The following is a 57,671-nucleotide window of genomic DNA, read 5'->3' on the forward strand; positions in this document are numbered from 1 at the left end:
CGAGATCGCCGATGCGCGCCTTGGCGGCGGGGGTGGCCGCCAGGCCGATGGCGATGAAGAAGGTCAGCAGCAGCAACAGCTGGAAGTAGGCGCCGAGGGTGCGGGCCGTCCAGGCGAAGCCGGCGCCGATCGCATTGGCGACCATATCGACATCGATCAGCGACAGGATGCAGAAGACCAGGATGAACCCGACGGTGAGACTCAGGACCAGCGGGTCCCCCCAGCGGGCGCCGGCCGTGGAGGCCGGCGCGGTGGAGAGCTTGGCGTCAGACATGACATACCCCGTTGTGGTTTGTTGGAAGGGGATGATGCTTCGGGACACTCGGATTCGGGACTCTCAGCGCGGCGTGGCCGCTCGCTCCAGCACGTCCACCCAGTTGCGTCCCATGATGCGCGCTACGGCGGCGTCATCGAAGCCGCGCCGGCGCAGTCCCTCGATCAGCCGCGGGAAGTCGCGGTTGTCGCGCAGCCACGGCAGCGGTCGCGGCCAGCCGGCGTTGGCCTGGCTGCCCTCGCCGTAGTCCATGGTCTTCGACCAGCGGCCGTTGCGCATCCACTCGAGCACCGAGGTCGGCTGCGCCTGGCACAGATCGGTGCCGATGCCGACGTGCTCGATGCCCATCAGGTCGACGGTGCGGGCCACCATGTCGCAGAACATTTCCAGGGTGCAGTCGGCGCCGTCCTTGAGATGAAAGGGGTAGACCGAGAAGCCGAGCAGCCCGCCCGACTCGGCGATCGCCGACAGCACCCGGTCCGACTTGTTGCGCTTGGCGGGATAAAAGCTGCTGGGATTGGCGTGCGAGATGATCACCGGGCGCTCGGAGAGCTCGACCGCTTCCAGGGTCGAGCGCTCGGCGCTGTGCGACATGTCGATCACCATGCCGACGCGGTTCATCTCGCGGATCACCTGGCGCCCGAAGCGGGTGATGCCGCTGTCCTCGGCCTCGTAGCAGCCGCAGGCCAGCAGGCTCTGGTTATTGTAGGTGAGCTGCATGATCAGCAGCCCCAGGTCGCGCATCACCGCGACCATGTCGATGTCGTCCTCGATCGGCGAGCAGTTCTGCGCGCCCAGCAGGATGCCCACCTTGCCGGCCTCGCGGGCGCGCTGGATATCGGCGGGCTCGCGCACCGGCATGATCAGGTCATGATGCGCCTCGAAGCGCCGGTTCCACTCGCCGAAACGCGACAGCGTATCGCGCGTGGTCTCGTGGTACGCCAGGGTGGCGTGGACGGCATCGACGCCGCCCTCGTGCATCTGCTCGAAGATCTCGCGCGACCAGTTGGAATACTGCAGGCCGTCGACGATCAGCATCTCTTGAGACATGACGCGCTCTCCTCGGGCCTTGGCTCAGTGGGCCTTGACGTAGCAGGTCTTGACCACGGTGTAGAACTCGCGTGCGTAGCGCCCCTGCTCGCGCGGGCCGAAGCTGGAGTCCTTGCGACCGCCGAACGGCACGTGATAGTCCGTGCCCGCGGTGGCCAGGTTGACCATCACGCAGCCGGTCTCGGCGCGCGCCTTGAAGTCGCTGGCCAGATGCAGCGAGTCGGTGATGATGCCGGCCGTCAGCCCGTAGCGGGTGTCGTTGAGGGTGGCGAGCGCCTCCTCGTAGTCGCGGACCTTGATCACGCAGGCGATCGGCCCGAAGACCTCCTCGCGATTGATCGCCATGTCGTTGCGGGTATCGACGAACAGCGTCGGCGCCAGGTAGTAGCCCTCGGTCTCGGCGCTCAGGCGCTCGCCGCCGAAGGCCAGCGTCGCGCCGTCGGCCTTGCCCCGCTCGATCCAGGCGAGATTGGACTCGAGCTGGCGGGCATCCACCACCGGACCGATCTGGGTGCCGGCATCCAGCGCATGGCCGACCCGCGCCTCGCGCAGCCGGGCGACCAGCTTCTCGACGAAGGCATCGTGCACCGCCTCGGTGACGATCAGCCGCGACGACGCCGTGCACTTCTGGCCGGTGCCGGAATAGGCCCCGGCGAACGCCGCCTCGACGGCCAGGTCCAGGTCGGCATCGTCGGCGACGATCAGGGCGTTCTTGGAGCCCATCTCGAGCTGGCACTTGACCAGGTTGCCGGCGGTCGCCGCGGCGACCCGGCGCCCCACCTCCAGCGAGCCGGTGAAGCTGACCGCGTCCACCTCGGGGCTGGCGATCAGCGCGTCGCCGACGCTCGAGCCGCTGCCCATCAGCAGGTTGAAGGTGCCCGCCGGCAGCGCCTGACGGCTGATGATCTCGGTCAGCGCCCAGGCGCTGGCCGGCACCAGGTTGGCCGGCTTGAAGATCACGGCGTTGCCGAACGCCAGTGCCGGCGCGATCTTCCACACCGCGGTGGCCATGGGGAAGTTCCACGGGCTGATGATGCCCACCACGCCGACCGGCTCGCGCCGGGTGTCGATCTCGATGCCCGGGCGCACGGAGGCCACCCGCTCGTCGATCTGGCGCAGCACCTCGGCGGCGTAGTAGTGGAAGAACTGGCCGGAGCGATAGACCTCGCCGGCGCCCTCGGCCAGCGGCTTGCCCTCCTCGCGGGACAGCAGGCGGCCCAGCTCGTCCTTGCGCGCGATCAGCTCGTCGCCGATCGCCATCAGTATGCGGTAGCGGGTCTCGAGCTCGCTGGCGGCCCATTCGCGGGCACCGCGCCGGGCAGCCTGGATCGCCTGCCCCACCTGCTCGACGCTCGCCTGGGCGAACTCGCCGATCACGTCCGAGGTATCGGAAGGGCTGGTGTTGGTCAGGCGCGTGGCGCCCTCGACCCAGGCACCATCGATATAGAGGGAATGAACGTCCGACATGGTCACCTCCTGGAAAACATGCCGTCATCCTAGGCGAGCCATACGGATAAGGATAATCAATAATAAATATAAAATGGTAAGATAGTCTTATCATCAGGAAGGGCAACCTGCCCGGAGATTCCCATGCTCCCCGAGCTCAAGATCCAACCTCTGCGCTATGTGGTGGCCGTCGTCGACGAGGGCGGCTTTCATGCCGCCGCCCGCCGGCTTCACCGCAGCCAGCCGGCGCTGTCGATGGCCATCAAGGAACTCGAACAGCGCCTCGGCGAGCCCCTGTTCGAGAAGGCCGGCAAGTCACGGCTCACCCCGTTCGGCGCCTACTGTGTGCCCCGCTTCCGCGAGCTGCTGACCCAGCACGACCGGCTGAGCCGCGACATCGTCAGCCGGGTCGAGCGCCGCGCCGGTCATGTCGACATCGCCGCCGTGCCCTCGGTGGCCAGCCGCCTGATGCCCGCCCTGCTCGCCGACTTCGCCGCCGCCCATCCCGGCCTGCACATCAGCCTGCACGACGGCAACGCCGACTTCGTTCGCGAACTGGTCAGCCGCGGCGAGGTCGACCTAGCCCTGACCAGCCTGTGGCAGCACGACGAACGCCTGTCGTTCGCGCCGCTGATGCACGATGCCGTGGGCGTGGTCTGCCGCGACGATCACCGCCTTGCCGGGCGCGAGACCCTGAACTGGCAGGAGCTGCAGGGCGAGCGCCTGATCCGCAACGGCACCTCGCGTCTGCTCGAGGGCACCGAGGCCGCGCCGCTGCTCGAGCAGAGCGCCTTCTTCATCTCCAACATGATCTCGCTGACCGCCATGCTCGACGCCGGCATCGGCGTGACCACCCTGCCCCGGCTCGCCTTCCCGGAGGAGCACCGCCACCTGTGCTTCATCCCACTGAGCGAGCCCCGGGTCGAGCGCGAGATCGGCCTGCTGCAACCGGCCCGGCGCAGCCTGTCGCCGGCGGCGCAGGCCATGGCCGAACTGATTTTCGAGAGATTGTTAAAATCTTGACTGATCGCGCATCCAAGGCAGGACAACCAGTCCACCCACTCCTGGCATCACGCCGCGGGCTCTTCGTGTCGACGTGCCGTCAAGTCCACGCCCAACGCACGCATCACCGCAAGCATGGTTTTCAGAGTTGGATTGCCTTGCTCACTGAATGAACGATAAAGCTGCTCACGGGAGAGGCCGGTTTCACGGGCTAATTCCGTCATGCCCTTGGCACGGGCCACTACGCCCATGGCCTTCGCGACGTAAGCGGAATCACCGGTTTCCAGCGCATCGGCGAGAAACACGGCAATGGCTTCTTCACTCTCCAGGGCCGCTGCTGGATCGTAGTCGTAAATCTTGTCGCTCATGACGCCTCCCACTCTGCTGCCAGACGCTGCGCGGTGGCGACATCTCCCTGCTGGGTGCTTTTATCGCCGCCGCACAGGAGGAGGATAATCTCGTCGCCACGCTGCTTGAAGTAGACACGATACCCAGGACCATGGTGAATACGTAGCTCGCTAACACCTTGACCCACGGGCTTCACGTCGCCCGCCAACCCATTGGCCAACCGAAAGACACGGGCCGCGATCAGTGCCTTGGCACGCTGATCACGAAGCTTGCGCTCCCACTTTCGGTAGACATCCGTCTGTTTGATCTCAAGCATGACCAAATAGTAGTTTTTAAACGACAAAAGCGCAAGACAATGCGCCCAGACGCTGACATGCCGCGATCACACCGCCCAGCGTTCACACAGCTCGCAGGTATGCCGCTGTCAAAGGCCATCGATATAGTCCTGCCCAATGTGATATCAGAACGGAAACACCCAGGGCGTCAGCACCAGCACCGCGACGGAATAGGTCAGACTGACCGGCAACCCGATGCGCAGGAAATCCTTGAGGCTATAGCGCCCGGGAGAGTAGACCATCAAGTGGGTCTGATAACCGTAAGGGATGAGAAAGCAGGCACTGGCCCCGTAGGCGACCACCATGATGAACGGCATGGGATCGGCGCCGAAGGCCTGCGCGGTGGACCAGGCCACCGGAAACGCCAGCGCGGCGGCGGCATTGTTGGTTACCGTCTCGGTAAGCACCAAGGCCAGCAAATAACAGCCGACAAGGGCCGCATAGGGGCCATGGCCATCGAAAACAGCCTGCATCCCCTGCGCCATCAAGCCGGCGGCGCCCGAGTGTTCCAGCGCCTGGGCGATCGCCAGCGCCGAGCCGATGATCAACCACAACTCGAACGGAAAACGCCGCCGCAGCTCCGCGGGGCTGAGTACACTCCCCACGAGCAGCGCCCCCAGCAACAGGAGAAGCCCCTGGAAAAGCGACAACACTCCCCACGTCGCCAGGGCGATCACCGTCGCGAAGCCGGCCAGGGTCAGGCCACTCTCGAGGCGGTTGAGTCGTGGCCGCGTGAGGCTGCCACTGAGCAAATGAAAGTTGCGGTCGAGGTTGCGATGCTGGCGGAAGTCGCTACCCACCGCCATCAGCAGGCAATCGCCGACACGCAGGGGAATCTTGCCCAACTGCCCCTCCAGCCGCTTTCCACCCCGACGAATCCCCACCACCCCGGCATTGAACATGCTGCGGAAATCGACCTCCTGCAGCGTGCGACCCGCCAATTCGGACTCGTGGGAAATCACTACCTCCACGAGATTGGTCGCCAGCAGATCGTCCGCCTGATGGCCGAACAGCCGCAACCCGGGAAAGCGCTGCAACGCCTGCACCTTGCCGACCTCCCCCGTGAATACCAGCGTATCGCCGGCCTGGAGCACCTCTTCGGGACCTACCGGGCTGATCAGGCGCCCATGGCGCTCGATCTCCAGCAGATATAACCCTTCGAGACTGCGCAGCCCGTTGGCCTCGATGCTACGACCGACCATCTCGGAGCCCGGGTGAAGGTCGGCCGCCAGAAAGTAGGAGAGCGCATCGGCGGCCGCCTCGGGCTGATGGTGCGGCAACCGCCGTGACTGCCACAGCAGTACAAGGAAGGTTATCAAGGCCACCGGCAACCCGACCCAGCTGAACTGGAACATGCTCAGCTCGAACCCGGCCGTGCTCATCGCGAAGGAGCTCACCACGAGGTTGGTGGAGGTACCGACCAGGGTCGTCATTCCGCCCAGGATCGATGCATAGGACAACGGAATCAGCAGCCTCGAGGGGGCGATCTGGCGCTGGCGCGAAATCGCTCCCAGAAAGGTGGCCACTACCGCCGTATTGTTGAGAAAGGCTGAGAGTACCGCGCTGGTACCCATGACCTTGAACGTCGCCCGTCCCGGATGGCCATCGACCAGACGATTCGACACCCGCTCCAGCAAGGGTGAACGCTCCAGCGCCAACGACACCAGCAACAGCAGCAACAAGGTGGCCAGGGCCGGGTTGGTGTATTGGCGCAACAATGTGGCCGTGTCCACCAGCCCCATCAGCAGGTAGGCCACGGCCAGGCTCACGAAGCCCACCGCCGGACGCACACGCCCGGAAATCAGTAACACCAGCAGACCGGCCAGAGACAGCAAAACCACCCACGTCGTCATCAGGGCATCCTTGATGGCTGAAATCACGCTTGAGCGATTCTACGTAGGCTTTTATGATTAGTCGAACAAGGCGAACTTTAAATTTGCTTATTTTCCATATTTTTTGTTTATTTTCAGATAGTTAAAAACCATATTGACCACTAAACATTTATCGCCCGAAATCATCAGCGAACGCCGCCTCCAGGCCGTGCGCCTGCGGCTCGACGGTATGACCGTCGCCGAGACGGCACGCCGTACCGGGCTTTCGCCGCCCACCGTGTCCGCCGCCTGGAAAGCCTTCCGGGAAGGCGGCTGGGAGGCCGTCCCGGTGCGCCCCCGCGGGCGGCCCACCGGCCAGGGGGCCACGCTCGGCGATACGCAACGTCGGCACCTGGAGCGATGGCTCGCCGAGTGGCCATCAGACGATCAGCCGGGCTGGAGCGCGCGCACCCTGGCCCAGGCACTGGGCGGTAACACGGGAGCTTCAAGCGCCGCCTCGCCGCGAGCCGTCGAACATTGGCTGGCCCAGCAGGACCTCAAGCCGGCACCGCTGGACCTCGCCGGCCTGGAACGCCGTCGCTCCCCGGCGGGCCGCTGGTATCGTCAGCAGGTACTACCGGCAGTCGATAACCGTGATAGCCACCTATGGCAGGCGGGCGCCCGGGTATGCGCCGCAACACCGGGCCACCCGCGCCGCTACCAGCTCTTCGCCCACGGCAAGCGGGACACGCTGTATACCCGCTGCTTCACGGCGCCACCCCGGGCCGACGATTATCTGCAGCTCTTCACCCGCCTGAAGGCCGAAGGCTGCCGGGCCATGCTCTTTCGGGGTGCCGACCTCACGGCCAGTCCGGAGATTCAGACCTGGCTGCGCGAGCACCCGGACTTGCTACTCATCATCGCTCCACCCGACGTATTGACTGCCACTTCGGCAGCCAAGCGGCGTGGCGCCTCTTCACACTCACGCCCCATGGAACGCCAATGACGACGCTCACTCACCTGCAACGGCTCGAGGCCGAGAGCATTCAGATCATGCGCGAGGTGGTCGCCGAGACCGACAACCCCGTGATGCTCTACTCCGTCGGCAAGGACAGCGCCGTGATGCTGCACCTGGCGCGCAAGGCCTTCGCCCCCGGGCCACCGCCCTTCCCGCTGCTGCACGTGGACACCCGCTGGAAGTTCCGCGCCATGTACGCGTTCCGCGACCAGGTGGCCAGGGAAACCGGCATGGAACTGCTGGTGCACATCAACCCCGAAGGCATCGAGAAGGACATCAACCCCTTCACGCATGGCTCGGCGATCCACACCGACGTGATGAAGACCGAAGGGCTCAAGCAGGCACTCGACCAGTACGGCTTCGATGCCGCCTTCGGCGGCGCCCGGCGCGACGAGGAGAAATCCCGCGCCAAGGAACGCATCTTCTCCTTCCGCACCGCCCAGCACCGCTGGGACCCGAAGAATCAGCGCCCGGAACTGTGGAAGCTCTACAACACCCGCCGCCACAAGGGCGAGTCGATCCGGGTCTTCCCGCTCTCCAACTGGACCGAGCTGGACATCTGGCAGTACATCTACCTGCAGGACATCCCCATCGTGCCGCTCTACTACGCCGCCGAACGCCCGGTGGTGGAACGCGATGGCACGCTGATCATGGTCGACGACGAGCGCATGCCGCTGGAACCCGGCGAGGTGCCGATGATGCGCAAGGTGCGCTTTCGCACCCTGGGCTGCTACCCGCTGACCGGCGCCATCGAGTCCGAGGCCGACACCCTGCCGGCGATCATTCAGGAAATGCTGCTGACCCGCACCTCGGAGCGTCAGGGTCGCGTGATCGACCACGACAGCGCCGCCTCGATGGAGAAGAAGAAGGCTGAAGGGTACTTCTAGGCTGCGGGCTGCGGGCTGCGGGCTGCGGGCTGCGGGCTGCGGGCTGCGGGCTGCGGGCTGCGGGCAACAGGAGAGTCTATGCGATATGAACAGATGGAAGTCTGGCAACGCAGCAAGCAGCTGAGCGCTGCGGTCTACCGCGAGCTCAAGGAGCTACGTGATTTTGGCTTCAAGGATCAGATCACGCGTTCGGCACTGTCGATTCCCAGCAATATCGCCGAAGGCTTCGAGCGTTACAGCGAGCGAGAAAAATTTCGCTTTGCCTCCATTGCCAAGGGCTCCTGCGGCGAGTTCGCGACCCAGACACTGATCGGTATCGAAGTCGGCTACATCCCTGAGCCAGTGGGCCAGCACTGGCGCAGCGAAGCCATGGTGATTTCTCGAATGCTCGGTTCGCTGCTCAAGGCTCTTGCTGCACGACCACGGAACTAGCCATCAAACATGCAGGGTGGGCTCGAAGCGCGATGCCCGGAGCTCGCAGCGCTCGTGCTCTACCACCCCGGGGAGAAAAACTGTGTCACACGCATCACCGATGATATCGGAAAACATCGAGAGCTACCTGAAAGAGCACGAGCATAAAGGCCTGCTACGCTTCATCACCTGCGGCAGCGTGGATGACGGCAAGAGCACGCTGATCGGCCGGCTGCTGTTCGAGTCCAAGCTGTTGTTCGAGGACCAGCTGGCCGCCATCGAGGCGGACTCGAAGAAGTACGGCACCCAGGGCAGCGAGATGGACTTCGCCCTGCTGGTCGACGGCCTGGCCGCCGAGCGCGAACAGGGCATCACCATCGACGTGGCATACCGTTTCTTCTCCACCGACAAGCGCAAGTTCATCGTCGCCGACACCCCGGGGCACGAGCAGTACACGCGCAACATGGTCACCGGCGCCTCCACCGCCGATGCCGCCATCCTGATGGTCGACGCCCGCTACGGCATCCTGACCCAGACCCGCCGCCACAGCTTCCTGATGTCGCTGATCGGCATCCGCCACCTCGTGGTGGCCATCAACAAGATGGACCTGGTGGACTACGCCCGGGAGCGCTTCGAGGCCATCGTCGAGGAATACCGTGAGTTCGCCCGGCAGCTGGGCCTGACCGACATCACCTTCATCCCCATGTCGGCGCTCAAGGGCGACAACGTCATCGAACACGGCCATCACATGCCGTGGTATCACGGCCCGACCCTGATGGCCTATCTGGAAACCGTCGCGGTCGACGACCAGCGCCACCAGCAGGCGCCGTTCCGCCTGCCGGTCCAGTGGGTCAACCGCCCCGACCTGGACTTCCGCGGCTTTGCCGGCCACATCGCCAGCGGCCGCGTGCGCCCCGGCGATGCCATCCGCGTGCAGCCCTCCGGCAAGGCCAGCACGGTCTCGCGCATCTACACCTTCGACGGCGATCTGGACGAGGCCGTGGCCGGCCAGTCCGTCACCCTGCTGCTCGACGACGAGATCGACATCTCGCGCGGCGACGTGATTTCCGGCGCGGACTCGCCGGCCCAGACCGCCGACCAGTTCGAGACCACGCTGGTCTGGATGCACGAGCAGCCGCTGCTGCCCGGGCGCCCCTATCAGATGAAGCTCGGCACCCAGACCGTCACGGCGACCGTGAGCGACATCAAGTACCAGATCAACGTCAACACCCTGGAACACGCGGCCGCCAAGCAGCTGGAGCTCAACGGCATCGCCGTCTGCACGCTGAGCCTGTCGCGCCCGGTGGCCTTCGACCCCTACCGGGAGGTACCGGATACCGGCGGCTTCATCCTCATCGACCGCATGACCCACAACACCGTCGGTGCCGGCATGCTGCACTTCGCCCTGCGGCGCAGCCAGAACATTCACCGCCAGCCGGTGGATGTCGACAAGCCGGCCCGGGCGCTGGCCAAGGGCCAGAAGCCGGCCGTGCTGTGGTTCACCGGGCTCTCGGGGGCCGGCAAGTCGACCATCGCCAACCTCGTCGAAAAGAAGCTGCACGCCGGCGGCCGGCATACCTACCTGCTGGACGGCGACAACGTGCGTCACGGCCTCAACCGCGACCTCGGTTTCACCAATGCCGACCGCGTGGAGAACATCCGCCGCGTCGGCGAAGTGGCCCGGCTGATGGTGGATGCCGGGCTGATCGTGCTGACCGCCTTCATCTCGCCCTTCCGCAGCGAGCGCCAGATGGCGAGCGACCTGGTCGAGGCCGACGAGTTCCTCGAGATCTTCATCGACACGCCGCTGGACGTCGCCGAGGACCGCGATCCCAAGGGGCTGTACAGGAAGGCCCGGCGCGGCGAGCTGAAGAACTTCACCGGCATCGACTCCGCCTACGAGGCCCCGGAGGCGCCCGACCTGCACATCCGCACCACCGAGATGAGCAGCGACGAGGCCGCCGAGACCATCATCGAACTGCTGCGCGAGCGGCGGCTGATCGACTGAAGCGGCGAGCCACGAGCTTCGGGCCACGAGCCGCTTGGTGGCCGAAGCCCGAAGCCCGAAGCCCGAAGCCCGAAGCCCGAAGCCCGAAGCCCGAAGCCCGAAGCCCGAAGCCCGAAGCCCAGAGGATACCCTGACCGATGGATCTTGCCGATCTGCTGAACCACGCCGAACGCATCGCCCTCGATGCCGGCCGCGCCATCATGGCCGTCTACGCCCGCGGATTCACCGTCGAGGAGAAGGACGACCAGAGCCCGCTGACCGAAGCCGACCAGGCCGCCCACGACCTCATCGTCGCCGGCCTCGAGGCCCTGCCCGATGACATTCCCGTGCTGTCCGAGGAGGACGTCGAGGGCTTTCCCGGCAGCGATTCCCGGGGGCGCTACTGGCTGGTGGACCCGCTGGACGGCACCAGGGAGTTCATCAAGCGCAACGGCGAGTTTACCGTCAACATCGCGCTGATCGAGCAGGGCCGCCCGGTGCTCGGCGTGGTGGTGGCCCCCGCGCTCGGCGTCAGCTACCTGGCGGCCGCGGGCGTCGGCGCCTTCAAGGTGAGTCAGGACGGCGAGCGCCGGGCCATTCGTGTTTCGGGTGCCCCGGCACCAGGCACCCCGTGGCGCGTGGTGGGCAGCCGCTCGCACCCGAGCGCCGAGACGACCGCCTGGCTGGACAGGCTCGGCCCGCACGAGATGGTGGCGATGGGCAGTTCGCTGAAGCTCTGCCTGGTCGCCGAAGGCGCCGCCGACGTCTACCCGCGGCTGGGTCCTACCTGCCTGTGGGATACCGGCGCCGCCCAGGCGGTGGTCGAGCAGGCCGGCGGCCGCGTGGAAACCCTGCAGGGCGAACCGCTGCGCTACGCGAATCCCGAAGAAACGCACAACCCCCACTTCGTGGTGTGGGGCAACGGGGGATGATGCGCCCGGTTGTGGGGCCGGAGGCGTTCACGCTACCCTTTCGCTCCCGGCATTCCCGGTGCAAAACCTCAGGCATCGTCATTTCATGACCTCGGCAGCCCCTGAACCATGACGCTTCCCCGCGACGCCGGAAGGCGCGTTCTCATCATCGTGCGCCGGCTCAACATGGGCGGCATCCAGAAGGCCTCGCTGAGCCTGGCCAGCGGTCTGCTGGCCGGCGGCCACGAGGTTCACCTGCTGGTGCTCAAGGGCACCCCGGAGCTGACGGTGCCCGACGGCGTGCACCTGCACTGCGTCGACTTCGAACGCGCCGCGCGACGCACCCCGGCCGGCCTGGCCCGGCACCTGGCCTCGCGCGTGCTGCTCAAGCCGCTGCTGCCGGGCTCCGGTTTCGTGTGGACCGGGCGCACGGTCAGCCGCGGCTTCCGGCATCACCTGGCGGAACTGGAGGCCACACACGGTGCCTTCGACCTGATCGTCATCCGCGGCCAGGGCGCCTTCGAGCTGCTCTGGGACGTTCGGGACCCGCGCTGCTGGCAGGTGGTGGAAGGCCCGGTGTCCGGCCCCGGGAAAAGCCCGCTGGCCGGCTGGCTGTATCGCAAGCTCTATGCCGGCAAGCGCGTGATCAGCGTCTCCGAGGGCATCGGCGCCATGCTCGACGCCACGCTCGCGCGCCACGGGGTCGCCCCGGCTCAGCGGCGGACCCTCACCAACCCCGTGCCGCTGGGACGCATCCGCGAACTGGCGCAGGCGCCGTTGCCGGACGCACCGCCGACCCCCTACCTGATCCACGTCGGCCGGCTGTCCTCGGTCAAGAACCAGGCGCTGCTGCTCCGGGCGTTCGCCGCGGCCGACCTGCCGCTGTCGCTGGTCATCATCGGCGACGGCGACCGGCGTCAGTCATTGACCCGGCTTTGCGAGACCCTCGGCATCGCCGAACGCGTGCATTTTCTCGGCCAGCAGACCAACCCCTACCCGTGGGTCGCCCGGGCGCAGGCCTTCGTGCTCAGCTCGCGCATGGAGGGGCTGGGGCTGGTGCTGATCGAGGCACTGGCGCTGGGCACGCAGTGCGTCGCCACCGATGTGCCGGGCGGCATCCGCGAGGTGCTGACCGGCGAGCAGGCCCGGCTGATCGCCGAGCCCAGCGTCGAGGGGCTGGCCGAGAAGCTCCGCGAGGCCTGGACGCACCCGGTGACGGTGGACCCGGCCTGGGCGGAACGCTTCGACGAGCCCCGGGTCGCCGAGGCCTTTCTCGGCCTGCTCGACGATGCCCGCCTCGAGGATCCCGCCGACGACGACCCCGCCCATGCGCCGGCGTGACGACGCCTACCCGTTCGAGGCCGACCACCGCGTCGAGGTCGGCCTGGCGGCCGACGGCACCCTGACGTTGCCGGCCGGGCTCCCCGACACCCCCGCCGAGTGGAGCTGGCTGCTGGAGGTCGACTACCGGCCGCGCCGGAGTCTGCGCCAGCCCCGGGTCACGATCGCCTCCTCGGCGGGTCAGGCCGTCACGCAGTATCTGGAGCGCAAGGTGCAAGGGCGCCGCTGGCTCAACCTGACCGGCATCACGACCTGGGACGCGCTGCGCGTGATCGCCGCCCACTGCCGGCTCGGCGAGCGCGCCGTGCTGCACGGCTTCGCCCGGCCCGACCTGAGCCGGGGGCCGGTGCTGTTCGTCGCGCCGCATCCGGACGACGCCGAACTCGCCGGTTACGGCCTCTATCGACGCCTGGCCGAGCACACCTGGATCGTCACCCTCAGCGCCGGCGAGACCCTCAAGCGCCTCGATCGGCAGTACATCGCCGGGCTGGACACCTCGCTGGCCGCGGCCCGTCGGCGCAAGGGCTGGATCCGCGCCTGGAACAGCGCCACCACCCCGCAGCTGGCCGGCATCCCCCAGGAACGCCTGGTCATGCTGGGCTACTTCAACGACACGCTCGACCGCCTGGCCGATCCCGGACGCGCGGCAGTCCCGGCGAATGAAGACACGCTCTCCCCGCGAGACTTTCGCCACTGGAACCGGCTGGCCCTGCCCGGCGACGCCGAGGCGACCAACCACGGCGACCAGCTGCTGGCCGACCTCGCCTTCCTGGTCGAGCACATCCGGCCCGCCACGGTGGTGGTAACCCACCCGGAAGTCGACCCTCACCGGGACCACATCGCGGCGGCCCGGGCCATCGCCCGGGCGCTGCAGCACACCGGCCACACCCCGCAACGGGTACTGCTCTACGCCAACCACCTGCGCGGCCACAGGGGCTTTCCGCTCGGGCCGGCACACGCCGGCGCCACCCTCTGGCCCCACACCGGCACCCACTCGGCACTGGGTCGCTGGCGCTTCCACGGCGAGGCGCTCTCCCCGGAACTTCAGCGCGAGAAGGCCCTGAGCCTGGATACCATGCACGATCTGCGTGGCCGCCCGGGAGCCATGAAACGCCTGAAGCGTCGTTGGCGGGAAACCCTCGCCGGCACACGTGGCCCCCGCTACGGCGGACACGACTACTTTCGCAGCCATGTCCGCGCACAGGAGGTATTCATCGAGGTGACCGGAGAGGCGTTCGTGAGCGGGCTTCAGGCGGCGCCGCGCGAACCGTAGCGCCAGCGCCAGTAGTGTGTCACCAGGCCGCCGACGACCAGGTTGTGCACATAGACCCCGGTCCAGAAGGAATCGTAGGACTCGAACTGGTTGACGATCACCCAGTAGACGAAGAAGGCCGCGCCGAACAGTGCGACATCGCCGGGCATGGCGCCGCCGCGCCAGGCCAGCCAGGTGCCGCGACCGATCCACGCCGCCAGGGCGGCGATGACCGCCACGCCCAGCAGGCCGTAGGCCACCCAGACTTCAATGAAGAAGTTGTGCAGGTGGCCGAAGTCGGCCTTGACGAAGTCCGGCAGCCACGGCGTGTGGTCGATCACCAGGCTGCGCCCCTCGCCGCCCCAGCCGACCAGCGGGCGCTCGGCGATCCACTGCAGGGCGGCCACCCAGCTGTGAATGCGGATGCCGATGCTGGTATAGGGCACCTGCTCCAGATTCCCCTGCATCAGCTGCGTGATCACCCCGGACTCGGTGGTGACCCGCTCGGCCAGGGTATCGCCGAACAGCGCCACGGCCAGGCCGACCAGCAGCACGCCGGCGCCCAGGGTCAACAGCAACGGCCGACGCAGGGAACGGCCGGCCCCGTAACGGCGCACCACCGCCAGCGCCACCAGCCCCGCCAGCGGCAGCGACACGGCCAGCGCCAGCCAGACGGCGCGGGTCTGGCCGATGGCGACGCCGGTCAGGCACATCGCCAGCACCAGCCCCCACAACCCGACCCGCCACGCCACCCAGGTGCCCCGTGGGCGCATGACGCGGCGTGCGAAGACCACCCAGCCCAGCAGCGCCACGCCGAACAGCATGGAACCGTGCTGATTGTTGCGGATGCCGAAACCGATGCGCTGGCCCTGCAGACCCTGCCACCACTCCTGCGGGCCGCCGAGCACCAGCGTGGCGGCCAGAAACCCCGCCAGCGCCAGCGCCCAGAGCCACAGAGTGTTGCGCGTGCTGCCACCCAGCCACCAGGCCACGGCGATGAAGATGAACAGCTTGGCCAGCCGGTCCACCTCCGGATTGCGCGTCACCCACTGCGGGTGATGGAAATAGCCCAGCGTCCAGGACAGCACCTGCACGCCGATCGCGGCCAGCAGCAGCCACAGTGCCGCGGAGCGGCGCATGGCACCGCCATAAGTCAAGACGGCGATCAACCCCAGCGCCGCGGTCAGCGTGCCGGCATCGCCGCCCACGTCGCTCCACAGCACGCCCAGGGCTGCGTAGAGGACCAGCGAGAGGCATCCGGCGATCCACAAGCCGCGAGGACAGCGCCAGGCCGTCGGGGCTTCCCAGCCCGGGCAGCCCCCCATCACGGCATCAACGCCCGCAGGCAACTGCGCAACGCGTCCTGCCAGGGCGGCAGCGCCACCCCGAAGGTCTCGCGCAGCGAGGTCGTGTCCAGTCGTGAATTGCCGGGCCGGGGTGCCGGCTGCGGATACTCGCGGGAAGCGATCGCCTCGACGCTCGGGCGGCGGTCGGCCTCCAGCAGCCCCAGCGCCACCGCCTCCTCGAAGATCGCCTCGGCGAAGCCGTGCCAGCTGGTCGCGCCTGCCGCAGTCAGATGATGGGTACCCGCCATGGCCGGCGACCAGTTCTCACGCCGCCAGGCGTGCAGGGCCAGCGCCGTCACGTCGGCGATGGTGGCCGCCCAGGTGGGTGCACCGACCTGATCGTCGATGACGCGCAGCTGATCGCGCTCGGCGGCCAGACGCAGCATGGTCCTGACGAAATTGTGCCCGTGGGCGGCATACACCCAGCTGGTGCGCAGCACCAGCGCCCGGGCACCGGCGGCGGCGATGGCGTCCTCGCCCTCGCGCTTGGTCTGGCCGTAGACCGAGCGCGGCGCGGTCGCGTCCTCCGGGCGATAGGGCGTCTCGCCCTCCCCGGCGAAGACGTAATCCGTGGAGTAGTGCACCAGGGGAATGGCCCGCTCGGCACAGGCCGTCGCCAGCTCCGCCACCGCCTCGGCGTTGATGCGCCGGGCCAGCGCCGGCTCGCTCTCGGCGCGATCCACGGCGGTGTAGGCCGCCGCGTTGACCACCACGGCCGGTGCGTATCGCGCCACCGCCGCGGCCACCGCCCCCGGCTCGGACAGGTCGCATTCGCGGCGGCCCAGAGCCGCGCCGCGGCCGAACGGCTGCAGGGCACGTTCCAGCTCGCGCCCCACCTGGCCGTTCGCCCCCAGGATCAGGTAATCCGGCGTCGTCTCGCTCATGCGAAGACCTCCGCCTCGCCAAAGGCCGCCCCGGCCAGATCCTTGTCGGACAGCGTCAGGTCGGGAACCACCGGCCAGTCGATGCCCAGCTCGGGGTCGTCGTAGCGGATGCAGCGCTCCGAGGCCGGGTGGTAGTAGTCGGTGGTCTTGTAGAGGAAGTCGGCGCTCTCGGAGAGCACCACGAAGCCATGCCCGAAGCCCTCCGGCACCCACAGCTGGCGGTGGTTGTCGGCGGAGAGTTCCACCCCGACCCAGCGGCCGAAGTTGGGCGAGGAACGGCGCAGGTCGACGGCGACATCGTAGACGCGACCGTGGGTCACCCGCACCAGCTTGCCCTGGGGCTGCTCGAGCTGATAGTGCAAGCCGCGCAGCACACCCCGGCGGGAGCGGGAATGGTTGTCCTGCACGAAGTCGCGCTCGCAGCCGGTGGCCGCTTCGAAGGCGCGCCGGTTGAAGCTTTCCATGAAGAAGCCACGGGAATCGCCGAACACCTTCGGCTCCAGGATCATGACCTCGGGTAGATCGGTGGCGATCGCCTTCATGCCGGCCCTCCCTTCTCGTCGAGCAGGCGCTGCAGGAACTTGCCGTAGCCGCTCTTGGCCAGCGGCTCGGCCAGCGCCAGCAGCTGTTCGTCGTCGATCCAGCCGTGGCGCCAGGCGATTTCCTCGGGGCAGCACGCCTTCAAGCCCTGGCGATGCTCGATGGTGGCGATGAAGTTGGACGCCTCCATCAGCGACTCGTGGGTGCCGGTGTCCAGCCAGGCGAAGCCGCGGCCCATGATCTCGACATTGAGATCGCCGCGCTCGAGATACAGCCGGTTGATGTCGGTGATCTCCAGCTCGCCGCGGGCCGAGGGTTCGAGCGACTTGGCCATCGCGACCACATCGGCGTCGTAGAAGTACAGCCCGGTCACCGCGAACGGCGATTTCGGCTCGGCGGGCTTTTCCTCCAGCGAGGTGGCGCGCCCCTCGGCGTCGAAGTCCACCACCCCGTAGCGCTCCGGATCGTGAACGTGGTAGGCGAACACGCTGGCGCCCTGCTCGCGGATCATGGCGCTTTGCAGCAGTGGCTGGAAATCATGGCCGTAGAAGATGTTGTCACCCAGCACCAGACAGCTCGGCGCGCCGTCGAGGAAGTCCTCGGCGATGATGAACGCCTGGGCCAGCCCGTCCGGCGAAGGCTGCACCGCATAGCTCAACGAGATGCCCCAGTGGCTGCCGTCGCCCAGCAGGTGCTGGAAGCGCGGCGTGTCCTGGGGGGTGGAGATGATCAGAATTTCGTCGATGCCCGCCAGCATCAGTGTGGCCAGCGGATAGTAGATCATCGGCTTGTCGTAGACCGGCAGCAGCTGCTTGGAAATCGACAGCGTTACCGGATGCAGCCGTGTGCCGGACCCGCCGGCGAGAATAATGCCCTTGCGCTTCATGGCGTCTGTTCCTGACTCGTTTCAATCCATTCCGTAATGGTGGGAGGTCCACTCGCGGTAGGCACCGCTGGTCACGCCTTCCACCCAGGCGTCGTTGTCCAGGTACCACTGTACCGTCTTGCGCAGCCCGGACTCGAACGTCTCGCGCGGGCGCCAGCCCAGCTCGCGCTCGATCTTGCCGGCGTCGATGGCATAGCGCAGGTCGTGCCCCGGCCGATCCTTCACGTAGGTGATCAGGTCCGCGTAGCGCGCCACGCCGTCGGGATGCGCGGGGGCGAGCTCCTCGAGCAGCGCGCAGATGCGCTCGACCACCTCGAGATTGCGATGCTCGTTGTGGCCGCCGATGTTGTAGGTCTCGCCCACCGTGCCGGACTCGAGCACCGTGACCAGCGCCCGGGCGTGGTCCTCCACGTACAGCCAGTCGCGCACCTGGCTGCCGTCGCCGTAGACCGGCAGCGGCTTGCCCGCGCGGGCGTTGAGGATGATCAGCGGAATCAGCTTCTCGGGGAAGTGGCAGGGGCCGTAGTTGTTGGAGCAGTTGGTGACCAGCACCGGCAGGCCGAAGGTGCGGTGCCAGGCGCGCACCAGATGGTCCGAGCCGGCCTTGCTGGCCGAATAGGGCGAGCTCGGCGCATAGGGCGTGTCCTCGGTGAACAGCCCCTCCGGCCCCTCGAGGTCGCCGTAGACCTCGTCGGTGGAGACGTGGTGAAAGCGAAACGCCGCGCGCCGCTCGGCCGGCAGGGTCTCGCAGTAGCTGCGCGCCACCTCGAGCAGCACCCCGGTCCCCACCAGATTGGTCTGGATGAAGTCCGCCGGGCCGTGGATGGAGCGGTCGACATGGGACTCCGCCGCCAGGTGCATCACCGCATCGGGCGCGTGGCGGTCGAACACCGCGCGCAGGGCGTCGGCGTCGCCGATGTCGACCTGCTCGAAGGCATAGCGATCGCTCTGCGCGGCCTCGCCCAGCGAGGCCAGGTTCCCGGCGTAGGTCAACTTGTCCACGTTGACCACGGCGTGGTCGGTGTCGGCGATCAGGTGGCGAATCACCGCCGACCCGATGAAGCCGGCGCCCCCTGTTACCAGAATCTTCATGACGGCGTCCGTTGCTGTGAAAAAACCGCTCTAGTCTACGGACAAGGCCAACCCGAGGAAAGGCGAGGCATACCCGCTGGCGTCAAGGTTTCCCGCACTCGATGCTCACCCCCACAGCCCCTCATCGGCAGGCACGATCACCCGCCCTTCCGAGTAACCGTATTGCAGGTAATGGCCCAGCGGCTCGACCCCCGCCGCGGCCACATCCGGGTTGTCGGCGAGATAGGCGCGGCTGTCGAACCAGGCAGACGGCATGCGCCCCTCCTTCCACCCCCAGGTCAGATAGTGCTGGTAGGCGCTGTCCAGGTCGCCGCGCTGGATCGCCGCGTCGACATCCGGATTGGCCGCGCGATAGCCAGGCTCGTCGAACAGGGCGTTGGGATTGCGCCCCTCGCCGGCGCCGTACTGCCGATAGTGCGCGAGAGGGCCGATCACCCCCGCCGCCGCCGCCGCGGCCACATCGGGGTTGGCTTCGAGATAGAGCCCCGCGTCGAAGGGCATCGATGAGGCCGAATCCAGCTCGGGCGGGCTCGCCGGCACCACGCGATCGTCGAAGCGCAGCAGCTCGATGTTCTCCAGCGTATCCCGACTGCCATCCGCCTCGGTCACGACCAGCGTGCCATCCGAACGATGCGCCAGCTCGACGCTGTCGAAGGCCATGTCCAGGCGCACGATATCGACGCCCCCGCCGCCGTCCAGGTGATCGTCGCCCGCCCCGCCGGTCAGCCGGTCGTTGCCGTCACCGCCGACCAGCGTGTCGTCGCCCGGGCCGCCCGTCACCCGCTCGCCGGTCCCGCCGAGCGCCGGCGCCTCCGGCGCGCTCGCGGTCAGTGAACTGCCCACTGTCGCCAGGGTGGCGTCGATCCAGTCCTGGTAATGGCTCACCCGCTGCCAGGCGGCCAACTCGCCGAAACTGCCATCGACCCCGAGGGTGCTGTCCAGCAGCTGCCCCCGGCCATCGGCCAGGTGCGTCAGGTAGCTGGCCACGCCCGCCACCCGGCCGTCGATGAAGGCCGGCCCGCCGCTGTCGCCGGGGGCGATCACTCCCTCGGTCGTCCCCAGGCCGGTATCGCTCTGGCCCAGCAGGCGGCCGAGGGTATCGTAGCGCGCCTCACCGCTGTCGAAGTCGGCGATCAGCTGCGACCCCGGCGGCGAGTCCCAGCCACCGCCATTCAGCCGTGAGCTGACCTCGCTGCCGGTCGCGTCCAGGGTATTCTCGACCCGCGAGCGCTGCGCGCCGGCCGGGCCGGAATAGCCCCACTGCCCCAGCCCCGTGGCGCCGTAACCGACCAGCGTGGCGACATGGCCCAGCTCGTCCGCCCCCCGGTACAGCGCATAGCGCGGAATCGCATCCGGCACCGGGTTGTCCAGCCACAGCAGGGCCAGGTCATTGCCGAACGCGCCGGGGTCGTAGCCCGGGTGTACCCAGCGCGTCTCGGCCGTCGCCCAGTAGCGCCCGCCGAGGCCGTCGAAGGCGACCCGGACGGGGTCGGTGGCACCCTCGACCACATGCGCGGCGGTGAGCACCGCCCGTCCGTCGGCCAGCAGGGTGCCCGAGCCCAGCACATCGCCGACGCGCACCTCGCCGACGCCATCGTAGCCGTCGCTGGGACGGGACACATAACGCTCGTTGTAGCGGGTGACTGTAGGCATGGCATCTCTCCGACGGCCGGCTCGCGGCCCTGGTGGCGGCGTGATGCCGCAAGGTGGGTTGTATCGCCCGTGGCGACGGCGTCGCGCCCCGGCAAGCCCCCGACACACATCGGGCCGCCCCGGGGGGCGGCCCGTCAGCCCGAGAGCGCCGCCCCGTACCGGACGGCACGGGGCGGGCGGCCCGGCGTCAGTGCTTGGCCGGCAGCTCCGACTTCAGCGCATTGGCGTAGGCGGTACGCGCCGTCTGGGCGATGGCCAGCTGCTGCTGCAGACGGGCGATCTCCTGATCGGTCACGCGCAGGTTGACCACCTGGTTGCGCGCATTCTCGGACAGCTCGGCCAGGTTGTAGTCGGCGCCGTCGATGGAGATGGTCTGGTCCTGGGTATCCGCCATGGCGTGATTGCTCCTCATGAAAGAATGAAAGACGTAGGGTCGCTCGGCGATGATAAGCGTTTACTGAACAAAATCGAAGAACCCCCGGCCCGCTCAGTCCCCGAAATCGAACGTCAGCTCGTCGTCGTCCTCGCCGAAGAACGACGCTACCGGTTCGCGAGGCGCCTGCTGTGCCTGCAGCTGCTGGTGAAAGCGGGCGCGCTCGGTAAGCTGGCCGAGCTGGCCCATCGAGAACAGTTGGGCATAGGCCAGCGGCAGTGCACCGTGGGCGCGCAGGGCGGCGAAGGCCTCGGCCTCGAGCGCATTCAGGGCTTTTTCGTTGATGCGGTACAGCCCCTGCACCTCGAGCGGCGCCTGGTCGTCGCCGCGCCCGACCTGCAGCGGCCAGGGCTCGATCAGGCCGCTGTCGCCCAGCGACCGTGCGGCCGCCCGGGTCACCTGACGATTGCGCTCGCACTGCTGCAGAAAGGCGAGCGTGCGGTCGACCGTTTCGCTCAGCTCGCCATCATCGTTGAACAGCGGCTCGCCGTCCTCGTCGGGCGCCTGCAGATGCGCCTGATCCACGCACAGCACCTGCTGCCCGTCCTCGGTGGCGGCCAGCGTGAAGGGGTAGCCGCGCAGCCCGGCCGGCACGTAACCGCCCAGCCAGCGCCCGTCGGGATGCACGTAGAGGTTGTGGCGGCCGTCCAGCCCCAGCAGGGCTACCGGCTGGTAGCTTTCTTCCTGCTTGATGAAGCCCAGCGCATGCTGCGCCAGCAGCTTGTTCAGCTCCGCCAGCAGGATCGGCACCACCGGCTGCTCGGCGGCGAAGCCGTAGCCGTGGCGGGGCAGGTATCGATACTCGCCATGTTGCGTGCGAGAAAGCGCGGTCCATTTCGCCATCAGGGACTCCATCAGCGCGTAAGGGATTGGAAAACGGACACCGATTGTACCAGCCACATTCCGAGCCCCGGCGCCTCTTTTCGCCGCCCGGGCCGCCATACGCACCGACTTTACCGGCAACACAAAAAACAATGAGAGATAAAGCAGCCACCGAGAGCCTTGCCGCCTTACCGGGAATGAAGCGGAAACAGGGGAAAGTCGAGGTTCAGTGCCTGTCCTGGGTACGCAGGGCATGCACCTCGGCCAGCGCGAGGCCGGTCGCCGCCGCGATCTGCTCGTCCGTCAGCACACCCAGCCGGATGAGGTTGCGGGCCGTCTGTCGCTTCGTCTTCTCGGCGCCGAGTTGCTCGCCTTCCTGACGCCCTTCCTGACGCCCTTCCTGACGCTCCCTCTTCGCCCAGTTCTCCAGATTCTCTGCCAGCATGTCTCTATCCTCCACCAGGCTGTTGAGCCGCTCCAGGTCGACGCCGGCCCCCAGCCATTGCAAATGACGCTTCAACCAGCGGGTGATGATGGCATCCGTGCGTTCCTTGTGGGGATCGGCCTGGATGATCGCCACGATCCGGTCGACGGCCTGCTGCAGGGCCTCGCGGCTCGCGGATGCGTTCTCGATGCGGAATACGCCGCTCAGCGGGGTCTGGCGCCGGTCCAGTTCCTCGGCAGTATAGCGCCCTTCGTCGATCAGATAGTAACGCAGGTGCGGCTGATAGACCCGCAGGAAGGCCGGCGGTTCCGGTTGCACCATGTCGTAGATGTCCTGCTGTGCGGTCCAGCGCTCCGCGCCGTTGTAGAGCACGATGGGCAGCACCGGCGGCAGGCCCTGGCCGGGGGTGACCACCTTCTGCTTGAGCAGCTCGCTGTAGAAGCAGGCCACGTAGTGCATCAGCCGGATCGGCATGGTGCGATCCACCGACGACTGGAACTCGAGCAGGATGTACAGGAAGACCCGCTGGGTGATGCCCTGCCAGGTGACCTCCACCGACCACACCACGTCCTCGAACTTCTCCTCGAACAGCGGCGTGATGTAGTTGCCGCTGTGGTTCTTGAGGGTGGTGAAATCCATCAGGCCGGCGATCTCGCCGGGTGCGAAGCCCTCGATCAGCTGCTGGACGAACTCGGGGTGGCTGAACAGCTCCTTGTAGCCGGTGTCGTGGTGGTTGGTGGCCATGCGCCCTCCTGTCGCGGGCTTCGCAATCTACCAGAAACGCCCGGCCTTATGACCGGGCTGTTCACGCAGATCGACGAGCAACCTGAAACGAGTTCACTCCCACGGCGCCGATGCGGTGGGAGCGAATGCATTCGCCAGGGCGCTTCAACCCTGGCGCCGGACCTGGACAAGCGGTACGGGTTACCCGGAAAAGGCCAGGCTGTCGCCGAAGGCCGCCGACAGCTCCGACCCGGTGATGCCGGTCAGCACCACGGTTTCATCACTATCGATCACCTTGTCGCCGTTCCCGCCGCTGAAGCTCCCCTGCGACGAGAACCCGGAGAGGTCACTACCGGCGGCAATGAAGTCGGCGAAGGTGATCGAGCCGCCATCGTAGAACGCGATTTGCACATCGACCGTATTGTCGGCGATGCCGCCGCTGTATCCGGTATAGCCACCGTTCTCGATGAAGCTGATGGTACTGATTTCCTCGGCCAGATGGGCCGCATCGCTTTCACTGGTAATGCGCAGAACGTCTTCCTCGGCATCCAGCGCCGGGTTGCCATCGGCGGTCGCCGCGCGGAAGCCGAGGATGGTGTCATCGCCGTCCTCACCGATGGTGTAGACGAGGGTGTCGGAACCGGAATCCTGGGGCACCAGGTCGATAATGTCATCGCCGCCGTTGCCGGTGACGGTCTGATTGCCAGTGCCGGTGGTGATGGTATCCGCCCCCGCGCCACCGGTGATGATGAAGCCGCCATCCGGGCCGGTGAAGACGTTGCCGGCATCGCTCAGCCGGTATTCCTCCACGTAGTTGTAAGGCACGCCGGAGTCAGAAAGATCCACCGCGCCGCCGTCGCTGAAGACCACGGTTTCATGCCCCGGCGTTCCGGACACCCCGGCGTTCAGGGACGTGAACTGGGTATATTGCGTGGGTGTCAGCGTGACCGTCGCCGCGTCCTCGATCCGCAGCCCGGCGACATTGGACAAGGCCAGGCCGCTGATATCCGCGCCATCGCGCAGCAGCAGTGTCTTGCTGCCGACATCCAGCGACGTCGTGCCCGCCGTGAAGGCGATGGGCGTCTCGGTCGTGGGATCCCAGTAGGCGACGTCGGCGAGCGTCACGCCGTCGGCGAAGCTCGCGCCGTCCGCCGCCAGCGCCTCGGCCAGCGGCACGGCGCCGGCAATCTCGACGGGACTGCCGCCGCCCGCCTGCTCCGTTTGCCGGGCGACGAACCCACCGCCGTTCCCGACCCGCGTAGCGATATCGTCGAGCACACTGCCCGCCTGATCGACCACGGACTGTGCCACCTCGATACCCAGGTTCAGGGCATGCGCGCCGGCATCGGTCTGTATCGTGGCCAGCGCGGCCTTGACCTGCTCGGCCTGCTCGGCGCTGTCGATCGACACCGTGACTCGTGCCGATGACGAATTGGCCTCGATGGAGGACAGCCCGGCGAACTGATCGGCCCGCATGGCGATGCCGGAGGCGATGACGACGTTGCCCACCTCGGCGAAGTCCGCCCGGCTCAGCGCCGAAATATCCAGCGTGCCGTTCTGCACTTCCAGCGTCTCGACACCGGCGATCGAGCTGCCGTCCTTCAGCACCAGGGTGTCGGTGTTATCGAACGCGAAGACCAGGCGGTTATCGCTGCCCTGAAAACTCGCATCGAAGGCGATTTCCGCGTTATCGGCATAGTCCGACACATCGACCGTCACCACATCGCTGCCGACACCCAGATCGCCCTGCAGCGCCAGCTCCCGGGTGGCGGCGATCGCGTTGACCGTGAACCGGTCGACGGCGATGCCCCCGTTCAGGGTCGCGTCAAGGCTCTCCCCGGTGGCGGCCACGGTCGCCACGTTGGTGGTCAGTTCGGCGCCGTCGAGCACCAGGGTGTCGGCCGCACGGAGGATGCCCGAGTATTCGACGGGGCCCAGCGCATCACTGACGTCGATGGTGACATTGTTGCCGTAAATGTGGTTCAGCCAGATACTGCCGGCGATATTGGCCAGATCCACCGTCACATCACCGGAGACCTGCGCGCCGTTGTCGGCGTCGAGTGTGCCCAGATCGACGAAATTCTGCACATCGCTGGCGCGCACGGTGATATCGGTGCCCTGGGTATTGATGCCGGCATCCAGGGCCTGGGCTCCCTTGACATGGGGGCCGATCAACAAGCCTTTCTTCAGTTCCGAGGCATCGACGGTGATGCCGTAATCGCTCTGGGTCCGGCTGCCCAGCACGTCCAGGGCCACGAAGCCGTCGCCGGAAAGCTCGACGCTGTGGATGGCGGAAAAATCCACGTCGAAGGCATCGAAATTGCCGTCGGTCTCGACGTTCAACGACTCCAGTCGGCCAAGGGCACCATCCACGTCAAGATCAGCGGCGCTGGTGACGCTGAGGTCGATCAGATTCCGGGCCTGCAGATCGACGGCAGAACTGCCCGCCCCTCTGGCGACATTGACCACCGCGCTGGTGGCGGCGCCGGCGGTGATCTCGCCCTTGTAAGCGGTGTTCTCGCCCACGTTGAGATCGACGGCCTGGCTCCGGGTCAGCACCAGGTTGGCGTCGTGGCTCTCGGGGTTGTCGGCATCGGCGTCGGCGGAGGCGCTGACGTCGACGACGCTGACGCCGCCGTGGCTGCTGGTCAGGGTGGCACCGTTGGCGTTGTCGCCGGAGAGCGCCAGGGTCAGGTCCTGGTTGCCCAGCTTGGCCAGCACGGCGTTGCCGCTAAAGCTGTCACCCAGGGCGACGCGTTCCAGGCCGCTGACGTCGCGGGCGGAGACCGTCAGGCCGCCGGAAACGTCGCCCAGCGCGAGGGTCTGGATGTTGGCCAGCTGGTACTGGGTGGCGCCGCTGCCGGCAAGCGCCAGGGTGTTGTCGCCGTCGCCGCCGTCGATCATGGCGTTGGCGGCCAGGCTGCCGGTATCGGCGGTGACGGTGTCGTCACCGGCGCCGGTGGTAACGCTCTTGACCTGGTCGGCGTTGGTCAGGTTCAGGGCCACGTCGCCTTCCACGGCGGCGGCGTCGACGCCGGCCAGCTTGGTGCCAACCTTGTCGACATCCAGGCTGCCGGTGCCGCTGGCGGTGAGGTCGGCGGCGGCGATGCCGCTCAGGTCGACGACGTTGGTGCCTTCGGCGGCCACGCTCAGCGACTCGATGCCGTTGGCGGTGACGGCGACCGCCTCCCGCTCGCTGGCGTCGGTGGCCGGGTCGTCGGCGGTGCCGACGTTGTCGAGTTGCAGGCCGAGACTGTCGCTGGCGCCCTTGACGGCGTCGGCGGTGAACTTGATGTCGGTGGTGCCCTTGGCCTTGTCGGCCAGCGCCACGCTGACGTCGGCGGCGCTCAGGCCGGCCAGGTTGACGTTGCCGTTCAGGCTGTACTGCTGCACGCCGTCCACGCCGGTGGCGTTGAAGGTGCGGGCGATGGAGCCGTCGTTGCTGACGGCGACGGTCTCGACGTTCTGCACGCCGCCGTCACCACTGAAGCCGCCGAAGCCGCTGTCCAGGGTCACGTTCAGGGTGTCGTTGCCGTCGCCGCCGTCGATGCTGTCGCCGGCGTTCAGGGTGCGCGCGGAGGACAGTGCGGAGGCCACGCCGCTGAAGGTGTCGCTGCCGGCGGTGCCGGTCAGGGTGTCGACATCGGTGGTCAGCTCGGTGGCGTTGCCGATGATCGGCTGGGTGATCTCGGTGACGGCGGTGCCGTCGTTGTAGGTGGCCGGGGCGCGCGCTTCTTCGTACTCGCCGTAGAGCACCCAATGCTGGTAGCCGGTGGCGAGGCTGCCGTTGTCGACGGCGGCGGCGACGTCCGGGTTGGCGTCGAGATACGCCTGCTCGTCGAAGCCTTCGGCGATGGCCTGGTACTCGGCGTTGGGCGCGCGGCCCTCGGCGGCGCCGTACTGCAGGAAGTGCGTCAGCGGGTCGATGATGCCCTTCTCGACGGCATCGGCGACATCCGGGTTGGCGGCCAGGTAGGCGCTGGTGTCGAACACGGCGTTGGGGTCGCGGCCCTCGGCGGCGCCGTAGTTCACGTAATGCCACTCGGCACTTTCGACGCTACCGGCGTCGATCGCCGCGGCCACGTCGGGATTCTGCGCCAGATAAAACTCGGCATCGAACTGGAAAGGCATGATCGTTCCTTGCTGACACCCTGATAAAAGGGTTCCTGATTACGCATGTTGATCAGCTACCACGTCGGCCCGGGCCTATACTGGAATCATATGGACGGTCAAGGAGTTAGTGCCATGGCTCGCAACCTCATCCAGTTCCAGTCCGGCCTGTCGTTGCCGGCGTTTCTCGACCAGTACGGCACCGAAGCGCAGTGCCGGTCGGCCCTCTTCCAGCATCGCTGGCCCAAGGGATTCGTGTGTCCCGACTGCGGCAACACCACCGGCTGCCAGCTTGCGCGCGGGCTGTACCAGTGCCATCACTGCCATCACCAGACCTCGCTGACTGCCGGGACCATCTTCCACGCCACGCATCTGCCGCTCACCACTTGGTTTCTGGCCATCTACCTGCTGACCCAACGCAAGAATGGTCTCTCAGCGCTGCAGCTGTCCCGCGAGCTCGGCGTCAGCTACAACACCGCCTGGAAGCTCAAGCACAAGCTCTTGCAGGTCATGTATGAGCGCAACCAGGGAGAGACGCTCACCGGACGCATCGAGATCGATGATGCCTACCTGGGCGGCGAACGGCCGGGAAAGCGCGGGCGCGGCGCTGAGCACAAGTTCCCGTTCGTCGCCGCGGTGCAGACCGATGACGATGGCCATCCTCTGCGCGTCCAGCTGCGTCGCGTGAGCGGTTTTACCCGCGCCGAGGTGCGCCGCTATGCCCAGGTCGCCATCGCGCCCGGCAGTCGGGTGGTCAGCGATGGCCTGGGGTGTTTCCGGGCCTTCGAGTCGCCGGTCTACACCCATGAGCGCTTCATTACTGGCGGTGGCCGTGCCAGCGCACAGATCCCCGCCTTCAATTGGGTCAACACCGTGCTGGGCAACGTCAAGAACGCCATCACCGGCAGCTACCATGCCATTCGTGGCCAACATGTGCCGCGCTACTTGGCTGAGTTCGAGTACCGCTTCAATCGGCGCTATGACCTCACGGCCATGATCCCGCGCTTTCTGACGGTGGCGGCGAGAACACCGCCGATGCCTTACCGGCTCCTGAAGCTGGCTGAGCCATATACGTAATCAGGTCAGGTTTTGAGCGGTCGCGCGCTTGGTCTTTTCAACCCCCACCTGCTCACCTTCTTGGCGCTCCTTCTTCGCCCAGTTCTCTAAGTTTTCTGCCAACATGTAGGTATGGCTGCCTCAGTGCTGCGACTCTCGCCGGAGTCGGGAAACATCCTGAATGGGAAACCCAGTGATCTCTGAGATCATCTGGTCATCCATCTCTGTCCGCATAATCAGGTTATGAGCCGTTTCACGCTGAGTTTCCACACGACCCTCAGCTCGCTCTTTCTGTGCCCAATTCTCCAGATTCTCTGCCAACATGTCTTTGTCCTCCACCAAACTGTTGAGCTGCTCCAGATTGACCTCGGCACCGAGCCGCTGCAGGTGTCGCAGTATCCAGTGTGTAGTGGCTTTAAGCACTCAACCCGTGACGATGCCCTGCCGCATCGGCATAGGTACGAGTCTACAGTGGAAGCAATGCCCCCTAGTGACGCGCCACGTCAGTGCTTGAACAGCTCATCAAGGGTATCGACAGTCAGTATTTCATCTGTCCATGCTTCCAACCGCTTGGTGTCCGCTGCCTCTAGCATTTCACCTATCCAACCGGGCAATTCACCGAAGCGCCTGCTCAGTAGACGCTGCAGAACACGACGTTCACCTGTCATCTCTCCTTCACGCTTCGCGTCGTTCAGCAGAGACACTTCATCCCGCAGCGCCCGCTCCCGAACGAAGGCCAGGCGGCGGGTCTCTTCATCGGCGCTGAGCTCGCGGGTACGGCTCATCGCTTCCCTGGCCACCTCAGTGCTTGAAAAGTTCATCGATAGAATTGGCTATCAAAATTTTCGCAGACCATTCATTTATTTGGTCGCTGTTTGCCTGTTCCAGACGATGCTGCGCCCACTCTGGCAATTCTCCAAACTTCATTTTAACGAGCTTGGCAAACAAATGGGCCTCGCCTTCTCGCCGTGCATCATTCAGCAGAGACACTTCATCCCGCAGCGCCCGCTCCCGAACGAAGGCCAGGCGGCGGGTCTCTTCATCAGCGCTGAGCTCGCGGATACGGCTCATCGCCTTCTTGACCGGTTCATGGGCAACATTGGCCATGGTGAGTTCCTCCTGCCAGTGCTTGAAGAAGGTGATCCAGGCGCGTAGCGGGCCTTCCGGCAAGCCCAGGCGATCCGCCTTGTTGAGTTCGATCAGGTTCATCTGCAGGATGTTCCCCAGCGAGATATCGGGCTGGCGTTCGTCGCGCATCTCGAAGCGCCAGACCGCTTGCTCACGCTCGGCCTCCGTCCCTGTGAACAGATCGAAGTCCAGCAGGTGCAATCCCACCGAGGCACGCAGCTCCTGATAGTCCTCGCCCCCGCTCAGCTGAGTCCCCAGCGTGCGGGCCAGATAAAACAATCCCCGCTTGTGCCAGGCACCGTAGCGGCGTACCTGCACCTCGACATTGTAGCAATGGCCGTCGCCATCACGGGCCAGCACGTCCAGGATGATGTACTTGCCGGTCAGCTCGTTCGGCTCGATGTTGGGATTGAGAATCTCCACCGAAGCGATGTCGGGCAGGTCCGGGCGCAAATCGTTGATCAGATCGACCAGCAGATCCGGGGCTTCAGCAAACAACCGCTTGAACACGTAGTCGTTGGTGGGATCGAGTAGCTCGCTCATGGAAACTCCTATCGTCAGGGCAATATTCTACCACGGCACCATTTGTCAAGCGCTATCACCCACGGCTTCCCCTTCAAGCTATTTGCCCACTACATCAAAAAAATACGCTCTCTCGACACCCCACCCCACGGCGCCGAGCCAGGCAGCCGTGAGGTGGGACGGGAGGTGAGCGGGCCAGCCGCCCAGGTGGGTGGCGGCGAGTGCCGCGAGCGATGCGGATGACCCTACAGCCACCCACGTTCGGCGAACGACACATAGCCCTCGTGACCGACCACCACATGGTCCAGCACACGGATGTCCACCAGACCCAGGGCCTCCTGAAGCCGCTGGGTGATGCGCCGGTCGGCATCGCTGGGCTCGGGATCGCCACTGGGGTGGTTGTGGACCAGGATCACGGCAGCGGCGTTGTGGTCGATGGCGTGCTTGATCACCTCGCGGGGATAGACGCAGGCGGCATCGAGGGTGCCGCGAAACAGCTCATCGAAGGCGATCAGCCGGTGCCGGGTGTCCAGGCAGAGGATGCCGAAGACTTCGTGCGGGTAGTCGAGCATCAGGGTCTGCAGGCAGCGATGGACCTCGTCGGGACGCCCGAGTTGGGTGCCCTTGCTGAGCCGCTTGCGGGCGATCAGCTTGGCCAGGTGCAGCAGCTGGGCGTCGGTGACGTCGCCCGTGACGCGGTAGGTGCCGGGCTGCTCCCCGGCCATCAGCCAGGGGAAGCCCGCGTCAGAAACGTGAGTAGTCGCGAGAGTCATACGGGATCTCCTTGTCATGATGGGTCGTGGGAGTCAGGCGGCGATCTCGCCCTGCTTGAGCGCGGCGAAGTGCTCGGTGAGCGTCCACAGCGCGCGGTTGAGGCGCACGTCCTCGGTGACGCTGTGGATGGGCCGGGTACGGGTGGCCCGGCCCGAACGGGAGCGGCCCCGCAAGCCGCCCTTGAAGAGGTTTTCCTGGGTGCGGTTGAACACGCTCCACAGGCTGCCGTTGGCATCTTCCGAGCGACGAGCTTCGAGGATGTCGCCCGGCTGCACGGGGCTGGTGGCCTGCCAGTCGTCGCCGTAGCGCAGCGACAGCGCGGCCTCGGCGAACAGCTGAGCCTCGCTCTGACTGACCAGGGTGGACTGGAAGGCCTCGACGCCCTCGGCGATGCGCGGCACCTGATGACTGAGCTGGATCGAGCCGTCGAGGATCTCGTCAACGACGTGCTTGCCGTGACGCACGCGGATACCGCCCACGTCACCTACCGGGGTGACCATGCCGTTGAGGCACACCAGCCGGAACAGCCCCAGGTCGAGCTGGAATGCGGCACTGCGGTCGTGGCTGTTGGTCAGCACCAGTTCGGTGACACTGTCGCCCACGGTGATCTGGCGATCGGGGTCCTGGCGGAAGCGGATCAGGTGGCGGGCGACCTCGCGGCGCTCCATCTGGCGAACATGGGTCTGCTGGGCCCGCACCGGGTACCAGCCCTCGCGTTGCAGGGCATCGACCACATTGATGGTGGGCACGAAGCCATAGCGCTCGGAGACGGCTTGATCGGGTTGCTGGGCGAAGATGGCGGGGGCGGCGCGATGCAGTTGGTCGTGAGTGAGAATACGCATGGGCAAATCTCCTTATTGGTCAACCACGGCATAACGGCCCGCGGCTACCAGGCAGCGGGCGTCGTTAGGCAATGGCAGGTAGCGGTGAGAAACGACGTCGAGCGCTCAGGCTCGCTTGGCTTGGCGTGCTGCGGGTTGCTGACTATCGTCAGTGGTCGGTGCGGGGGATTCCGCCTTGTCGGTAGCTTCGGCCTTGCCTGACTGCTGGCTCCTGGCCTGCAGCTTGTCGGCGAGCGTCACCGGGGCATTGGCGTCCGTCCCGCCCGGTAGGTGAACCGGGGCGTCGGGGTAGAACTCCTCCACCACGTCGGCGGACTCCTCGGCACTGTCCTCGAAGGCCCCGTTGGCGAAGCCCGCCTTGGCGGCCCGATCCAGGGCTTTCTGGTCGAAGCCGGTGGCCTCTCGCTCCTGGTCCAGGCGTTGCGCCTCCGAGAGGGTGTCTTCCAGCGTCCAGCCCTCGCGCAGGGTGATGTCGACGTAGAAGATCGGGGTGCCACGGCTCTGGCGGGTCGACTTGCCGCGCAGGCGCAGTTCCAGCGGCAGGCAGGCCAGGCGGTTGCCGGAGACCGCCTTGAAGTAGGCGAGTCGTGCGGCGAGCGTGCGAATCGAGTTGAACCCGGTGGTGCGGAAGATGAAGCTGCCCAGCGGGTCGTCATCGCCGATCAACACGTTGAGCCGCCCGTAGGGCTTGCAGGCCCCGCCCTGGGCCAGCGGGCAGGCGTCGGGGGCCGGGCACGGCAGCGTCTCCATGCCCTCGCGGGTGCGTCGCTTGCACTGCTCGCCGTCGCCCACGCACAGCGGGCGTGCGGTCTGGCGGTCGAACAGCGCGTACTCGGCGCGCAGGTTGAGGTCGGGGTCGTTGAACAGCAACCGGATGGGAATGCGCCGCAGCTTGCCCTCCTGCTCGCTGCGCAGTGCCTCGTCCAGGGGGTGGCGCAGCCAGCCCTCGCGGGTCTGCAGTTGCGAGGTAATGGTGAACTGATCGTCCTTCTGCGGCAGACGCTTGCCGTGATTCTCCACCACCTTGCCGATGGTGATCCGCCCCAGGATGGGCGGGGTGATGGCGAGTCCCTTGAGCATGGGAACCTCCTGTCTTTTCAAGTGGTTGCCCCACAACGAAAAACGCCCCAGAACGGCCGGAGAGCCGCGCTGAGGCGTTTCGGTGGATAGGGATGTCAGGTTTCGAGGGGGATGGGAGAACCGCTCAACGACGCACCACGAAGCGCCGTGAGCCGGGATGGGTCTTCAGATAGTCGGCACACAGGCCGGGGTGATCCTGCTGCAGGGCCCTGGTGTCGAGCCGCGTGGCCGGGGCGGTCTGCTTCCAGCTCAGGCTGCCCGAGGGAAACGTCGCCAGCGTCGCGGTGCCCATGGCCTGCTGCAGGCGGTGCTTGAGGCGCAACTCCTCCTTTTTGGCGTCCTCCAGGGTCTGGCGCACCCGTTGCAGGTCGACGAACGCCTGGCTGAGCCCCACGTCAAGGCTGAAGTCGACGGTCTCGCCGTCATCCTGGGGGAACAGGCTTCGCAGGGCCTGATCCGCCGACTCGCTGCCATCCGCCGGGGGTGGCGTATCGCGCTCGACGCAGTCCCAAAACTGGCGCTCCAGGGCGATCAGCTGCGCGATCATCGCCTCGTCACGCTCGATGCGGTGGATCTGCAGTTCGTGGCCCCCGAGCAGGACCGCCACATCGGCGGCCTGCTGACCGGTGACCGCCAACTGGTGCATCACCTGCAGCTGCACGTACTCGGGCACCCCACTCCTCCACAACCGGGCGCCGTGAAGCCCGGCCGTCTTGCACTCGAGGATCTGCACGGCGTCGTTGCCGACGATCTCGCGATCCAGGTTGGCGAGCATCCAGGGGTGCTCGACGTGCTGGAGGATGGCGTTGACCCGCTGCACCCGGTGACCGGTGTGCCGGGCGTAGTGCTCGGCGACCAGCGGTTCGAGGACCTGGCCCCAATGCAGCGGGCTGGTCAGTTGCGCCTCGGGGGCCGGGTCGGTGGTTTCCGGCTGGCGACCGGTCTTCTCCAGCCACAGCTCGAGTGGGGACTTGTAGGGATGGAGGCCCACGGCTGCGGCGGCGTCACTACTGCCGATCCCGCTCTGGCGAATCGACAGCCAGGCCTTGCGATCCAGGGCGCGGGTATCGACCAGGCGCCGGGCCTGATCACGATAGCGGCGCTGGGGGCCGTCAGGGCGACGCGGACGCGGGGCTCGCCCCATCGGCATCGAGGAGGGCGACGCTACCCCGCTCTGCTCGATGGCCGCGAGGACCGAGGCGGTAACGCTGCCCGGCTGGGCTCGGGCGGATAACGAGGACTTGGGCGACTCGGTGGCCTTGGAAGTGGATGCGGCGGTACCGGCTTGAGCTCCCGAATCGGCACTGGCCGGCAGCCGGGCGGAACGGGCCGCTTCATCCGCGACAACCGGGGACAGCGCGGTGGGACGTGACGTGGGCTGGGTCATGATCTCTCTCCTGAGACACAAACACGGCATAACGGCCCGCTCCCCGAAGGCAGCGGGCTGGGCCGTAACGAATGATTAGTGGATGGGTTATGGACGCGCGAAATGCGCGGAATGCGCGGAATGCGCGAAATGCGCGGAATGCGCGAAATGCGCGGGGAAGACGGCGTGTCCTGATAGACAGACCCTGCCGAAAGATGTACTATGTACACCAAGCAAGACACGACCCGAAGGACGCCCCTGACGTGAGTCATGCCATTGAATTTATTGAAACACCGACCTTTACTCGGCAGATCCAGAGCATCGCGACCGATGAGGAACTGAAGGAGCTTCAGCGCATCCTGATCGCGCAACCCGACAAAGGGGATCTGATCCAGGGCACAGGCGGTCTACGCAAGATTCGCATGGCATTGCGGCAGCAAGGCAAACAGGGCGGTGCCCGGGTCATCTACTTTCTGGCCACCGCCGAGGTCATCTACCTGATCCTGGCCTATCCCAAAAGCGTGAAAGACAGCTTGACGTCCGCGGAAAAGGCCGCACTCAAGACCCTGACCCACCAGTTGAAGGGGGAGGTTTCCGAATGAGCATTTTTGACGACCTTCAGACATCGCTGCAGGAAGCCGTCGACATCAAGCAGGGCAAGACCCGCGCGCGTGTCACACGCCACGAGGTCGCGGATGTGAAAGCCATCCGTGCCGCGCTGCATGTGTCACAGGCCGAATTTGCCAACGCCATGGGAACCAGCGTGGATACGATCAAGAGCTGGGAGAGCAAGCGTCGCAACCCGACCGGCCTGGCGGCCAAGGTGCTCGCGACCATTCAGGAAAACCCGGCGTTTTTCAACGAACTGGCGTCGCACTAAATACGCCTGCCCGCCTCCGCCAGGGACGGTTCGCCGTGAGGACGGAAGGTGTGCGCGCAGGCCAGGCACTGGTGGCTATCGAGCAGACGGGCATCGAGTTGCTGGCCCAGACGGGCACCGGCGAGACCGCCTGCCGTGCCCCCCACCAGGCCACCAAAGATCGCCCCGGCCAGGCTACCCACGGTCAGGCCGACCGGCCCGGCCCAGGCACCCACCAGGGCCCCGGTCTCGGCGCCGCTGAGCGCACCGGCGGCCCCGCTGGCCGCCCCTGCCGTACCCCCGATCCCTCCGCCAACCTTGCGACCGCGGTGTCGCGCGCGAACCCGCGGCGAGCCACAGCTCGGACATGTGAGCGTCATGAAAACCTCCTGAGGTGGGAATGACGTGTCATCGAAGCCATCGCTTCCCGGCTTCAAGGAGGTAGTACGTGGCTGAAAATTTTTTGAATCGATGTCGGATGCCGTCAGTGCCGTTACGTGGCTGACGGAAGACCCCGGGGTCATGCCCGGGCGGAAAGCGACTCCGGCGATGACGTATTATTTGACCGGCCGTTGGCATCCCATGAGCGTCATGCGGCGTAACGCATTGCCAATGGAAAGTTTTTAGAGCTCGGGCCCGACAACGATCCCCGGTACGTCCGGGGCTTTGGCGTCATTATCCCCAGTCCTTCCGGGGCATGCGGATCGGCTGCCATGACGGGTCAGTAATATATCTAAATCTACTTATCTCTAAGAGCGCCTTTCAAAACCTTGAAAGCGGCTCCCGCCATTCCTAGATTTTGGGCATGGCTAAGAAGATCGTATCCGATGAACTCTGGTCTATCGTCGAGCCGCTACTGCCGCCGCCTCAGCCCAAGCCGCGTGGCGGTCGGCCTCCCGTTTCCAATCGCGCAGCCCTGACAGGCATCCTGTTCGTCCTGCGCTCGGGTATCCCTTGGGAGATGCTGCCTCAAGAGATGGGCTGCGGTTCGGGCGTTACCTGCTGGCGGCGCCTGCGTGACTGGCAGGAAGCGGGCGTCTGGGAACGCTTGCATCAGACGCTGCTGGAACACTTGCAGCACGCGGATCAGCTGGATTGGGAGCGAGCCTGTATGGACAGGGCCTCCCTACCGGCAAAAAAGGGGGCTCAGCGATCGGTCCCAACCCGACAGACCGAGGAAGGCCCGGCACCAAGCGGCACCTCCTGACCGATCGCCACGGTGTCCCGCTGGCTGTCCTGCTCTCGGGAGCCAACATGAACGATAGTGTGCCATTGGCAGCTCTGCTCGACAGCGTGCCACCGGTTTCGTCGGGGCGGCCAGGGCGCCCTCGCCGTCGCCCCGACAAGCTCCTTGCGGACAAGGCATACGATCATCGACGTTGCCGCCGAGCGTGCCGCCGGCGGGGTATTCAGCCCCGCATTGCTCGTCGAGGTGTCGAGGATAGTCAGCGGCTCGGGTGCCATCGCTGGGTTGTCGAACGAACCTTTGCCTGGCTGGGCCGGATGAGGCGGCTCACCACGCGCTATGAGCGGCGAGTCGATCTCCATTATGCCTTTACGCTGTTGGGCTGTTCCCTGGTCTGTCTGAACAAGCTTCAAGGCAGGTTTTGAAAGGCACTCTTACGCAACGGCGTAGAGTACCGTGTCGAAGCCTTACCGTTCTTTGATGAGCAAAAGTATTACCAAGAGCCACACGCGAGAGGGCTAGTCAATGCTAGTGGCTATTATTTGATCAAGCCCGAGTAAGCGGAGCCGCTCCTCGCATTCTTGATGTGGATACTGCTCTCCCCCAACCCGGAATACCGCAAGCAGCTTCAGCGACCCAGTTCCGCCCAGGGATCGTCACCGCTAACAAACGCCTTCAGCTCCTGCTGCAAGGCGCTGGCAACCAGTGTCCAGCCTTGGTTTGCTGCCGCCACCCGCAGTGTCGGGGGACAGGGGTCAGCCTTGTCCCTCTCCCACGTCACCACGGAGTGGATAAAGCGGCGCAGCCAGGGAAAATCGGCCTGCATCGGCACCAAGGGACGGCCCTGCAGCAACGCCTCCCGTGACCGGTACGTCTCCCCCTGGAGCCGGTCGAACGGCTTCCAGTTGGCACAGACGAAGTGATTGTTGAGCGCAGCCTCCCGGAAAGCCGTGACTTCCGGCTGCGAGGCCCACTGCATGGCCACGACACGCCAGTCAGGCTGCGCACTGACGTCCAGGAAGTATTGCGGATGCTGGATCGTTGCACGGGTCAGACGATCGTAGGCCGCCTGCAAGGCCGTGCAATGGCGGATCATGTCCCGCACCTGCGCGGGGCGGACGTGCGCCTGGTAACTGACGGGAGCGTTGGAAATCTTCATGGCTGACAGGATGCCCTACTTCCCACCCTGCTGCACCGCGCTTACCAGGTCGAAGTAGGCCCGCTCGGCATCGCCCTCCTCGACATTGGCATCGATGAAGTCGTCCAGGGCATCACAGATGGCGATGGCTTCCGGTGAATCACCCAGCCGTTCGACCCAGTCGGCGTACAGGGCCCGTAGCGCGTCGTAATCCGCCTGGCCCATCGACTCGAACAGCAGGTGCTCGTAGCCCGCCAGCGTGGCCAGCAGCGCCTCGCGGGTCTCGGAAGGGATCGGGGCCGTATCGGGGCCCTGGGCATCGAGGGAGTCGGTCATGGCGCCATGATAGCAGCCTACAGCGGCCCGTGGGCCGCGTTTATGCCGTAAGGTAGGAACGGGGCAGGTAGCGGCATAAAACGCCGCACAGGGCGGCATGGGGCAACCTGTCGATCAGCGACCGGTTGATCGAGCGGGACGACGCCACCGGCAAGGCGGTAGTGAGCTTCACCGTCGATGAGTTGCCCGCCAAGAGCCCCTGTGAGCGGTCACCTCACGGCACGCTATCCAGCAACGTTTCCGGTACGTCTTCGAAGAAGCGACAGAACGGGAGAGAGCCGACCAGCGTGACGCTCTGCTTGGCACGCGTCATGGCAACGTAGAGCACACGCCGCAACAGGCTCGCCTCCTGGTCCATGTCCTCCCGGGCCACGCCCTCGAGAATGCGACCCGGGTACTGGGCATCATGCAACCCCATGATGACCACATGGTCGAACTCGAGGCCCTTCAGTTGGTGATAGGTAGTGACGGCAACTCCCCCGGAAAAACTGCCCAGCCCGGCACCCTTGACCTTCTTGACCGTCAGCCCGCGCTTTTCCAGGGCCTTCTGGGCCGGATAAAGCTGTCGCGAAAACGGAAGCACCACAGCCACCGAGGTGGTGCGAAGCCGCTTGAACCTGTCGGCCACGAAGTCATACCCCTTGTCATAGGCTTGCTTCGCATCGGCCGCCAGCATCAGCCTGACTTTTTCACCATGCTTGTCCGGGCGCACCGGCGCCACGTAATCGGCGCTGTCGATCACATCGTTGTTCGCCAGCAGATGCTCGGCCACGTCCATGATCTGCCGCGTGGTGCGATGACTGGCGGAAAGGCGTCGGGAACGACCACCCTGCACCTGGATGCCGACCGACGCCCAGGTAAAGCTTCGCCGGTAGATCTTCTGGGCCAAGTCACCGGCCATGCTGAGCGACACACGCGGGATCTTCGCGGCCACCAGCAACCAGCTCTTGTCGAAATCCTGCACCTCGTCGATCATGACGTGGTCATGGCGGTACTCATCCGGGAGATCGCCACCCGTTTCCATCAGGACGCGCAGCAGTAGCCCGGCGGGATTGTCATAATCTTCCTGGCGGGTCTCCTCGAGCCACTCCTGATACAGCTCGTAGACAAACCAGACGAAGCGGCGATCTTCCTGCGTGACCCGCACGGCCGTCCCCCGCCCCGTGCGTTCGACCGCAAGATACTCATCGAGCCGCACGATGTGTTGACCGAACAGCCAAGCGATTTCATCGCCCCACCAGCCCAGCAGTTGGGGAGACGCCTTCAGATCGAATAAACGATGGCTGCCAATCACCTCTTCCGCTTCCCTGAGCAACTGCTTGAGTTTTTCGCCACGCGCCTTGCCATCGACCCAGCCAGCGAACTCGAACCCTATTGCCCTGGCCGTGCTGCGTGACCAGTCATGAAAGGTTCTGACATCCACCTCCCCTGTCACCCCCGCCTGCCGGAACGCCTTCTTCACATAGGCGCACAGAGCCGAGTTGTAGGTCAGGAAGAGCAGGGAGCCCTTGCTCATGGCAGACAGGATTCTGCCCGCCCTGGCGGCCAGCACGGTGGTCTTGCCACTGCCCGCCTGCCCCCGGATCAACAAGTGCTGGGAAGGGTCAAGCTCGATGATGGCCTGCTGCTCATCGGTAAATGCGATCGCCGGTTGGGCCGGCTCGGCCTGCAAAGGCGTTGCGCTGGCATCAGAGCCAGGCTTTGCCCTGGCGGCAACAGGCAGGCTCCACTGGTACGAAGCATTCATCTGCGCCTTGCCTTCCGTCCTGAGACGGTACAGCAACGAGTTGACATCACTTCGGTCGACGTGAAGTCCAAACTCGTCACCCAGGATAGAAGCCAGTTGGCGGGCTTTTACGGGGGCATGCAGATGCAGCAGTTTCAGGATCTGCACTTCGAGCACATCTTGGTTCATCAACTCTACTCGCGTTTCACCATCGCTCGTGGAGCGGCATCTCGAGTGCCGGTACGACAATGACACCACGCTCCCCGAGATGGGACGTCTTCGGCCTGGACGGGAAGGGATTGTCACTAAAGCGGGGTGTGCCATGGACGGCCGTCGGTAACCCGAGCCCTATAAGCCACTACATCGGCGGCTGGGTGGACAACGTCACGACAGGCCCTGCTCAGGGCGCTTAGTCACGACGGTTGCCAAGTCTAAAGCATCACTCCCCGAAATCGAAGGTCAGTTCCTCGTCGTCACCGTCGAAGAACGCATCCAGATTCTCGTCGGCAGCCTTGCCCGCCTGCTGCTGGGCATGAAACTTCGCCCGCTCGGTCAGCTGCGAGAGCTGGTTCATCGAGAACAGCTGGCCATAGGCCAATGCCAAGGCACCGTGGCTGCGCAGACTGGCGAAAGCCTCGGCGGAGAGTTCGTTCAAGGCCTTCTCGTTGATGCGATGCAGCCCCTGCACCTTGAGCGGTTCCTGCCCTTCCCCACGCTCGATCTGCAACGGCCAGGGTTCGATCACGCCGCTATCGCCCAGTACCTTGGCGGCCTGCTGGGTCAGCTGGCGGTTCTTCTCGCATTCCTGCAGAAACTTCAGGGTCTGCTGCACACGCTCGTTGAGCTGCCCTTCCGCGTCGAACAACGGCTCGCCCAGTTCGCTCTCCAGCAGGTGATCCTGTGCGATGCACAGCACCTGTTGCTGGTCCTGGGTATTGGCGAGGGTAAACGGATAACCCCGCAGACTGGCGGGCACGTAGCTGCCCAGCCAGCGACCATCGGGATGTACATAGAGATTGTGCTGGCCATTCAGGCCCAGCAGCGCCACCGGCTGGTACTGTTCGCCCTGCTGGATAAAGCCCAGCGCATAGTGCGGCAGCAGCTTGCTCAGTTCGGCGAGCAGGATCGACGCGACCGGCTGTTCGGCCGCGAAGCCATAGCCCTGGCGCGGCTGGTAATGAAGCTCAGCGTGTTGGGTGCGGGAGATGGGTAACCATTGCGGCATAACGGCTCCGGTTGGACGGTGACGTTGGGAGCATTTTATCAGCCCTCGGGGCGAGACAAGTCCTAGAGAGCCTGAAATAAAAAACCCCCGGCCGAAGCCGGGGGTTCTGTTGCCTTGACCTATCAGGCGATAGGTCACTGACGAGCACTTTAGGCGATATCACCAGCAACGATAGCAGCATCGTTGCTCTCGGTGACCACACCGACCAAGGACAGATCGCCAGCATCTACATTAGATGCGGAGCTAGACTGCTCTTGGAAGAGGTAGGTGTAAGCTTGTCCGTTTCCATCATTGAGGACAAAGACAGCGGCATCGCCAGCAGCAGTAGCAGAGAAGCCTTCTGCAAGGAATGCAGCAACATCTGACATGTCAGTAAAGTCACTAACGCTCTCGCTACCACCTGTGGAGAGCAAGGAAGCACTAGCATCATCCGTGACATAGACGCTACCGTCGGTAAGCGCAGCAGCAGTTGTCACTGAACCTGCGTTCAAGGCAGTACCTGACGTAGCTGTGATATCGGTACCGACGATACCATCGAAAGACATTTTGTCTGTGCCGGTCACAAAGTCAGTGATGGTGTCCTTATCAGTGCCGTTACCAGCGAAGTCAAAGGTATCGGCACCCTTGCCGCCAGTGAGGGTATCGTTTCCACCATTACCAGTGATGGTATCGCCGGCTACAGTACCAGTAATGGTGTCACCTGCTGCCCCACCTTTAGCGGCAAAAGTAGCAGTTGAACCGAAGTTCAGCGTGACATTAGAACCATCGATGGTTAGAGCATCGGTAGAAGCAGAACCATCAGCAGTCAACTGAGCGCTACCAACCAGTTCAAAATCACCCAGTGAGTTAAACTGAGAAGCAGACAGCGTCAGTGCCTGACCCAAATCAACTTTCTCAACACTGGAGATGGTCAGGTTCGTACCCGACAGGTCGTATCCAGCGTTACCAGAGATTTGCAGAGTGTCAGAACCTTCACCCATTTGCAGAACGACGGTAGCGTCAGAATCCGGAGAAGCAAGAGCGCCAGAGCCATTAGCCAGGTTGACGACGTCGTCACCTGCACCTGCTTCAACTACCAGGAAGCCTTCATCAGTGCTACCACCAGTACCCATGCCGGAAATATCGGCGTTAACCGTATCGTTACCGCCACCGGTGACTGCAGTTACCTCTGCCGTTTCAGCCAAGGTTCCAAACTTGGCAATGTCATCGGAATCTTGGCCGACAAACGTTGCTTTATCACCAGCGTTAGAAGCATCCATGGTGACGTCGTTCTTGCCTTCAGAGCCAGCAATCGTGGCATCAGCTGAAGTAGAACCACCAATGGTCAGATCGCCAGTCAGAGCGGAGGCATCCAGAGACTTGGTGGCAATTGTTGAAAGCTCAACATCATTGTCGCCAGTCACATTCACGGTAGCGCCAGATGCAGCCAGGCTAGCGATAGTCAGATCAGTGCCTGTACCTGCTTCAGCAGATGCTTCGATATTAACGGTTTCGAAGTTAGTGAAGGTAGTAGTGGTTTTCTGATCTTCCGAGAAAGAGATGTTAACTGAATCAGCTTTGGAATCGTTGGTGCCAGTTTGGAAAACGCCAGTTGCCAGATCAGCACTGACAGCCACGTTAGCACCAGAAGCCAGAGTCGCAGTGGTAGAACCAGCGGTCGACAGCTTGATTTCGTCAGCTTCGACGTCTTCCAGGTTCAGGGTACCGGCAACGCTGGACTCTACAGTCAGGCTTCCAGATTCTTTGGCGTTACTAACAGTTTCACCATTCAGACCACTAGACTTCAGAGTGACATCGCCATCACCAGCAATGGTCAGATCTTCACCGATGTTGTTGACAGTAACAGTTTTACCGTCAGCGACATTCAGCGTCAGAGAGCCATTGGCTGCGCTTGCAGTGACTGTCGCATCAGCACCAACAGTTACTGTAGCGGTATCACTAGAGTCATCAGCCGTCACGTCGATGTTGGAAGCAGTTCCAGCATCAATTGTGGCAGTGTCATACTGATTCACAGTGACATCAGTAGTCGCTGCTCCAGCAGTAACAGTGACGTCTTCAACGCCAGTAGTGTTACCAACAGTGATATCAGTAGTGCTATCACCGGCATTAACAACGACTGAGTCGTTGTCTTGAGCAGTACCGTCAACTGTAACAGTCTTGGCTGAACCAGTATTGACAGTAGAATCAGCAACACCAGACGTAGTCAGGTTACCAGTGATGCCTTCGCCAGCGGTAAGGCTGTTGTCGCCGAGGTTCTGAACGGTTGCGTTACCGACAAAGCCAGACTTGGTAGCGTTGAGGGTAATCTCAGCACCAGAAACGCCGTCAACGTCCAGAGACGGAGCGCTGTAGGAATCCCAGTTCAGAGTAATGTCTTCAACACCCTGCACGCGGGTAGTGGCGTCGAGGTTACTGTTCAGAGTCGCGGTCAGAGTGTCGTTACCGCCCTGATCGCTGATCACAGTGCCCGCCAGAGAACCGGCTTCAGCAGTCACTGTGTCGTTGTTGCCAGTCAGGGTAACGATGTCGCCAGCGTTATCTGCAGTGAGCGTGAAGGTCTGGCCTTCAGTGTGGCTGTCAATCGCCTGGCTCACGGACTCAGCCGTCACATCGGTATCGGCATCAACGGTGTCGAGCAGGTCATTGACGTTCTGCAGCTTCAGATACGCGTCATTGGAACCAACCTGGCTGACGAGCTCGGCAGAGAAGTCGACCTTGGCGTTAACAGTTGCCAGGTCATCATTCTGGGCACCGTTGATGATGGCAAAGGCCAGGTCTGTCAGGCTGAAACCGCTGTCGTCCCAGTAAGAGACTTCAGAGTCGACGGCAGCCCGGTTGAAGGCTGAGTCATAAACAGCCTTGATCACGTCTGCACGGCTCATGCCGCCATACAGCGCATCATTTTCTTCAGCGGCGCCGAATGCAGCGGAAACGCTGGACCAATTGCCGTTCTGTTCGAGCTGATTCACCCAGTATTGCAGCCCTTCGGGATCGGCGGGCCGCTGATAGTAAGCGATGTACATCTGGTGAACCAGCTTTTCGGTAGCTGTCAATTCCATCTTTTTTCTTCCTCAACTGAGATTCGCGTCTTGCTACGAGGACAGCAGCAGACTGCACAGGCTAACTGCCAGCAAACTACCACTTGCGCCCAAAGTTCCTGACACGCGTACCATGTCAGTAGTCCGCCGATTGGCGACGAGACCATACCACGTAACCAGAGATCGGGTGTAGTCCTGTCAGACAAAAGACGGAGCTTCCCGCTTGAGCTTCACTGCCAGCATAACCACGCCTTGTGTACTGTCAAGGTATTAGTGGGCTCCCTCTGACAAGGCGAAAGAAACGATGTGAAGACTTACTATCAAAACGAGGAATAGGCCATGGAAAGGCCTGCATTTCAAAGTCTAGAAAATAAGTAAGTGCAAACTAACCTGAAGGATTCGCCCGCAGACGCGGTTCAACGCAATGTGTCGCGCCGACTCCGTCATCGGGCGCCACGAAGGCGAGGTTCGCGATGGCCGCAGGCGATGAGGAGAGGCGCTGCGTTGGCTACCGAGCTGGCCATGCAGCCGCGCCGGCCACGAGAGCGCCTCAGGGGTTGAAATGACGCGGTCAGTTCGCCGCCAGCATCCAGGACAGGGTATCGGCGAATGGCATGGGAGACCAATCGGGGAGCAGGTGCTGCAACCGGGAGTTGTCGCCACACAGCGTCCTGACGTCGCTGGCCCTGACAAAACGGGGATTGACGTCAACGCTCAGGGCATGACCGGTGTGTGCCGCACACATATCGATCAGGTCGCGAAGACTGAGCGTGGCGCCACTGCACAGGTTGACGGCCTGGCCAACGGCGGGGCACTCCAGCAGCCCGCGGTACGCTTCGGCAATGGCGCGCACATCGCTGAAGTCCCGCGCGACATCGAGATTGCCCAGTTCGATGCGATCGGCGCGACGCCGGAAATGTTCAACGATCTTGGGTACCAGGTAGCGCTCCTCCTGGCCGACCCCGGTATAGTTGAACGGGCGCGCAATGAGCAGTGGAAGCCGATCCATCCACAGCCGCGCCAGGTATTCCATGGCGACCTTGCTGACGGCATAGTCATTGGCCGGATTGAAGGGAGTCTCTTCATCCAGCCGCCCTCCCCGGGCATTGCCGTAGACGTTGGCGCTGCTGGCAAGGACAACCTTGCGGGGCACCACCGGCTGTTCCGCCAGCGCTTCCAGCAGATGCCGGGTACCCAGCACGTTGATGCCATAGAAGTCGTCTGCATTACCGTGGCCGACGAAGGCGAGGGCCGCCAGGTGAACCACGGCATCGGGGCGGGCTTCGCCAATTACGCCACGAACCTGTTCCGCATCGCGCAAGTCGAGCGCATAGGTGTCTTCGGCGGCGATGTCCGGGTGATCCGAGGTCACTGCTCGACTGGCGGTCCCCAGCACTCGATAGCCGGCCCGGCGAAGACTGGCCGCTACATAGCGGCCAGTGAAACCATGGCTTCCCGTGACCAGCACGCGCGGGGGTGTCTCACGCTCAGGCACAACACGTTGCGTCATAGTCAGAATGAAAATCCTTGCCGGTTACGACGAAGGTCAGCCTCGACCATCATCTGGCTGAGCTGCTCGAGAGTCGTATGCGGCTCCCAGCCCAGGGTCTCGCGCGCGTGGGCAGGATCACCGATCAGCAAATCCACTTCGGCGGGACGGTAGAAGCGCGGGTTGACCGCGACCAGCGTGCGGCCGGTTTCGGTATCGATCCCGTGCTCCTGCTCGCCCTCGCCTTTCCAGGCCAGTTCGATGTCGAGAGCCCGAGCCGAGAGAGTCACGAAGTCACGCACGGTTTCGGTACGGTTGGTGGCCAGCACAAAGGTATCCGGCTTGTCGGCCTGGAGGATTCGCCACATGCCTTCCACGTAGTCCTTGGCATACCCCCAGTCGCGCTTGGCATCCAGATTGCCGAGCTCGAGCCGATCCAGCTTGCCCAGCTTGATCTTGGCAAGACTGTCGGTGATCTTGCGGGTGACAAATTCCCGGCCCCGCAGCGGCGACTCGTGATTGAAAAGAATCCCGCTGGTGGCAAACATGTCGTAGGACTCACGATAGTTGATCGTCATCCAGTGTGCATAGAGTTTGGCCACGCCATAGGGGCTACGCGGATAGAACGGAGTCGCTTCGGTTTGCGGTATGCTTTGCACCTTGCCGAACAGTTCAGAGGTGGAAGCCTGATAGAAGCGAATCGCCGGATTGACGATACGGATCGCCTCGAGCAGATTGACCGGCCCCAACCCGGTAATTTCAGCGGTGGTCAGCGGCTGGTCGAAGGAGACACCCACAAAGCTTTGGGCAGCGAGATTGTAGACTTCCGTGGCCTGGGTCGACTCCAGCAGGCGAATACTGGCGGAGAGGTCCGTCAGGTCATACTCCACTAGATGCAATTGCGGGTGATCCGCGATGCCCAGCTCCTCGATACGCCAGAAGTTCACGGAGCTGGTGCGCCGGTAGGTACCATGGACCGTGTAGCCCTTGCCGAGCAGCAGCTGCGCCAGATAGGCCCCATCCTGGCCGGTAATGCCGGTAATGATCGCGTTCATGAGTTGTCCTGTTTCAAACTAGTGAGTCCGTTCGAGCGTGTTTGCTCGGAGTAATGTCAGTCGGCGCCAACAGTCGCTCTGCCAGTTGAGCGGCACTTGCTTCCCAGCTCTGCCACTTCATGGCATCCGAGCGGACATGTCGGCCCTGAGCATGCGCTTCCAGCCAATCGCACAGTGCCTCTGCGACCTCTCCGGCATCGCTGGCAGAGAAGTAACCGGCATGCTCACCCGCCACCTCCCGAAAAACCGGGATATCACGGGCCAATATGGGCAAATGGTGACGCGCCGCCTCGATGAGCGGCAAGCCAAACCCCTCATCGTGAGAGGCGGCGATCAGGCAACTGCTGTGCTGATAGAGCCATCGAAGGGTGGCATCACCGCAATCTGCCAGCCAAAACAGGCGATGTCCACGCTGTTCATGATCGTTCAGGGTGTCGACCAACGACTCCACATGCCAGCCGGGCTTGCCGACGATGACCAGGTTGATATTCCGGCCGTCTTGCCAGAGACGGTCGAATGCCTCGAGTACCTGGCCATGAGCCTTGCGTGGCTCCAGCGTGCCGACCATCAGAAAGGTGGGACGCGAGAGGTCGAGGGCATCCATCATGGGAGAAACCGGGGAGGAAGCAGCTATTTCATGGGCTTCCAGGTCGCCGCCCAGGTGGAACCAGTCGACGCGGGGTTGATGACAAGGCTCGCCGGCCTGACTTTCTCGCTCATCCAGCCACTTGCGCAACTGCCCCGCCACGGCACGCGAGATGGCAATCAGGCCATCGCTTTCACCGACAACGTCAAGCCAACGCTGGAAAGTCTCTCTCCCCCCCTCCCTGAAGAATTGGGGGTAACGAACGCATAACAGATCATAGACCACGAACTCGGTGCGTATGCCGGATTCACGCCAGGCTCGGTAGAGTTCTCGTTGACGGCTGACCACGGCCGGCTGCAGGTCCAAGCCGAGGAAACGATCACCAGGCAACGGATTGACGGGGTCATCGGGCAAGAGCGTGGCGGGCAGCCCCAGGCGCTTGAGCATGAAACCACGCGCGTGACGGTACCCCGGGCTATCAGTCCGGGCATACACTGGCATCGGGCGATATCCCGCAGGCGGATGGTCTCGCCATTGAGCAAGAATATTGCGAACGACACGCTGAATACCGGTACCGATGTCGTGACGCACCAGTTCCGAGACGTCAACAAGCAATAGCGGGGTGTCTCGATCCGGCATCATGGCAGGCAGGGCTTCGGTGATGCCGTTAAACCACCGGTCAAGCGACCCCGCGATCTCCTCGGCCGTAAACAGGGACACATGCACACCCCGATAACGCAAATGCCGGTAATGTGAATCGTCGTCATCCAGAGACTCCGCCGGCACTTCCAGCCCCATCCAAAGGTCACCACGATGTGGCCCAACAGGATCATCACGCAGCAGTTCCGGTGCTACTCCAAGACGCTTCAGCGCAAAGTGGCGCGCGTAACACCATTCACCTGCATCGTTACGATAGACCGGCTCGAGGCGATACCCTTGTGGTATCTCGGTCAGCCAGTGGTCCAATAGTCGTGCGGTCAGAGGCCGGGGGGTATCGCCATCTGCAATCAAGCCCGTGACGTCAAGCAGCAACTGAGGCTGTCGAGGGGCTTCAGGAAAATTGAAGTCGATACTGGCAGCCAACTGGCAACGTTGCGCATCATCATAGGCGGCCACATGCGGCTGCCGCGCCAGGCTCTCGGCAACACCTTCCCCTGTATTGTTGATACGCCGGTAACTCGCCTCGATCGCCTGATGGTAGAGATTGGCGCAATGAGCGGGAGCATGCGCGGCGTGTATTTCCGCCGCGGCGGCACGGCCTAGACTCATCCGCCAATCCGGATCTCGGTACAGGCATTCGAGGGCATCGCCGAGCTGGCGATCACTGAAGGCATCGGGCAGCTTGAACACGACGGAATCGGACAGGTCAGCCATGCTGCCATTGGCATTGACGATCGTCGCCAGGCCGTGATTCATGCAGTCGAGTACCGCCGCCGAGGTTTCCCCTCGTGAGCGAGTGCGCAACTGAACTCCAATATCGGCGGCCGCCAGGTATCGATGATAGTCGAGATCATCGGCCCAGCCGGTAATTCGGATACGGCCCTCCTGAGCACTCTCGCGTATACGACGCTTGAGACGAGCACCATACTCATCCGGGCCACTGTCGCCGACAAATATCAGCAGAGCATGAGTATCCTTGGCCAAGGCGGAATCCAGCCAGGCATCAAGCAGGCGATGATTCAGCTTGGTCGCTCCAAGAAAGCCGAAACTACACACGACCAGGGCATCTTCCTCGATCCCCAGTTCCTTGCGGGCCTGGTAGCGCCGTTGCGAGTCGCCGCTCGCCGGGCGGCGCAACAACGGAATGTGCGACCAGTCACGCCCCGCGGCCTCGCCATACCATTGCCTGGCCAGACGGCAGCTATTGGCGGAATGTACGATAACCCCATGGGCACGCTGAAGAACCGGCAGGTTGCAAGGGTATCGCCAGACTACATCGGCCGTATCGCTCTGCCGGCAACGCTCCAGAACGGCAGGATAACCGTGACTTTCATAAAGTGCATCAAGCCAGCTGTTGGTCAGGCCGAAAAACCACTCTCGATGGGCAATGACACCTGAGAGGAAAAAATCATGCAAGACGACCACCCCCGGCACATCATCCAGCAATTCGAACATATGCTGATGAAATGCCGAGTTACCAAACTGGTAGAGAACGCGATCATAGTCGCCAGCGATCTCACGCAGTTCACTTGCCGGCCGAACGTGACAGTTTCGGTGAACCCAGTCGTCCTTGACCTCACTCTGGTCCACGAACACATCAATCTTGTAATGTTCGGCCAGAACCGGAAGCAGTTCGGCACTGTAATCACTGATACCACTGCGCTCGGGGGGCAAGGGGGAAACCAGTGCCAGTTTGGGACGAGAGTCAATATCAACGCCCGAAGGCTCATCTTGGCTTGAGTTATCAACATGATCAACCATGGCCTGGAGAGCGATGCGTGCGGATCCATCCCAGCTAAAGCGAGCCGCTTGCTTGAGCCCATGTTCACGCAATTGTTGCCTGAACTCCGAGTCGCCGAGTACTCTGTGCAATTTTTCGGCAATCGCATCATCATCATGCGGATCAAATAGCGCTTCGTCCCAACCCACGACTTCCGGCAAACTCGTAGTATTCGAGGCGATAACGGGCGCACCGCAAGCCATGGCTTCCAATGCCGGCAAACCGAACCCTTCATGCCAGGAAGGAAAGACAAAAGCCTCGCACAAATTGTAGAGTTCCAGAAGATCCTGTTCCGGCACAAACCCGGTAAGCACCAGGGCATCTGATTCAAGGCCATGACGCCGCGCCAGTGCTTGCAGCCTCTCGCGTTCGGGATCATGCACGGCGCATACAATGGCGAGCTGAAATTTTTCTCGAAAGTCTACCTGCAACTTCGCGAATGCCCGTATTAATCCTTCCAGATTCTTTCGGTGGTCGATTCCTCCCGTGTACATTATGAAAGGCTTGGGTAGTCCATAATGTACGCGTAGTACATGGCGGCGTTCGGTGCTGATAGTGATTGGCTGAAAGCCTTCATCAAAAGCAGAAGAGATATTGACGATACCCGAGTCGGGAAAATCGAAATGGGAAAGCCCTTCCCGGCGAGTCGACTCGGAGATTGCTAAAAGCAGGTCAGCTCTCTGCAAATGCAGAACTTTTTCATCATACCAACGGGCATGAGCAGGATTATCCAGGTAAGGAGAACGATGAATTAGCGGAATAAGATCAAATAAAACGATGGCAACAGGATAATCCCTCCGCCACGCTTTTATACTTGTTACCGCATCATCGCCCAAACCTTCGAACAAGCTGGTAACCAACACGAAATCAGGCTTCAAGCTTCCCAAATAATTCTCGTAAAGCTGCTCAGCGGCTTTCCAGCGAGATTCATTTTCACCGTCGATCTTGCGGACCGGTGCGGGAACAGACCAGACATGTAACCGTTCGATACCCAGCCATGATTGAAACTCGGGCCAGAGATCCTTGATGCTTTCCTCGAAAAGCTCATTGAAGACCAGAATGATCTCATGATCGCCGCCCTGGCGGATCAGTGCGCGTATAAGTGCCAGAGTATAACGCCCGATTCCGCGCTTTCGACTCTGCGCCTGGGCACCCTGCATGTCCACGATGATTCTCACTATCTAGACTCCGTAGCAGAAAAAGCATTCAGCTTGCGATGCAAACGTCGAGCTCGGGCGGTGAGGCTTTTCTGGCTGGCAGGAAGAACAGTATGCCGCGTACTGCCAGACTGGGGATCCAGACTCTTGAGCCGGCGCACCAAACGCTCAAACAACCACGGACTTCGCTTTAGTATCGATAATGCGAATTTTTTAAGATGTGGATTGCCAGCAACATGGCGCGCAGACCACTGCAAGGGTCGGTTAAGGATATTATCTAGAAAATGTCGTGACACCTGTTTGGAACGAAACGCAGAGCGAAGCTGACGAAACCGGAAAGCCAGGCCACGAAGCGGTGCCATCAGTCGCCATGAACGACTGGATGTGAGCAAATTCAACTGTTGTTCATACTCCTGGCAACGCTTGTGAAGCGCCTCTTCACTATTTCTCAGTTGCTGCTCGGTATACTGCAAACTGTCCATCAGCGTTTTTACACGCAAATTAGATTGATAGGCGTCCTTTTCAGCCTCCGCGGCACGCAGCTCTGTCAGGTGAACCTTATGGTGTAGCTGATTGCAAAAGGCATGAGAGGCTTTTCCACTCAATGAAAATTCGTCGAATACATTGGGAGGCGCGGAAAAAGCATCAGTCAACTCGGAATGTTCATTGGAAAGATAAAATCGATTGACACCATCAAAATAGACAAAACGATAGCCTTTATGTATTAGACCCGACTCCCACTGATGGCAAACATTTTCCTGTGTCGATGGTCTGCTACTTTCTACAATAAGTATCCAGGGGCGTACCGTAGACCTTTTCCACCCGGCAACGACATCACCTTCCATACCTTCCACATCGATTTTCATCCAGTGGACGGTCGTTCCTTCAAGAGGTGCCAAGAGAGCATCCAGAGTTATAACCTCGACTGAGGTTTCCTTGACCGGATAGCCACGTCGTTGCTGCTGGTCGGCAACCAAGGGGTCTCCAGTGGAAAGCCCCGTATTTTCAAACTCGTAGAATTTAGCTATTCCATCCTGCCGCCCAATGGCCACCTGGTGCACTTCGTCACCCAGACGTTCCCTTTTCAAGGCACAGGCATAGTGCTCGGTGGGCTCTGCATGCACTCCCTTCCAGCCACGTTCATAGAATGCCAAGCTCACAGAGTCTATGGTGGGGTCTTGAGCACCAATATCAACATATACACCTTTATCTACTGTTTTAAGGGCCCTCCACAGCATCACATCTTCGAAGTTCTGTGCATATGAAACAAAACTCATGAGATGGACACCCCTATGTCTGGCTGCATCCAGTTGCAACCCGCAAAATGATGCTTATCAATATTTATGACATTAAAGACAAAAGCAAGGTCTCGCCACTCATAATTATCTACCAAGTGAGTATCTGTACTGACCAGCGCTGTTTGCATGGAATAACTACCTTGACCAAGGTCGGCATCAAAGGTAATAGTAAAAGTTACTTGATCCCCTTGCTTCAGCGAATAGGCCACATCGTCGGTTATATGGGTATTGGTACCATACATGACTTGGCCAAGCCGATCCTTGATCCCGTAGCCGAACACCAGTCGCGGGATGTCTTGATGGATATCGGCGATCACGTGCAATGTAACACGCTCACCGACATTGATTGTATCTACTTGCTCACCCTTGGCATTAAGCATGTAAACATGGCGAACCGTTGCCTCTCCCGTCCCCGATACAGTTTGAGTACGACCATCTTCTTGCTCCCACTGTTCCAAACGGCTATTAGCCTTTTCGGCCAGCATCGCGTTATAGTAATCCATGACCTTTTCTGGTGGCCCTTCCAGCTCCACCTTCCCTGCATTGAGCAAAACAGCTCTATCGCAAATGCTTTGAATCGCCTGCTTATCGTGCGAAACCAGCAATAGCGTAGTGCCTTGCTCGCGGAAGTCACGAATACGATCAAAGCTTTTGTGCTGGAAATAGGCGTCACCAACCGACAAAGCTTCATCAATGATTAGAATATCGGGTCGAATTGCTGTTGCCACACTAAAAGCCAACCGCATCTGCATCCCACTTGAATAAACCCTAACCGGAAGATCAATATATCTTCCAATCTCAGCAAACTCTTCTATCTTGGGCATCAAGCCGTTCAAGTCATCCACCCGGTAACCCAGCAATTGCCCAGCCATGTAGGCATTCTGACGGCCTGTAAAATCGGGGTGAAAGCCGATACCCAGCTCCAGTAGTGCAGCAACGCGACCAGTCAAACTAACATTGCCCGTTGTCGGCTGGCTCGTACCTGTAATCATTTTCAGCAAGGTACTCTTGCCAGCGCCATTGATGCCTACAATACCAACAGCCTCTCCGGAATTCACGGTGAAATTAATGTCCTGGAGCACCCAATTTAATTGGTGAACAGGTGCGTGACCTGGCAACAGCCACTCTTTCAACCTGGACCAACGATTTGGATAATTTTTGTAAGCCTTTCCAAGCCCAGTAACGTTTATCTCACCCATTAGAGTTCATCCACCATGTCGCCGCTATGCTTTCTGAAAAGATAGACACCGGAAATACAAAAAAAGCACCCCAAAATAGTTAACAATACCAAATCTTTCCAGTCAGGCACCTGACCATGCAAAAGCACCCCTTGATAGCTTTTCATCAAGCCAAACATGGGATTCAAGGTCATGTAGTCCTGTAAGCGACCCGGTAGAATTTCTACAGGATAAACAACAGGCGTCAACCAGAACCAAAACTGAAGAACAACACTGAAAAACTGCCCCACATCACGAAAGAAAACATTTAAAACACCCAACGTCATGCCCAGGCCGACGGAAAATAAAACCTGAAGCCCAAGCAGCGGGAATACAAACAAAAACTCCCAACCGGGAAAATTCCCAGAAAGAACCAAAAACACAGAGAAAAGAAGAAAAATTATTGAGAAATTTATCAGCGCATTTGAAACAACGATTACTGGAAGGCACAGCCGTGGGAAGCTCAACTTCTTGATAAGCCCCGCGTTCTCTATAAAAATATTCTGCCCCCGACTTGTTATTTCACTAAAAAGCCCCCAAGTGATCACACCGGAACAGAGGTATATACTATAACCATAGATCTCATCTGCCCCTGGAATTTTTGCCTGCATGATCTTGGAAAAGATCAGTGTATAAACAACTATCATGGAGAGAGGCTGCAAAACCGTCCAGGCAACCCCCAGCAAAGAATTTAGATATTTACTCTGAAACTCGCGCTTGACACTTCCAAGAATAAAGCTTCTATAGTAGAAAATCTGGCGAAAATCTAAAAGCATGCAACCCCCTATGACAAAATTTAAAGCCTAATCATGGAAAAGAACGAAATTTATTATCAAGAACTCTTGGCCACTGTATCGAAAAGAAATTCAAGCTCGCTGCAAAATCTTTCCCTGCTGAACCGAAGCGCATTCTCATGGCAATCGATAGCACAAAAAGCCGTTTCATTGCCTTTTCTTTCATTTTCAAATTCCCGAATAGCTTTAACCAAACTATCTACGCTTTGATCGCTAACAAGAATCCCGGTCTTCCCATGAATAACGGTTTCAGCCATACCTCCTTTTCCGTACCCTATAACAGGCGCTCCGGCAGATTGGGCCTCGACAGGAAGAATGCCAAAATCTTCTTCGGCCATAAACACAAATGCCGCCGCATGCTCAAGATAACCTGCCAGGACTTGATCGGACTGATACCCTAAAAAATGTACATTATCTCCAGCCATTGACTTTATGGACTTAAAATCAGGACCATCCCCGATAACAATCAATTCAAGATGGCGAAGCTTAGTAAAGGCCTCCACGACGATATCAAACCGTTTGTAGGGCACCATTCTACCCGCCGTAACATAGAACTTCTTTCTCGTTTTCTTGTAATCAAACTTCCGACAATCCACTGGTGGGTAAACAACCAGAGAATCTCGACGATAAACACTATTAATTCGGCGCTTAATATACTCAGAAATGGCGACAAAATGATCAACTCGCTGGGCACTTGCAAAATCCCACAATCTTAGCCGGTGCAAAACCCAGCGCATCATGATGCTTTTTAAGCCACTGGCATTACCCGTCTGCTTGAGATATTGGTTTTGCATATCCCAAGCATAACGCATCGGACTATAACAGTAGCACACATGTACAGCCTCAGGATCAGGAATCACACCCTTTGCCACGGCATGGCTACTAGAAACAATCAGGTCAAACCCCTTGAGATCAAATTGCTCTACAGCAATGGGCATAAGCGGCAAATATTTTCTATAATTACTTTTAGCACCAGGCAAATTTTGTATAAAACTAGTATGTATACGACGCCCTCGAAGTATAGGCGCCGCCTCCACTTCCAAAAAATTAACCATGGTAAATAGTTCCGCATCCGGAAAAAGCGACAGAAGTACCTCCAGCACTTTTTCCGCGCCAGCCCAAGTTACCAACCAGTCATGGACTATAGCTACTCGCAAAGATGCTATCATTACAAGCTATTCTCGTCCGTAGGCATCATTGAACCTTACGATATCATCTTCTCCCAAGTAGCTACCTGTCTGAACTTCTATCAACTTAAGAGCGATAACGCCCGGATTTTCAAGCCGATGTATTGTACCTAGGGAAATATAGGTTGATTCGTCTTCGGATAGCAGAAAGCTTCGCAAATTTTCAGTATCACCGTGCCCCTCGCCCATCGTTACCCGTGCCGTGCCCTGCACGACGATCCAGTGCTCGGCGCGATGATGGTGCATCTGCAGAGAAAGCGTGTGCCCGGGGTTGACAACAATTTCCTTTACCTGAAACCCTTCGCTGATGACCATCGTGCGATAATGCCCCCAAGGGCGATACACACTTTTGTGGGTATGGCACTCACTACGCTGCTGGGCCTTCAATGCATTTACGATCTGTTTGGTGTCCTGCGCGCGACTACGATCCGCCACCAGCACCGCATCGTCGGTTTCAACAATGATCAGGTCATCCACGCCCACCGCAGCCACCAGGCGTGACTCGCTACGAATGTAGTTTCCATGAGCTTCATGGAGGAGCACATCCCCTTGGACTGCGTTCCCCCCATTGGCATCACTGGCTTTCAGCGCATAGAGTGCATCCCAGGCACCGATATCACTCCACCCTGGGTCCATGGGAATCACCGCAGCACGCCGAGTTTTTTCCATGACGGCGTAATCGATCGAGTCACTGCGGCACTCTGCAAAGGAAGCTCCCTCAATACGCAGGAAGTCGAGATCCTCGTGGCGCCCATGGTAGGCAGTTTCGCAGCACTGCAAAATATCATTGGCATGCTCAGCCAACTCAGCTAGATATAGACCCGCACGAAACAGAAAGATGCCGCTATTCCACAGATATTCGCCCGACTCTAGATAAGCCTTGGCGCGCTTGATATCAGGCTTTTCGACAAAGGCACTCACCCCGTAGCCGCCGGCTCTCGGATCTCCCTTGTGGATATAGCCATATCCCGTATTGGGTGAATCGGGCTGAATCCCGAACGTCACGAGATCGCCCCCCTCCACCAGCTCCAGCCCCTGCTTCACAGCCGTTTGAAACGCCACCACATCGGTAATGACGTGGTCTGCCGGCATGACCAGCAGAACCGGGTCCTCGGCTGTTTCAAGCGCCGCCATGGCCGCCAACGCCAGCGCCGGCGCGGTATTACGCCCCACCGGCTCCAGCAAAATGCGAGAGGACGATATACCAAGGCTTCCGAGTTGCTCCGCTACCAGAAAGCGATGCTGATCATTACAGACAACGATCGGATCCCGACAGTCCGATAGGCCCTTTAGGCGAAGCACGGTTTCCTGCAACAAGCTGTGCTTTTCGGAATTCAGCTTGAGAAATTGCTTGGGATAGTGCTCACGGGAAACCGGCCACAGGCGCGAGCCGGAGCCTCCGGAAAGAACGACGGGTATGATCATGTAATCTCAATCTCCTTGAATCAGGGTTTGTCGTTGACAAATCCCCGCGTAATTGTCAGCAACAGTATTTTTAGATCGAGCCCCAGAGACCAGTTATTGATGTAATAAAGGTCATACTCGATTCGTTTTTCCATGTCACTGACATCTTCGGTAATTCCACGCAGACCATGTACCTGTGCCCATCCGGTAATACCCGGCTTGACGCGGTGGCGCTGCATATAGGCACCGATCTGCTCCTTGTAGATGACATTGTGATCCATCGCATGAGGGCGCGGGCCGACCAACGACATGCGGCCCTGCAACACGTTATAGAATTGCGGTAGCTCGTCAAGGCTGGTCTTTCTCAACCAGTCTCCAAGGGGGGTGATGCGCGCATCGCCGGCCTGCGCCTGGGCGGTATGCCCCTCGGCCTCGTGCAGGCGCATGGTGCGGAACTTGTAGATCTTGAAGCGCTTGCCGTCCAGCCCGTGGCGGTACTGCTTGAACAGCACCGGGCGGCCCATGGTCAGCCATACCGCCAGACCCACGCCGAGCATCACCGGCAGGAAACCGAGGAACAGCAGGCCGCCCAGCACCCGGTCCTCCAGTGACTTGAGCGCGCGCGCGGGGCCGTTGAGCGGGCTGTAGTTGAGATCGATGGAGAACATGTCGGCGACCTGTGCCATGCGGTGGTTGAGCAGGCGCACGTCGGAGAGGTCGGGGAAGTAGCGCACATTGACCGGCACGGCGATCAACCGGTCCGCCAGGGTCTTGACGGTGTTGCCGTGACTCAGCGGGTAGCTGAGCCAGATCTCGTCGAAGTTGCGCTGGAAGGCGGCCTCGCCGGTCATGCGGCAGACCTCGGCGAGCACCCGGTCTTCCTCGTCGTCGGCGATGACCCGCTCGATGCGATACCCGGCGTAGGGCATGCCGGCGAGGCGGCTGCGCACCTGTTCGACGTTCCCGGGCCGGCCGATGACCAGCACCGCCTTGAGGTTGCGGCCTCTGGCGCGCAGCCGCCGCAGGTAGCCATAGAGCACGCCCCGGGCCAGCAGCCCGATGGCCAGCACGCTGAGCGCGGAGGCGCTCATCCATAGCCGCGAGTAGATGTAGCCGCTCTGGGTAACCACCAGGAAGGCGCTGATCAGCAGGATGGTGGTCACCCAGCTGGCCACGTAGGCGCCGAACATGCTGAACACGCTGCGCCCGCGCCAGGGCTCGTAGAGGCCGAACATCTCGCCGACGGCGGGCAGCAGCAGCCCGCCCACCACGATCAGCAACGGGTATTCGATGCCATAGGCGAAGGCCAGGTTGGGCAGGCACCAGAAATAGAAGGAGCCCGCGGCCATGGCGACGGCGGCATCGAAGCCGCGCATCGCCATGCGAAGAAAGTCGCTACCGCTCCTTGGCGCCATTCGGGAGTCATCCGCTCACTCGTTGCAATAGCGTCATGGTATCGACCAGATCGCGCGTGTCCAGCGCGCCGACCGCGGCCTGCAGGTTGAGCTGGTCAAGCAGGTACTGGCGGATGACCTCGACGAGCTGGATGCGCTGGTCGTAGAGCTTGGCGCGGGCGTCGAGCACGTCGACCAGGTCGCGCAGGCCGAGCTGCTGGCCCTTCTCGGCCGCCTGCAGGAACAGCCGGCTGGACTCGATGGAGCGCTGCAGCGCCTGCACCTGGCGCACGTCGCCGTCGAGACCGCGCAGCCGGGTGCGGACCTCCTGGCGCGCCATTTGCAGCGCGTTGGTGTAGGAGGCGCG

The 57,671-nt window shown here is 62.5% G+C and carries 50 protein-coding genes (1 of these 50 only partly in view); 12 read left to right on the forward strand and 38 right to left on the reverse strand.

Annotation, left to right across the window (positions count from 1 at the left end):
* The 3 genes from KGQ91_RS00060 to KGQ91_RS00070 form a co-directional block, all read right to left on the reverse strand.
* A partial coding sequence (locus KGQ91_RS00060) for a BCCT family transporter (protein ID WP_224419931.1) occupies nt 1-274 on the reverse strand: 274 nt, incomplete at its 3' end.
* A gap of 63 nt (nt 275-337) precedes the next feature.
* Complete coding sequence (locus KGQ91_RS00065) at nt 338-1,324, reverse strand: dipeptidase (protein ID WP_224419932.1); 987 nt, start codon at nt 1,322-1,324, stop codon at nt 338-340.
* 24 nt (nt 1,325-1,348) lie between these two features.
* Nucleotides 1,349-2,791 (reverse strand): aldehyde dehydrogenase family protein, encoded by a 1,443-nt coding sequence (locus KGQ91_RS00070; protein WP_224419933.1) that lies wholly within the window; start codon nt 2,789-2,791, stop codon nt 1,349-1,351.
* A gap of 123 nt (nt 2,792-2,914) precedes the next feature.
* Here KGQ91_RS00070 and KGQ91_RS00075 point away from each other — a divergent pair, with 123 nt between their 5' ends.
* Entirely contained in the window at nt 2,915-3,793 is an 879-nt protein-coding gene (locus KGQ91_RS00075) for a LysR substrate-binding domain-containing protein (RefSeq protein ID WP_224416750.1), read from the forward strand.
* Between the two features lie 47 nt (nt 3,794-3,840).
* On the opposite strand, the gene KGQ91_RS00080 is transcribed toward KGQ91_RS00075, so the two are convergent.
* From KGQ91_RS00080 to KGQ91_RS00090, 3 genes are all read right to left on the reverse strand, one after another.
* Nucleotides 3,841-4,140, reverse strand: coding sequence for an addiction module antidote protein (locus KGQ91_RS00080; protein ID WP_163649517.1), 300 nt, complete (start codon nt 4,138-4,140; stop codon nt 3,841-3,843).
* Nucleotides 4,137-4,436: a type II toxin-antitoxin system RelE/ParE family toxin gene (locus KGQ91_RS00085; protein WP_163649516.1), complete on the reverse strand. Its 300-nt coding sequence runs from the start codon at nt 4,434-4,436 to the stop codon at nt 4,137-4,139. Before KGQ91_RS00085 ends, KGQ91_RS00080 begins: the two co-directional genes overlap by 4 nt.
* A gap of 144 nt (nt 4,437-4,580) precedes the next feature.
* Nucleotides 4,581-6,308, reverse strand: a complete 1,728-nt coding sequence (locus tag KGQ91_RS00090; RefSeq protein ID WP_224419934.1) for an SLC13 family permease — start codon at nt 6,306-6,308, stop codon at nt 4,581-4,583.
* Between the two features lie 208 nt (nt 6,309-6,516).
* Here KGQ91_RS00090 and KGQ91_RS00095 point away from each other — a divergent pair, with 208 nt between their 5' ends.
* The 7 genes from KGQ91_RS00095 (at nt 6,517) to KGQ91_RS00125 (ending at nt 14,094) form a co-directional block, all read left to right on the forward strand.
* Nucleotides 6,517-7,272 carry a helix-turn-helix domain-containing protein gene (locus KGQ91_RS00095; protein ID WP_263478925.1) on the forward strand — a complete coding sequence of 252 codons (756 nt, stop codon included), beginning with the start codon at nt 6,517-6,519 and terminating at the stop codon, nt 7,270-7,272.
* Nucleotides 7,269-8,171, forward strand: a complete 903-nt coding sequence (gene cysD / locus KGQ91_RS00100; protein ID WP_224419935.1) for a sulfate adenylyltransferase subunit CysD — start codon at nt 7,269-7,271, stop codon at nt 8,169-8,171. Before KGQ91_RS00095 ends, cysD begins: the two co-directional genes overlap by 4 nt.
* 78 nt (nt 8,172-8,249) lie before the next feature.
* Nucleotides 8,250-8,603, forward strand: coding sequence for a four helix bundle protein (locus KGQ91_RS00105; protein WP_163649512.1), 354 nt, complete (start codon nt 8,250-8,252; stop codon nt 8,601-8,603).
* A gap of 100 nt (nt 8,604-8,703) precedes the next feature.
* Complete coding sequence (cysN, locus tag KGQ91_RS00110; protein ID WP_163649511.1) at nt 8,704-10,590, forward strand: sulfate adenylyltransferase subunit CysN; 1,887 nt, start codon at nt 8,704-8,706, stop codon at nt 10,588-10,590.
* A 137-nt stretch (nt 10,591-10,727) separates the two neighbouring features.
* A complete protein-coding gene (gene cysQ, locus KGQ91_RS00115) occupies nt 10,728-11,501 on the forward strand; it encodes a 3'(2'),5'-bisphosphate nucleotidase CysQ (protein ID WP_224416747.1) in 774 nt (257 codons plus the stop codon).
* Between the two features lie 108 nt (nt 11,502-11,609).
* Nucleotides 11,610-12,821, forward strand: coding sequence for a glycosyltransferase (locus tag KGQ91_RS00120; protein ID WP_224416746.1), 1,212 nt, complete (start codon nt 11,610-11,612; stop codon nt 12,819-12,821).
* Complete coding sequence (locus KGQ91_RS00125; RefSeq protein WP_224416745.1) at nt 12,808-14,094, forward strand: PIG-L family deacetylase; 1,287 nt, start codon at nt 12,808-12,810, stop codon at nt 14,092-14,094. Before KGQ91_RS00120 ends, KGQ91_RS00125 begins: the two co-directional genes overlap by 14 nt.
* Here the strand turns inward: KGQ91_RS00125 and KGQ91_RS00130 are convergent.
* The 10 genes from KGQ91_RS00130 to KGQ91_RS00175 all read right to left on the reverse strand — a co-directional run bounded on the left by KGQ91_RS00130 (nt 14,070) and on the right by KGQ91_RS00175 (nt 27,028).
* Nucleotides 14,070-15,422: an O-antigen ligase family protein gene (locus tag KGQ91_RS00130; RefSeq protein ID WP_224416744.1), complete on the reverse strand. Its 1,353-nt coding sequence runs from the start codon at nt 15,420-15,422 to the stop codon at nt 14,070-14,072. The genes KGQ91_RS00125 and KGQ91_RS00130 overlap by 25 nt on opposite strands.
* Entirely contained in the window at nt 15,398-16,303 is a 906-nt protein-coding gene (rfbD, locus tag KGQ91_RS00135) for a dTDP-4-dehydrorhamnose reductase (RefSeq protein WP_224416743.1), read from the reverse strand. Before rfbD ends, KGQ91_RS00130 begins: the two co-directional genes overlap by 25 nt.
* Nucleotides 16,300-16,845, reverse strand: coding sequence for a dTDP-4-dehydrorhamnose 3,5-epimerase (gene rfbC / locus KGQ91_RS00140; RefSeq protein ID WP_224416742.1), 546 nt, complete (start codon nt 16,843-16,845; stop codon nt 16,300-16,302). The genes rfbD and rfbC overlap by 4 nt, the downstream gene beginning before the upstream one ends.
* Complete coding sequence (rfbA, locus tag KGQ91_RS00145; protein WP_224416741.1) at nt 16,842-17,729, reverse strand: glucose-1-phosphate thymidylyltransferase RfbA; 888 nt, start codon at nt 17,727-17,729, stop codon at nt 16,842-16,844. The genes rfbC and rfbA overlap by 4 nt, the downstream gene beginning before the upstream one ends.
* Before the next feature lie 21 nt (nt 17,730-17,750).
* Nucleotides 17,751-18,821: a dTDP-glucose 4,6-dehydratase gene (gene rfbB / locus KGQ91_RS00150; RefSeq protein ID WP_224419936.1), complete on the reverse strand. Its 1,071-nt coding sequence runs from the start codon at nt 18,819-18,821 to the stop codon at nt 17,751-17,753.
* Nucleotides 18,822-18,926: 105 nt separating this feature from the next.
* Nucleotides 18,927-20,474 (reverse strand): trypsin-like serine protease, encoded by a 1,548-nt coding sequence (locus tag KGQ91_RS00155; protein ID WP_224416739.1) that lies wholly within the window; start codon nt 20,472-20,474, stop codon nt 18,927-18,929.
* Between the two features lie 187 nt (nt 20,475-20,661).
* Entirely contained in the window at nt 20,662-20,868 is a 207-nt protein-coding gene (locus tag KGQ91_RS00160) for a DUF6447 family protein (protein ID WP_224416738.1), read from the reverse strand.
* A gap of 93 nt (nt 20,869-20,961) precedes the next feature.
* The gene (locus KGQ91_RS00165) at nt 20,962-21,750 is read right to left on the reverse strand and encodes a SapC family protein (protein ID WP_224419937.1); all 789 of its coding nucleotides are present in this window, start codon (nt 21,748-21,750) and stop codon (nt 20,962-20,964) included.
* Between the two features lie 205 nt (nt 21,751-21,955).
* Nucleotides 21,956-22,918 carry an Rpn family recombination-promoting nuclease/putative transposase gene (locus KGQ91_RS00170; RefSeq protein ID WP_224419938.1) on the reverse strand — a complete coding sequence of 321 codons (963 nt, stop codon included), beginning with the start codon at nt 22,916-22,918 and terminating at the stop codon, nt 21,956-21,958.
* Nucleotides 22,919-23,098: 180 nt separating this feature from the next.
* Nucleotides 23,099-27,028, reverse strand: a complete 3,930-nt coding sequence (locus KGQ91_RS00175) for a beta strand repeat-containing protein (RefSeq protein ID WP_224419939.1) — start codon at nt 27,026-27,028, stop codon at nt 23,099-23,101.
* 114 nt (nt 27,029-27,142) lie between these two features.
* Here KGQ91_RS00175 and KGQ91_RS00180 point away from each other — a divergent pair, with 114 nt between their 5' ends.
* Nucleotides 27,143-28,084, forward strand: coding sequence for an IS1595 family transposase (locus KGQ91_RS00180; RefSeq protein ID WP_224416734.1), 942 nt, complete (start codon nt 27,143-27,145; stop codon nt 28,082-28,084).
* Nucleotides 28,085-28,566: 482 nt separating this feature from the next.
* Here the strand turns inward: KGQ91_RS00180 and KGQ91_RS00185 are convergent, their stop codons facing one another.
* The 6 genes from KGQ91_RS00185 to KGQ91_RS00210 form a co-directional block, all read right to left on the reverse strand.
* Nucleotides 28,567-28,848, reverse strand: coding sequence for a DUF4351 domain-containing protein (locus KGQ91_RS00185; RefSeq protein ID WP_224416733.1), 282 nt, complete (start codon nt 28,846-28,848; stop codon nt 28,567-28,569).
* Between the two features lie 16 nt (nt 28,849-28,864).
* Nucleotides 28,865-29,734, reverse strand: a complete 870-nt coding sequence (locus KGQ91_RS00190) for an Rpn family recombination-promoting nuclease/putative transposase (protein WP_224416732.1) — start codon at nt 29,732-29,734, stop codon at nt 28,865-28,867.
* A gap of 224 nt (nt 29,735-29,958) precedes the next feature.
* Nucleotides 29,959-30,486 (reverse strand): JAB domain-containing protein, encoded by a 528-nt coding sequence (locus KGQ91_RS00195; protein WP_455429892.1) that lies wholly within the window; start codon nt 30,484-30,486, stop codon nt 29,959-29,961.
* Nucleotides 30,487-30,519: 33 nt separating this feature from the next.
* Complete coding sequence (locus tag KGQ91_RS00200; protein WP_224419940.1) at nt 30,520-31,329, reverse strand: DUF932 domain-containing protein; 810 nt, start codon at nt 31,327-31,329, stop codon at nt 30,520-30,522.
* Between the two features lie 105 nt (nt 31,330-31,434).
* On the reverse strand, nt 31,435-32,409 hold the full coding sequence (locus KGQ91_RS00205) for a recombination directionality factor (RefSeq protein WP_224416729.1): 975 nt from the start codon (nt 32,407-32,409) through the stop codon (nt 31,435-31,437).
* Nucleotides 32,410-32,533: 124 nt separating this feature from the next.
* The gene (locus KGQ91_RS00210; RefSeq protein WP_318010230.1) at nt 32,534-33,796 is read right to left on the reverse strand and encodes a YqaJ viral recombinase family nuclease; all 1,263 of its coding nucleotides are present in this window, start codon (nt 33,794-33,796) and stop codon (nt 32,534-32,536) included.
* A 242-nt stretch (nt 33,797-34,038) separates the two neighbouring features.
* On the opposite strand from KGQ91_RS00210, the gene KGQ91_RS00215 reads away from it, so the two are divergent.
* Nucleotides 34,039-34,377, forward strand: coding sequence for a type II toxin-antitoxin system RelE/ParE family toxin (locus tag KGQ91_RS00215; RefSeq protein ID WP_224416727.1), 339 nt, complete (start codon nt 34,039-34,041; stop codon nt 34,375-34,377).
* Nucleotides 34,374-34,655, forward strand: a complete 282-nt coding sequence (nadS, locus tag KGQ91_RS00220) for a NadS family protein (RefSeq protein ID WP_224419941.1) — start codon at nt 34,374-34,376, stop codon at nt 34,653-34,655. Before KGQ91_RS00215 ends, nadS begins: the two co-directional genes overlap by 4 nt.
* On the opposite strand, the gene KGQ91_RS00225 is transcribed toward nadS, so the two are convergent.
* Nucleotides 34,652-35,014, reverse strand: a complete 363-nt coding sequence (locus KGQ91_RS00225; RefSeq protein ID WP_224419942.1) for a hypothetical protein — start codon at nt 35,012-35,014, stop codon at nt 34,652-34,654. The two genes, nadS and KGQ91_RS00225, sit on opposite strands and share 4 nt — an antisense overlap.
* A 425-nt stretch (nt 35,015-35,439) precedes the next feature.
* Here KGQ91_RS00225 and KGQ91_RS00230 point away from each other — a divergent pair.
* Nucleotides 35,440-36,245, forward strand: a protein-coding gene (locus KGQ91_RS00230; RefSeq protein ID WP_377172366.1) for an IS5 family transposase whose coding sequence is annotated in 2 segments (ribosomal slippage) — nt 35,440-35,788 and nt 35,788-36,245 — 807 coding nt in all. Because the reading frame shifts where the segments join, the coding sequence is not laid out codon by codon here.
* Between the two features lie 203 nt (nt 36,246-36,448).
* Here the strand turns inward: KGQ91_RS00230 and KGQ91_RS00235 are convergent.
* From KGQ91_RS00235 to KGQ91_RS00305, 15 genes are all read right to left on the reverse strand, one after another.
* The gene (locus tag KGQ91_RS00235) at nt 36,449-36,979 is read right to left on the reverse strand and encodes a hypothetical protein (protein WP_224419943.1); all 531 of its coding nucleotides are present in this window, start codon (nt 36,977-36,979) and stop codon (nt 36,449-36,451) included.
* Between the two features lie 15 nt (nt 36,980-36,994).
* A complete protein-coding gene (locus KGQ91_RS00240; protein ID WP_224419944.1) occupies nt 36,995-37,294 on the reverse strand; it encodes a hypothetical protein in 300 nt (99 codons plus the stop codon).
* Between the two features lie 214 nt (nt 37,295-37,508).
* A complete protein-coding gene (locus KGQ91_RS00245; protein WP_224419945.1) occupies nt 37,509-39,209 on the reverse strand; it encodes a UvrD-helicase domain-containing protein in 1,701 nt (566 codons plus the stop codon).
* 250 nt (nt 39,210-39,459) lie between these two features.
* Nucleotides 39,460-40,245, reverse strand: a complete 786-nt coding sequence (locus KGQ91_RS00250; RefSeq protein ID WP_224419946.1) for a SapC family protein — start codon at nt 40,243-40,245, stop codon at nt 39,460-39,462.
* A 149-nt stretch (nt 40,246-40,394) separates the two neighbouring features.
* Nucleotides 40,395-43,304: a beta strand repeat-containing protein gene (locus tag KGQ91_RS00255; protein ID WP_224419947.1), complete on the reverse strand. Its 2,910-nt coding sequence runs from the start codon at nt 43,302-43,304 to the stop codon at nt 40,395-40,397.
* Nucleotides 43,305-43,854: 550 nt separating this feature from the next.
* Entirely contained in the window at nt 43,855-44,793 is a 939-nt protein-coding gene (locus KGQ91_RS00260; protein ID WP_224419948.1) for a GDP-mannose 4,6-dehydratase, read from the reverse strand.
* A 2-nt stretch (nt 44,794-44,795) separates the two neighbouring features.
* Nucleotides 44,796-45,827, reverse strand: coding sequence for a GDP-mannose 4,6-dehydratase (gmd, locus tag KGQ91_RS00265; RefSeq protein WP_224419949.1), 1,032 nt, complete (start codon nt 45,825-45,827; stop codon nt 44,796-44,798).
* Nucleotides 45,828-45,840: 13 nt separating this feature from the next.
* A complete protein-coding gene (locus tag KGQ91_RS00270; RefSeq protein ID WP_224419950.1) occupies nt 45,841-50,031 on the reverse strand; it encodes a glycosyltransferase in 4,191 nt (1,396 codons plus the stop codon).
* Complete coding sequence (locus KGQ91_RS00275; RefSeq protein WP_224419951.1) at nt 50,031-51,287, reverse strand: FkbM family methyltransferase; 1,257 nt, start codon at nt 51,285-51,287, stop codon at nt 50,031-50,033. The genes KGQ91_RS00270 and KGQ91_RS00275 overlap by 1 nt, the downstream gene beginning before the upstream one ends.
* A complete protein-coding gene (locus KGQ91_RS00280) occupies nt 51,284-52,507 on the reverse strand; it encodes an ABC transporter ATP-binding protein (protein WP_224419952.1) in 1,224 nt (407 codons plus the stop codon). The genes KGQ91_RS00275 and KGQ91_RS00280 overlap by 4 nt, the downstream gene beginning before the upstream one ends.
* On the reverse strand, nt 52,507-53,301 hold the full coding sequence (locus KGQ91_RS00285; protein WP_224419953.1) for an ABC transporter permease: 795 nt from the start codon (nt 53,299-53,301) through the stop codon (nt 52,507-52,509). The genes KGQ91_RS00280 and KGQ91_RS00285 overlap by 1 nt, the downstream gene beginning before the upstream one ends.
* A gap of 56 nt (nt 53,302-53,357) precedes the next feature.
* A complete protein-coding gene (locus KGQ91_RS00290; RefSeq protein ID WP_224419954.1) occupies nt 53,358-54,488 on the reverse strand; it encodes a glycosyltransferase in 1,131 nt (376 codons plus the stop codon).
* A 6-nt stretch (nt 54,489-54,494) separates the two neighbouring features.
* Nucleotides 54,495-55,931, reverse strand: a complete 1,437-nt coding sequence (locus KGQ91_RS00295) for a mannose-1-phosphate guanylyltransferase/mannose-6-phosphate isomerase (RefSeq protein WP_224419955.1) — start codon at nt 55,929-55,931, stop codon at nt 54,495-54,497.
* Between the two features lie 20 nt (nt 55,932-55,951).
* On the reverse strand, nt 55,952-57,292 hold the full coding sequence (locus KGQ91_RS00300) for an undecaprenyl-phosphate glucose phosphotransferase (RefSeq protein WP_224419956.1): 1,341 nt from the start codon (nt 57,290-57,292) through the stop codon (nt 55,952-55,954).
* 40 nt (nt 57,293-57,332) lie between these two features.
* Nucleotides 57,333-57,671, reverse strand: the final stretch of a protein-coding gene (locus KGQ91_RS00305; RefSeq protein ID WP_224419957.1) for a TolC family outer membrane protein. The gene runs 1,224 nt beyond the window's last position; only the last 339 of its 1,563 coding nucleotides appear in the window; the start codon falls outside the window, past its right edge; its stop codon occupies nt 57,333-57,335.

Origin of the sequence: Modicisalibacter tunisiensis (assembly GCF_020148005.1) — a bacterium.
Taxonomy (GTDB): Bacteria; Pseudomonadota; Gammaproteobacteria; order Pseudomonadales; family Halomonadaceae; genus Modicisalibacter; species Modicisalibacter tunisiensis.

Coding starts and splice junctions, on each gene's coding strand:
- KGQ91_RS00260 (WP_224419948.1), bottom strand. CDS start 44,793: ATGACGCAACGTGTTGTGCCTGAGCGTGAGACACCCCCGCGCGTGCTG.
- rfbC (WP_224416742.1), bottom strand. CDS start 16,845: ATGAAGGCGATCGCCACCGATCTACCCGAGGTCATGATCCTGGAGCCG.
- gmd (WP_224419949.1), bottom strand. CDS start 45,827: ATGAACGCGATCATTACCGGCATTACCGGCCAGGATGGGGCCTATCTG.
- KGQ91_RS00290 (WP_224419954.1), bottom strand. CDS start 54,488: ATGATAGCATCTTTGCGAGTAGCTATAGTCCATGACTGGTTGGTAACT.
- KGQ91_RS00085 (WP_163649516.1), bottom strand. CDS start 4,436: ATGCTTGAGATCAAACAGACGGATGTCTACCGAAAGTGGGAGCGCAAG.
- rfbA (WP_224416741.1), bottom strand. CDS start 17,729: ATGAAGCGCAAGGGCATTATTCTCGCCGGCGGGTCCGGCACACGGCTG.
- KGQ91_RS00080 (WP_163649517.1), bottom strand. CDS start 4,140: ATGAGCGACAAGATTTACGACTACGATCCAGCAGCGGCCCTGGAGAGT.
- rfbD (WP_224416743.1), bottom strand. CDS start 16,303: ATGAGCGAGACGACGCCGGATTACCTGATCCTGGGGGCGAACGGCCAG.
- KGQ91_RS00275 (WP_224419951.1), bottom strand. CDS start 51,287: ATGAGTTTTGTTTCATATGCACAGAACTTCGAAGATGTGATGCTGTGG.
- KGQ91_RS00255 (WP_224419947.1), bottom strand. CDS start 43,304: ATGGAATTGACAGCTACCGAAAAGCTGGTTCACCAGATGTACATCGCT.
- KGQ91_RS00285 (WP_224419953.1), bottom strand. CDS start 53,301: ATGCTTTTAGATTTTCGCCAGATTTTCTACTATAGAAGCTTTATTCTT.
- KGQ91_RS00160 (WP_224416738.1), bottom strand. CDS start 20,868: ATGGCGGATACCCAGGACCAGACCATCTCCATCGACGGCGCCGACTAC.
- KGQ91_RS00280 (WP_224419952.1), bottom strand. CDS start 52,507: ATGGGTGAGATAAACGTTACTGGGCTTGGAAAGGCTTACAAAAATTAT.
- KGQ91_RS00240 (WP_224419944.1), bottom strand. CDS start 37,294: ATGACCGACTCCCTCGATGCCCAGGGCCCCGATACGGCCCCGATCCCT.
- nadS (WP_224419941.1), top strand. CDS start 34,374: ATGAGCATTTTTGACGACCTTCAGACATCGCTGCAGGAAGCCGTCGAC.
- KGQ91_RS00190 (WP_224416732.1), bottom strand. CDS start 29,734: ATGAGCGAGCTACTCGATCCCACCAACGACTACGTGTTCAAGCGGTTG.
- KGQ91_RS00300 (WP_224419956.1), bottom strand. CDS start 57,292: ATGGCGATGCGCGGCTTCGATGCCGCCGTCGCCATGGCCGCGGGCTCC.
- cysQ (WP_224416747.1), top strand. CDS start 10,728: ATGGATCTTGCCGATCTGCTGAACCACGCCGAACGCATCGCCCTCGAT.
- KGQ91_RS00075 (WP_224416750.1), top strand. CDS start 2,915: ATGCTCCCCGAGCTCAAGATCCAACCTCTGCGCTATGTGGTGGCCGTC.
- KGQ91_RS00205 (WP_224416729.1), bottom strand. CDS start 32,409: ATGCTCAAGGGACTCGCCATCACCCCGCCCATCCTGGGGCGGATCACC.
- KGQ91_RS00125 (WP_224416745.1), top strand. CDS start 12,808: ATGCGCCGGCGTGACGACGCCTACCCGTTCGAGGCCGACCACCGCGTC.
- KGQ91_RS00165 (WP_224419937.1), bottom strand. CDS start 21,750: ATGGCGAAATGGACCGCGCTTTCTCGCACGCAACATGGCGAGTATCGA.
- KGQ91_RS00065 (WP_224419932.1), bottom strand. CDS start 1,324: ATGTCTCAAGAGATGCTGATCGTCGACGGCCTGCAGTATTCCAACTGG.
- KGQ91_RS00120 (WP_224416746.1), top strand. CDS start 11,610: ATGACGCTTCCCCGCGACGCCGGAAGGCGCGTTCTCATCATCGTGCGC.
- KGQ91_RS00170 (WP_224419938.1), bottom strand. CDS start 22,918: ATGGCCACCAACCACCACGACACCGGCTACAAGGAGCTGTTCAGCCAC.
- KGQ91_RS00225 (WP_224419942.1), bottom strand. CDS start 35,014: ATGACGCTCACATGTCCGAGCTGTGGCTCGCCGCGGGTTCGCGCGCGA.
- KGQ91_RS00090 (WP_224419934.1), bottom strand. CDS start 6,308: ATGACGACGTGGGTGGTTTTGCTGTCTCTGGCCGGTCTGCTGGTGTTA.
- KGQ91_RS00105 (WP_163649512.1), top strand. CDS start 8,250: ATGCGATATGAACAGATGGAAGTCTGGCAACGCAGCAAGCAGCTGAGC.
- KGQ91_RS00095 (WP_263478925.1), top strand. CDS start 6,517: ATGACCGTCGCCGAGACGGCACGCCGTACCGGGCTTTCGCCGCCCACC.
- KGQ91_RS00180 (WP_224416734.1), top strand. CDS start 27,143: ATGGCTCGCAACCTCATCCAGTTCCAGTCCGGCCTGTCGTTGCCGGCG.
- KGQ91_RS00200 (WP_224419940.1), bottom strand. CDS start 31,329: ATGCGTATTCTCACTCACGACCAACTGCATCGCGCCGCCCCCGCCATC.
- KGQ91_RS00245 (WP_224419945.1), bottom strand. CDS start 39,209: ATGAACCAAGATGTGCTCGAAGTGCAGATCCTGAAACTGCTGCATCTG.
- KGQ91_RS00250 (WP_224419946.1), bottom strand. CDS start 40,245: ATGCCGCAATGGTTACCCATCTCCCGCACCCAACACGCTGAGCTTCAT.
- KGQ91_RS00295 (WP_224419955.1), bottom strand. CDS start 55,931: ATGATCATACCCGTCGTTCTTTCCGGAGGCTCCGGCTCGCGCCTGTGG.
- KGQ91_RS00185 (WP_224416733.1), bottom strand. CDS start 28,848: ATGAGCCGTACCCGCGAGCTCAGCGCCGATGAAGAGACCCGCCGCCTG.
- KGQ91_RS00070 (WP_224419933.1), bottom strand. CDS start 2,791: ATGTCGGACGTTCATTCCCTCTATATCGATGGTGCCTGGGTCGAGGGC.
- cysD (WP_224419935.1), top strand. CDS start 7,269: ATGACGACGCTCACTCACCTGCAACGGCTCGAGGCCGAGAGCATTCAG.
- KGQ91_RS00195 (WP_455429892.1), bottom strand. CDS start 30,486: ATGACTCTCGCGACTACTCACGTTTCTGACGCGGGCTTCCCCTGGCTG.
- rfbB (WP_224419936.1), bottom strand. CDS start 18,821: ATGAAGATTCTGGTAACAGGGGGCGCCGGCTTCATCGGGTCGGCGGTG.
- KGQ91_RS00210 (WP_318010230.1), bottom strand. CDS start 33,796: ATGACCCAGCCCACGTCACGTCCCACCGCGCTGTCCCCGGTTGTCGCG.
- KGQ91_RS00175 (WP_224419939.1), bottom strand. CDS start 27,028: ATGCCTTTCCAGTTCGATGCCGAGTTTTATCTGGCGCAGAATCCCGAC.
- KGQ91_RS00155 (WP_224416739.1), bottom strand. CDS start 20,474: ATGCCTACAGTCACCCGCTACAACGAGCGTTATGTGTCCCGTCCCAGC.
- KGQ91_RS00235 (WP_224419943.1), bottom strand. CDS start 36,979: ATGAAGATTTCCAACGCTCCCGTCAGTTACCAGGCGCACGTCCGCCCC.
- cysN (WP_163649511.1), top strand. CDS start 8,704: ATGATATCGGAAAACATCGAGAGCTACCTGAAAGAGCACGAGCATAAA.